Source organism: Georgenia sp. 311, assembly GCF_006151955.1.
GTDB classification, from domain to species: domain Bacteria; phylum Actinomycetota; class Actinomycetes; order Actinomycetales; family Actinomycetaceae; genus Oceanitalea; species Oceanitalea wutianyii.
This window is the reverse complement of record NZ_VDFS01000015.1, coordinates 25,161-69,234: the sequence shown is the minus strand read 5'-3', so window position 1 is coordinate 69,234 and position 44,074 is coordinate 25,161. Positions and strand designations below refer to the sequence as shown.

Here is a 44,074-nt window from a genome sequence, read left to right as displayed (position 1 = left end):
CGAGAGCTGGATCCTGCACGGTGCAGGATCCAGCTCTCGGCGGGGTGCTGGCGTGGTGGGGGCGACTCGTCCGCGGAGGACGGTCAGCGGGCGAGGCGCTCCGCGAGCCAGGTGAGCTGACGCTCGCGCTGGAACTCGGTGCCGCCCTCGTGCTCGTTGAAGGGGTAGACCTCGACGTCGACGTCGCCGCCGTAGTGGTTGGCCGAGGCGTACACGGTCGACGGCGGGCAGACGGTGTCCATGAGCGCGACCGAGTACAGCGCCGGCGCCGTCGCCCGCTTCGCGTGGTTGACGCCGTCGATGTAGGACAGCGTGCGGAACGCCGGCTCGACCCGGTCCCGGTGCGCGGCGAGGTAGGTGCGCACCTCCTCGAACGGGCCCTCCGGCGCCATCTCGACGCCGCGCCGGATGTGCGCCAGCCACGGGACGTCGGGCATGGCAGCGGCGACGTCGACGAGGCCGGCGACGGCGGTGGTGATCGCCCCGCCCTGGCTCACCCCGGTGACCGCGACGCGGCCTTCGTCCACGCCCGGGAGGGTGCGCACCGCCTCGACGGCGCGGACGCCGTCGGTGTAGACGCGCCGGTAGTAGTGCTCGTGCGGGTCCTCGATGCCGCGGGTCAGCGTGCCGGGGGCGGCGACGCCGGTGCCGACGGGGTCCGGGGTGGCCCCGAACCCGTTCGTCGTCGTCGTCCCCTGCCCGCGGGTGTCCATGACGACGTAGGCGTAGCCGGCCGCCGCCCACAGCAGCCTGCTGTGCGGCAGGCCGCGTCCCCCGCCGTAGCCGAGGTACTCCACGACCGCCGGGAGCGGCTCGTCGGTGCCCGCCGGACGCAGGTACCACGCCTTGACCCGGTGCCCGCCGAAGCCGGAGAAGGTGAGGTCGAAGGCGTCGACGAGCCGCAGGTGCGCGTCGACCGGGACGGCCTCGACGGCGAGGTCGTGCGCGCGCGTCTCGGCCAGCGTGCGGGCCCAGAAGTCGTCGAAGTCCGCCGGCTCGGCGACGTCGGGGCGGTAGTCGGGCAGACGTGCTGCATCGAGGTCGAAGAGAGGCATGGCCGTACCTTACGGCCGCACCCCCTCCCCCGGACGGCCCCCGAGGACCCGACACTCCCCGCAGACGACGAGAGCCGGATCGTGCACGGGGCACGATCCGGCTCTCGGAGCAGGGGCTGCGGTCAGTCGCCGCCGCGCAGGATCGCCAGGAGGCGGAGGAACTCGAGGTAGAGCCACACGAGGGTGACGAGGAGGCCGAAGGCGGCCGACCACGCGTAGCGGCTCGGGATGCCCGCCTGGACGCCGCGCTTGATCGCGTCGAAGTCGAGGATGAGGCAGAAGGCGGCGAGGCCGACGGCGAAGACACCGATGATGACGCCGAGCGGGATCCCCATGATCTCCACGCTCGAGCGCAGGCCGAACGCGGAGTCGCCGCTGCCGAGGAGCATGATGCCGAGGTTGACCAGCGAGAACAGCGCGTACCCGACGAGGGCGATGAGCACGAAGCGGGTCATCTTCGGGGTCACGCGGATCTTGCCGCTGGAGTACAGCGCGAGGGTGGCGACGAAGGTCGCGCCGGTGGCGAGCACCGCCTGGAGCACGATGCCGGGGTAGATGCTCTCGAAGACCATCGAGATGCCACCGAGGAACAGGCCCTCGGCCGCCGCGTACACGGCGATGAGCGCCGGGCTGGGCTCACGCTTGAACGCGTTGACCAGGCCGAGCACGAGTCCGACGGCGAGGCCGCCGAAGGTGGCGATCATGTTGCCGCCGAGGACGAACCAGTTCAGGGCGCCCATCGCGACGACGAGCGCGAGCAGTCCACCGGTCTTGACGATGACGTCGTCGTAGGTGAGCCGCCCGGTCTGGGCCGGTCCGGCGGCCGGCTGCTGGTAGGCGTACTCGAGGTTCTGCACCTGCTGCGGGTCCGCTGCCGGCGGGTAGGTGGTCCCGGCCGACGGCGCGTACCCCGGGTGGGTGGGGTAGCCGCTGGGCGTCGTACCGCGGCGCTCGCCGAAGTACGGACTGTTCTCGAAGACTGGATTGCTCACTCAGTGCCTCCTGGTCGCGCGTGGCCACGGGCCGACGCGTAGGTCTCATCCGCGGTCATCCTATGCGCCCCCCTCGCACGAGACCCGCCGTTGTCCAGGACAACGCCGCAGGCCGCGTCCGTGTTCCGGCCCGACACCCCCTCGCGCCGAGAGCCGGATCCCGCACGCGGGCCGGGTCGGCTCATCCTCGGGGTGGAGGTCGTCAGCCTCGAGGGTGAGGGAACCGGCGGGGCGATCTCCCCCTGCCGGGCGTCGTGCCCGGAGCCCGCCCGCCCTACTGTGGAGGGAACAAGGAGGCACCACATGATCCAGGCCCACGAGCTCACCAAGCGCTACGGCGACAAGACCGCCGTGGACCGCGTGAGCTTCACGGTGGAACCCGGGACCGTCACCGGGTTCCTCGGCCCCAACGGGGCCGGGAAGTCGACGACGATGCGGATGATCGTCGGCCTGGACCGTCCGACCTCCGGCACCGTGACGGTCAACGGCAAGCCCTACGCCGCGCACCGGGCACCGCTGCACGAGGTCGGGGTGCTCCTCGACGCCAAGGCGGTGCACACCGGCCGCTCGGCCTACAACCACCTGCGCGCGCTGGCCGCGACCCACGGGATCGCCACCTCCCGGGTGGAGGAGGTCATCGAGATGACCGGCCTCCAGACCGTCGCGCGGAAGCGGGTCGGCGGCTTCTCCCTCGGCATGGGCCAGCGGCTGGGCATCGCCGCGGCGATGCTCGGCGACCCTCGCACGCTCATCCTCGACGAGCCGGTCAACGGCCTGGACCCCGAGGGGGTCAAGTGGGTGCGCACGATGGTGCGCTACCTCGCCGGGGAGGGCCGCACCGTGTTCCTCTCCTCCCACCTCATGAGCGAGATGGCCCAGACGGCGGACCACCTCCTCGTCATCGGCCGCGGCCGGATCATCGCCTCGGGACCCGTCCGGGACATCGTCGACGCCACCCGCGAGGTCAGCGTCCGGGTGCGCTCCCCGCGCGCCGGCGAGCTGAGCGAGCTCCTCGCCGGGCAGGGCGTCTCCCTCGTCGCCACCGAGCCGGGCCTCATGGAGGTCTCCGGCCGGACCGCCGAGGAGATCGGTGAGCTCGCGGCCGGCGCGGGCATCGCGCTGCACGAGCTCACCCCGCTGCGCGCCTCCCTCGAGGACGCCTACATGAGTCTCACCCACGACGAGGTCGAGTTCCGCACCGAGCACGCGAGCGCCTCCGTCGGCACCCCGGAAGGAGCCGTACGATGACCACCCAGACCGCCCCGCGCGCCGTCGCCGTCAAGCCGGTGACCTTCCCGCGCGTCCTCACCTCCGAGTGGCTGAAGTTCTGGTCCCTGCGCTCCACCTACTGGACGCTGGGCGCCACCCTCGTCTCGATGGTGCTCATCTGCCTGCTCCTCGCCTTCGGTGCCTCACAGTCCGCCGACGCGGGCTTCGACACCGGGCTCGACGGCCAGACGGTCATCGCGACGAGCTACATCATGGCCCAGCTCGTCGTCGCGGTGCTCGGCGTCCTCATGATCACCGGCGAGTACTCCACTGGCATGATCCGCTCGACGTTCGCGGCGGTCCCCTCCCGGGTCCCGGCGCTGGTCGCGAAGGCGATCGTCATCGCCGTCGTCGCGTTCGTCGTCGGGGTGCTCGGCGTGATCCTCTCCTACGTGCTGACGATGCCGCTCCTCGGAGACGTCGGGGGCGCCGCCGACCTGGGCGACCCGGTCACGCTGCGCATCTTCTGGGGCACCGGCCTGTACCTCGCGGCGGTCGGCCTCTTCGGGCTGGCCCTCGGGGCGCTGCTGCGGCACTCCGCAGGCGCCCTGGCCGCCGTGCTCGGGATCCTTCTCCTGCTGCCGGTCATCGTCCAGCTCGCCATGTCCCCGCTCGAGTGGCTGCGCGACGCCTACCCCTACCTGCCGACGACGGCGGGTGAGCGGATCGTCGCGGTCGACAGTCCGGGCATGGAGATGCAGACCGCCGGACTCCCCCCGCTCCTCGAGCCGTGGGCCGGCCTGGGCGTCTTCGCGATCTACATCGCGGTCGCCCTCCTCGCCGCCGCGGTGCTCATGCGTAGGAGGGACGCCTGAGCATCCTGCGGCCCCCGGCGCCGTCCCGGTCGCCCCGCCCGCGGAGGCACCCGGCCCCCGGCCGAACGGCCTCGCCGGGCCGCGCGTCGGCCCGCTGCGCCGCGTCCTGGACCGCCACCCCGTCGTCGTCGACTGGGTCGTCGCCCTCTGGTACGGCATCCCCGCCGCGGCCACGGTCCTCTTGGGACCCACGATGGGCTCAGGAGGCACCGGCTGGACGGGGGCAGCGCTCGCCCTCGTCGGCTTCGCCGCCCTCCTGGGCCGGCGTCACCGTCCCGTCCTCACCCTCGCCGTCGTCCTCGCCGCCCTCGTCGTCTCGCAGGCGATGCTGCGGGAGACGACCGGCCTGGAGATCGCGGCCGTCCTCGCCCTGTACGCCGTCGCGGCCTACAGTCCGGCGCGCGCCGCCTGGTTCTCCCTCGCCGGTCTCCTCGCCGTGTTCGCCGGGGCACTCGCCGTGTGGCCCTCCGCGCTCGTGTCGGTGAACGTCGCGGACGGCACGGAGGTCGCCCTCAGCCCGGCGGCGTCCTTCGTCATCGCCCTGAGCACGACGTTCGCCCTGGCGATGATCGCCCTCATGCTCGGCACGACGGCACGCGGGCGGCGGCTGCACATCGCGGCGCTCGTCGAGCGCGCCGCCCAGCTCGCCCTCGAGCGCGACCAAAGCGCGCAGATCGCGCTGGTCGCGGAGCGCAACCGCATCGCCCGCGAGATGCACGACGTCGTCGCCCACAGCCTGTCGGTCATGGTCACGCTCGCCGACGGCGCCCGCGCCTCCCTGACCAAGCGGCCCGACCAGGCCGCCGTGGCACTCGACGAGCTCGCCGCCACCGGCCGGTCGGCCCTGGCCGACACGCGCCGGCTGCTCGGCGTCCTGCGCGACGACGACGCGGGCGAGGGCGGGGCGCCGCTCGCGCCCCAGCCGCTCAACACCGACCTCACCGACGTCATCGCCCGCTTCCAGGCGGCCGGGGTGCCGGTGTCCCTCACCGAGAGCGGCCCCGCGCTGCCCGCCGACGCCGGCCTGCAGCTCGCGGTGTTCCGCATCGTCCAGGAGGCGCTGACCAACGTCCTGCGCCACGCCCCGGGCTCCCCGCGGATCGACGTGACGATCGACCGGCAGCCCGGGTACGTCGTCGTCGAGGTCGACAACGCCGACGGCGCGCGGCCGGCGAGCACACCCGGCGGGCGCGGTCTGGTAGGCATGCGGGAGCGTGCGGCGGTCTACGACGGGCACGTCGAGGCCGGGCCGACGCCCGGCGGCTGGCGCGTGCGGGCCGTGCTGCGCTGGGCTGAGGAGGGGGAGCTGTGAGCATCACGGTGCTGCTGGCCGACGACCAGGCGCTGCTGCGCATGGGCTTCCGGCTCGTCCTGGGGGCCGAGGAGGACATCGAGGTGGTCGGCGAGGCAGCCGACGGGCAGGCCGCGGTGACGCTGGCGACGGCGCTGCGACCCGACGTCGTCCTCATGGACGTGCGCATGCCGCGGCTCAACGGCATCGAGGCGACCGAGCAGATCGTCGCCTCACTGCCCGGGTGCCGGGTCCTCATCCTCACGACCTTCGACCTCGACGAGTACGCCTTCGCCGGTCTGCGCGCCGGCGCCAGCGGGTTCCTCCTCAAGGACACCCCGCCCGAGACGCTCGTGGCGGCCATCCGCACCGTGGCCGACGGGGACGCCGTCGTCTCCCCGCGGGTGACCCGGCGCATGCTCGAGCTGTTCGGCGAGCGCCTCCCGGCGACCTCCGCGACCGAGCCCCCCGACGACGGCGTCCTGTCCAGCCTCACCACCCGCGAGCGCGAGGTGCTCGGGCTCGTCGCCGAGGGCCTGTCGAACGGGGAGATCGCCGCGCGGCTCCTCGTCTCGGAGGCGACGGTCAAGACGCACGTGGGCAAGGTGCTGGCCAAGCTCGACCTGCGCGACCGCGTGCAGGCGGTCATCCTCGCCTACGACACCGGGCTGGTGCGGCCCGGCTGACCTACCGGGGCTCGGCGGGCGGCGAGGGCTGTGCGCGGGGCGTGTCGGTCGCGGCCGCGACGAACGAGGCGCGCGGGCTCTGGAGCGAGCCGAGCGCGACGAGCTCGCGCCGGAAGAACAGCGCCGTCGTCCAGTCGAGGACGATGCGGACCTTGCGGTTGAAGGTCGGCATCGCCCACATGTGGTAGGTCCGGTGCATGAACCACGCGACCGGGCCGCGGAGCTTGACGCCGAAGACGTTCGCCACGCCCTTGCCCAGGCCGAGGGAGGCGACGGTGCCGACGTTCTTGTGCGCGTAGTCCTCCAGCGGCTCCCCCCGCAGGTGGCGGGCGAGGTTGCGGGCGAGGTGCCGCGCCTGGCGCACCGCGTGCTGGGCGGTGGGGCCGGTCGTCGCCCCGGGGGTGTCGGAGGTGAGGTCGGGGACGGCCGCGCAGTCCCCGGCCACCCATGCGCCCGGCACGACGCCGTCGTCACCCGCCACCTGGAGGGTGGGCAGGGCGCGGACCCGACCGCGCTCGTCGAGGGGCAGGTCGGAGCTTCCGAGCACCGGGTTGGCCTTGACGCCCGCGGTCCACACGACGGTGTCGGCCTCGAACTCCTCCCCGCTCGAGAGCTTGACGTACCCGTCGACGCACGACTCGAGGAAGGTGTTGAGGTGGATCTCCACGCCGCGGGCGCGCAGCTGCTCGATCGCGTACCCGCCGAGCTCCTCCCCGACCTCGGGCAGGATGCGCCCGGCGCCCTCGACGAGCACGAAGCGCATGTCCTCACGGCGGATGCCGTCGAACATCTTCGCGGCGTCGCGGGCCATGTCCTCGATCTCGCCGAGTGCCTCGATGCCGGCGAACCCGCCGCCGACGAAGACGAAGGTGAGCTTGCGACGACGCAGCGCGGGGTCCCAGGTGGAGGCGGCGACGTCCATCTTGCCGAGCACCTGGTTGTGCAGCGCGTTGGCCTCCTCGACCCACTTGAACCCGATGGCGAACTCGGCAAGGCCGGGGATGGGCAGGGTCCGGGGCACCGCCCCGAGCCCGACGACGAGCTCGTCGTAGGCGAGCTCGTAGCTCTCCCCCTCCTCGATCGGCTCGACGACGACGCGGCGGTCGGCGTGCCGGATCTCGCTCACGCTGCCCGTGACGAGGGTGCAGCCGCGCAGCTCGCGACGCAGCGGGGCCACGACGTGCCGCGGCTCGAGGTTGCCGGCCGCGGCCTCGGGGAGGAAGGGCTGGTAGGTCATGTACGAGCGCGGGTCGACGACGGCGATCTCGACGTCCTCGCGGCTCATCTGCTTGCGCAGCCCGAGCGCGGTGTACAGGCCGATGTACCCGCCGCCGAGGATGAGTATCCGCTTGGTACGGCGAGGACGCGGGGCTGCGGGGAGCGGGGTGGTCACCTATCGATCGTATGGGCGCTTCGCCCGGTTCGCGCGGTCTGGTCAGCCCGCCCGGGACCGGTCTAGAGGTACTCCTCGGGGTCGTCGTCCCCGCGCAGCTGCCAGGTGAGCCGCACCTGTTGGGTCTCGTAGTGCGCGGCGATCGCGTCGCGCCACGACGCGGTCCGTGTCTCCAGCGTCACGTCCATCGTGCTCACCTCCTCACCGGCCGCCCGCCCGCGGAGAAGTTCTGACCACCCAAGTGTGCGGTCCTGTCGCAGGAGGCGCATCCGGCAGCGGGCCCGGAAAGGGGCGACGAAAGTAGGAAATATCGTGCGTACCCCCAGCGGGACTCGAACCCGCACTGAGCCGATTTTAAGTCGGCTGCCTCTGCCGGTTGGGCTATGGGGGCAGGTCGCGCCCGCTCATCCTAGGCGGGGCCGGCGGTCGCCCGGCAGCGGTCGAGGACGTCGTCGAGCATGGTCTCGGTGAGCCGGCCGGTGAAGGTGTTCTGCTGGGACACGTGGTAGGACCCGATGAGGCGGACCTCCCGCCCACCGGGGGTGCGGACGACGGCCTCCGCGCCGTGGCCGAAGTGCGGGCGCGGGCGCGGCACCTGCCAGCCGAGGGCGACGAGCGCGGCGAGCGTCGCCTGCCAGGCGATGGCGCCCAGCGCGAGCACCGCCGTCGTCGTCGGCTCCATGAGGGTGATCTCCCGCTCCAGCCACCCGCTGCACGCGGCGCGCTCGTCGGGGCTGGGCTTGTTGTCCGGCGGGGCGCAGCGAACGGCTGCGACCATGCGCGCGCCGGTGAGCTCCAGCCCGTCGTCGGCGGCCCGCGACTCCGCCTGGTTGGCGTACCCGGCCCGGTGGAGCGCGGCGAAGATCCAGTCGCCCGAGCGGTCCCCGGTGAACAGGCGTCCGGTGCGGTTGGCCCCGTGCGCGGCGGGCGCGAGCCCGACGACGAGGAGGTGGCCCTGCGGGTCGCCGAAGCCCGGCGCGGGGCGGCCCCAGTACGTCTCGTCGGCGAAGGCACGGCGCTTGACGTCGGCGACGTGCTCGCGCCACCCGACCAGCCGCGGGCACGCGCAGCAGACGGTGGAGCGGGCGTCGAGGGTCAGGAGGTCCGGGCTGCCGGCAGCCAGGCGCCGCACGCCGGCCGCGGACCGCGCCACGGGAGTCTGCGGCGTGGCGCGGTCACCGGGCCACCCGCTCCCCGCCGCGACGAATCCCATGGTGCCCATCATGCCCGGCGGCCGCGCCGGGCGGTCAGCGCAGGCTGAGGGCGATGCCGTCGAGGATGTCGTGCTCGCTCGTGCGGACGATCGGCGTGCGGCCGGTCGCCCGGCTGACGAACTCGACGACCTCCGCCCAGATGAGCGCGCCGGCGCCGATGACGTCCACCCGGCCCGGGTGCATGAAGCCCATGGCCGCGCGCTCCTGCCGGGAGGCGTGGAGCAGTGCGTCGCACGAGGCGAGGACGGCCTCGGGGGTGAGCTCCGCGCCGTCGATGCGGGTGCGGTCGTACTGCGGCAGACCCAGGGCGTGCGCGGTCACCGTCGTCACCGAGCCGGCGACCCCGACGATGGTGCGCACGTCCTCCAGCGGCAGCTCGGCCTCCACCTGGGCGAGCAGCTCGCGCACGTCCTTGCGGGCGGCCTTGACCTGCTTGGGGGTGGGTGGGTCGGCGCGCAGGTGGCGCTCGGTGAGCCGGACGCTGCCCATCTTCACCGAGATGCCGGAGCTGGGGACGTCGTCGCCGAGGACGAACTCGGTCGACCCGCCCCCGATGTCGACGACGAGGAGCGGACGCGGCTGGTCGGGGTCCATGACGCTCGCGGCGCCGGCGTAGGACAGCGCGGCCTCCTCCTGCCCGCTGATGACCTCGGGCTCCACGCCGAGCAGGGCGCGCACCCCGCTGACGAAGGTGTGGCTGTTGCCGGCGTCGCGCGTGGCGGAGGTGGCGACGAACCGGGTCGTCTCGACGTCGCGGTCGCGGCAGATCTGCGCGTAACGGCGCACCGCGTCCAGCGTCCGCTCGAGGGCGGCGGGGTCGAGCATGCCGGTGCGGTCCACGCCCTGGCCCAGACGCACGACCTCCATGTGCCGCTCGACCTCGACGAGCGGGCCGCGGCGGGTGACGTCGGCGATGAGCAGACGGATGGAGTTCGTCCCGCAGTCGATGGCGGCGACGCGCGTCATCGGTCCGTCTCCTCGCTCGCGACCTCGGTGGCGCAGGTGCAGCGGTCGGGCCGCCAACGGGGGCGGAGCAGCTCCAGAGCCTCGTCACCGAGCGGGTTCACGCCCGGACCCACGGCCAGGGAGTGCCCCACGAGCACGTGGAGGCACTTGACGCGGGTGGGCATCCCGCCGGCGGAGACACCGGCGATCTCGGGCACCTCGCCGAGCTCGGCGCGGCGGGCGAGGTAGTCCTCGTGGGCCGCGCGGTAGGCGGCGGCCAGCGCCTCGTCCGTCTCCAGCCGCTCGGTCATCTCGCGCATGACGCCCTCGGCCTCGAGGGTGCTCACGGCACGCACGACGGCCGGCTCGGTGAGGTAGAAGGTCGTGGGGAAGGGCGTACCGTCCTCCAGCCGCGGCGCGGTCCGCACGACGAGCGGCCGGCCGCAGACGCACCGCGCGGCGATGCCCACGACCCCTCGTGGGAGGCGGCCCAGCTGCTGGGCCAGCACGTCGAGGTCCGCAGGGGTCACGGGTTGCGCGTCGGTCACCGGCTGATTCTCCCTCACGGAGGGGCCGGGCACGAAACGTCCTACTCAGGCTCCTGCGCGCCGGGGACCGCCTGGCCGGCCATCGCCACCGACTCCCACAGCGCGAGGTACCAGGGGGCGTCCTCCATGCCCGGGACGCCCGAGGCCTCGAGCTCGGCCTCCGCGTCCGTGCCGACGACGGTCTCGGGGTCGACGACGCGGAAGGTCTGCTCCCCGGGCATGACGTAGCCGAGCCGGTCGCGGGCCTGCGCCTGGACGAACGTCTCGTCCTGCCACTGCTCGAGCTCGAGCTCGAGGGCCGCGGTGCGCTCCTCGGCTGCCTCGATGTCGGCGCCGAGCTCACGCAGCTGCTCCTGCTGCTCGACCGCGTGGCGCAGGGTCGGCGCGAGGACGATGAACGCGATGAGGACGACGACGAACAGCCCGAGCCCGCGCAGCGTGATCGTCGGGCTCGTCGCCTCCTCGTGCGGGTCCTCCCGGGCCGCCTTGGCCGCCGGCGCGGCCGGCGAGGGGCGCGAGGAGCCGGTGGCCCGGCTCGCGGAGGTGCGGGAGGGGCCGGCGGGCCGCTGCTGCGCTGCGGGGCCGCCGCGCCGTGCTCCGGCCGAGGGCGGGCGTGCGCTCGCGGGACGTGCGGCACCGCCCGTGCCGCGACGTCCGGTCGGGCGACGCGCTGTCATGGGGTCCATCGTCCCTCACGCCGGGCAGTGGCGCGGGGAGGCCCCGCGCGTGAGTCGTGGCACGCCGACGGCCCGGCACCGCCGTGGCGGTACCGGGCCGTCGAGTGGTGCGTCAGGCCCGCGGGAAGGCGGAGCGGCCGGCGTAGACGCCGGCGTCGTCGAGCTCCTCCTCGATGCGCAGGAGCTGGTTGTACTTGTTGATGCGCTCGCCACGGGCGGGCGCGCCGGTCTTGATCTGGCCGGCGTTGACCGCGACCGACAGGTCGGCGATCGTCGTGTCCTCGGTCTCACCGGAGCGGTGGGAGACCATCGCGGTGAAGCCGTTGCGCTGCGCGAGCGAGACGGCGTCGAGGGTCTCGGTCAGGGTGCCGATCTGGTTGAGCTTGACGAGCAGCGAGTTCGCCGCGCGCAGCTCGATGCCCTTGGCGAGGCGCTCGGGGTTGGTGACGAACAGGTCGTCGCCGACGATCTGCACCCGGTTGCCGACGCCGGAGACGAGCTGGGCCCAGCTGTCCCACTCGTCCTCGCTCAGCGGGTCCTCGATGGAGACCAGCGGGTAGTCCGCGACGAGCTGGGTGTAGTAGGCCACCATCTCCTCGGGGGTGGTCGCCTTGCCCTCGAACTGGTAGGCGCCGTCCTTGAAGAACTCGGTCGCGGCGACGTCGAGCGCCAGCGCGATGTCCTCGCCCGGCGTGAAGCCGGCCTTCTCGATCGCCTCGAGGATGAGGTCGAGGGCGGCGCGGTTGCTCTCGAGGTTCGGCGCGAAGCCGCCCTCGTCACCCAGGCCGGTGGCCAGGCCGCGGCTCTTGAGCACGGACTTCAGGGAGTGGTAGGTCTCCGCACCCCAGCGCAGCGCCTCCTTGAAGCTCGCGGCGCCGACCGGCGCCACCATGAACTCCTGGATGTCGACGTTGGAGTCCGCGTGGGACCCACCGTTGAGGATGTTCATCATCGGCACGGGCAGGACGTGCGCGTTCGGCCCACCGATGTAGCGGAAGAGGGACAGCCCGGCGCTCTCGGCCGCGGCGCGGGCCACGGCGAGGGAGACGCCGAGGATCGCGTTGGCGCCCAGCTTGCCCTTGTTGGGGGTGCCGTCCAGGTCGATGAGGGCCTGGTCGAGGATGCGCTGCTCACTCGCCTCCAGGCCCAGGACCTCGGGGGCGATGTCGTCGACGACGGCGTTCACGGCGTCCTGGACGCCCTTGCCGAGGTAACGACCCTTGTCACCGTCACGACGCTCGACGGCCTCGAACGCGCCGGTCGAGGCGCCCGACGGCACCTCTGCGCGGGCGACGGTGCCGTCGTCCAGCGCGACCTCGACCTCCACGGTGGGGTTGCCGCGCGAGTCGAGGATCTCGCGGGCTCCAACGGCCTCGATGCTGGCCACGGATGTCTCCTTCATGTCGACGTCTTGGTTGTCTCGTTCAACGATAGTCGCGCTTGCGGGAACGGCACCGGGACCTCCGTCAGGCGGGACCGCTCCGCCGTCCCTGCAGACCGCGCAGGTGGGCCCGCAGCGCCGCCTCGGCGTCCAGCCCTGCGGCGTCGGCCCGCAGGACGAGCGCCATGAGCTCGCGGCCGAGCGCCGCCTCCGGGTCCGCGGCGGGGTGGGCCGGCCCGAGGAGCTCGGCGTCCTGGCTGCCCTCGCGGCGCAGCCGCCGGGCGATCTTCTGCGCCCGGGCGAGGGCGGGCAGGGCCACCGGGATCCCGGTGAGGACGTCCTGGCCCTCGCGCTCCTGCTTCTTGATCTCGTGCCACGCGGTCTCGACCTCGGCCGCCGAGGAGGCGGCGGCGTCGGCGAAGACGTGCGGGTGGCGACGGTGGAGCTTGTCGAGCAGCTCCTGGGCGACGTCGGCGAGGTCGAACGGCTCCTGCGGGTGCTCCTGCGCCACCCTGGCGTGGAAGACCACCTGGAGCAGGAGGTCGCCGAGCTCACCGCGCAGGGCGGCGCGGTCCTCGGCCTCGGCCGCCTCGGCGAGCTCGTAGGCCTCCTCGATGGCATACGGCGCCAGCGAGCGGTGGGTCTGCTCGGCGTCCCAGGGGCAGCCGCCCGGCGAGCGCAGGCGGTCCATCGCGGCGACGACCGCGGCGAGCGCGTCGTCGGTTCGCGGCCCGGTCACGACAGGGGCTGGACCAGGGTCGGGGACGGGGCGATCCACGGGAGCGCCTCGGGGACGACCTGGCCGGCGGGGTCGAACGTCCCGTAGCGCGGGTTGACGTCGACGTCTGCCTCGGCGATGCGCAGGTTGACGGTCTCCATGGCCGGGGCGCCGACCGGGGAGATGCTCATCTCCTGGTTGACGATGGTCATCTTCGCGATGTCCAGGACGCCGGTGCCGTAGCCGTCCTCGGGGACGGGCAGCCCGCTGGCCTCGGCCTGCCGGTCGAGCAGCGCGGCAGCCTGCTCGTCGGAGGCGGCGACGCCGAACTCGGCGGCGACGTCGAGGATGATCGGGGCGACGACGAGCGTGGACAGCATCGTCGGGGCGTCCACCTCCTGGCCGGTGACGGCCGCGAAGTCCTCGACCGCACGGTCGAGCTCGTTCTCGCTGATCCGCTCACCGTTCACGAGGGCAGCCGCCCCGGGGTGGGCGCCGCAGCCGCCGAGCGCGAGTGCGGACAGCAGCGCGGCAGCGGCGATGCCGCGGCTCAGCCTCGTCGAAGTCACCGTGAAACCTCCCTCATCACGCCGGCGCGCGCCGGCCCCGTCCATCGTACGGGAGTGCGGGGGCGGTCAGCGGAGGTCGTGGTCGACGGCGCCGCAGCTCTCACAGAAGTAGTCGCGGGTACGGGCCCAGCCACCGGAGTCCGGGCAGTAGACCTCGATGCCGTCGCGGTCGACCCCCTCGGGCGGTGCGTCCGGCCCGGGAACCGCGACGTCGGTGGTGGGGCGCTCGGTGAGTACGGCGGTCATGGTGTCTCCTCTCCGTCCCTCTCACTGTCACACCGGCCACCGACATCGCCGGTCGCGCCACGCCGGGCGCGTGCGACGCGCACCGGCTCCGGGCGCGGGACCATGGACGCAGCGGAGGCCCCTCGGACTAGGGATCCGAGGGGCCTCGCTGGTCCCGGTGCTCGGGCGGTCAGGAGCGTCGTGCGCCCGGCCTCGTGGGCCGCCCGGGAGCCGTACGGCAGGGTCCGTGCAGCCCCCGCGACGCGCCTCGCGGGCCGGTCGGATCTCCCCGTCCGGTGCTGCCGTTATCCGGCCGCATCGACCTCACCTCTGGGCGCCGCCCTGGACCGTGGCCCCGGGCTGAGCGCCTGTCGGCGAGCTCGATGGCTCATGTGTAGTCCCCGTCACACTCGGCCCGCAAGGGGTTCGCGGCACCGAATGTCAGCCGCCCGTCAACCCACAGCTCGGTCCACAGGGCGACGTGCAGGTTCACCACTTACCCACACGCCTGTGGACAGAATCTGTGGACAGAGGTCAGCTGGTGGCGACCTGCGCGGCCGCCGCGACCGACCCGCTGAGCACGGCGTCGATGAGCTCGCCGGCCCACACCAGCAGCGCGGCGTCGTGCAGCGGCTTGCCGCCCACCTTCGCCGTCGTCGGGAACGGGACGAGGATCGTGCGGATCGCCGGCTTGAGGACCGTGCCCGGGTAGAGGCGCTTGAGGCGCAGCTGCGCGGACTCGGGCAGCTCGACCGGAGCGAAGCGCACGTACCTGCCCTGGGCGGTGATGTCGGTGAGCCCGACCGCACGCGCCCGGGTGCGCAGCGCCGCCACCGCGAAGAGCCGCTCCACCTGCTCGGGCACCGGCCCGTAGCGGTCGGTGAGCTCGGCGCGGATCGCGTCGATGTCGGCGTCGTCGTCCGCGGCGGAGATCTTCGCGTAGGCCTCCAGGCGCAGCCGCTCGTGCTCGATGTACTCGTGCGGGATGTGCGCGTCGACCGGGAGCTCGATCTTCACCTCCGCCTTCTCCTGCTCCTTCTCCCCGCGGAACTCCGCGACGGCGTCGGCCACCATGCGCACGTACAGGTCGAACCCGACCCCGGCGATGTGGCCGGACTGCTCCCCGCCGAGGAGGTTGCCCGCGCCGCGGATCTCGAGGTCCTTCATCGCCACCTGGATGCCGGCGCCCAGCTCGGTGTGCGAGGCGATGGTCGCGAGCCGGTCGTGCGCCGTCTCGGTGAGCGGCTTCTCCGGCGGGTAGAGGAAGTAGGCGTAGGCGCGCTCGCGCCCGCGCCCGACCCGCCCGCGCAGCTGGTGGAGCTGGGACAGGCCGAAGGTGTCGGCGCGGTCGACGATGAGGGTGTTGGCGTTGGAGATGTCCAGGCCCGTCTCGACGATCGTCGTGCACACGAGGACGTCGAACTCCTTGTTCCAGAAGTCCTGGATGACCCTCTCGAGCTGGTGCTCCCCCATCTGCCCGTGCGCCACGGCCACCCGCGCCTCGGGGACGAGCTCGGCGATGCGCTGCGCGGCCCGCTGGATCGAGGACACCCGGTTGTGGACGAAGAACACCTGGCCCTCGCGGAGCATCTCGCGCCGCACGGCCGCAGCCACCTGCTTCTCCTCGTAGGGGCCCACGTAGGTGAGGATCGGGTGGCGCTCCTCCGGCGGCGTCGCGAGCGTCGACATCTCGCGGATGCCGGTGATCGCCATCTCCAGGGTGCGCGGGATCGGCGTCGCGCTCATCGCGAGGACGTCGACGTCGGTGCGCAGCTGCTTGAGCGTCTCCTTGTGCTCGACGCCGAAGCGCTGCTCCTCGTCGATGACGACGAGGCCGAGGTCCTTGAACCGGACCTCGCCGGTGAGCAGGCGGTGGGTGCCGATGACGACGTCGACCTTGCCGTTGCTCAGACCCTCACGGATGGCGGCGGCCTCGGCGTCGCTCTGGAAGCGCGACAGGGCGCGGACCTCGACCGGGAAGCCGGCGTAGCGCTCGGAGAAGGTGTCGAAGTGCTGCTGGACGAGCAGCGTCGTCGGCACGAGGACGGCCACCTGCTTGCCGTCCTGGACCGCCTTGAAGGCCGCCCGGACGGCGATCTCGGTCTTGCCGTACCCGACGTCGCCGGACAGCAGGCGGTCCATGGGCATCTCGCGCTCCATGTCCGCCTTGACCTCCTCGATGGTGACGAGCTGGTCGGGGGTCTCGACGTAGGGGAAGGCGTCCTCGAGCTCACGCTGCCACGGGGTGTCCGGGCCGAAGGCGTGGCCCTTGGTCGAGGCGCGCGCCGCGTACAGGCGGATGAGCTCGGCGGCGATCTCGCGGACCGCCTTGCGCGCCCGGCTCTTCGTCCTGGCCCAGTCCGCGCCGCCCATCTTGCTCACGGTCGGCGCCTCGCCACCGGAGTACTTCGTCACCTGGTCCAGGGACTCGGTGGGCACGAAGAGGCGGTCCCCCGGCTGCCCCCGCTTGGAGGAGGCGTACTCGATGACGAGGTACTCGCGCGTCGTCGCGTCCTTGCCGCGCCCGACGGTCCGCTGGACGAGCTCGATGAACCGGCCCACGCCGTGCTGCTCGTGGACGACGTAGTCCCCCGGCCGCAGCGCGAGCGGGTCGACGACGCCGCGGCGCCGCGAGGGCATCTTGCGCATGTCGCGCGTGGAGGTGCCGGCGCGGCCGGTGATGTCGGACTCGGTGACGACGGCGAGGCGCAGGTCGGTGGCGACGAAGCCACGCGGGACCGCCGCCGTCGTCACGAGGACGACGCCGCCCGGCGGCTCCTCGAGGACGTCCTCCACCTGCCGGGCCGGCACGTCCGCGTCGGCGAGCTGCTCGACCATGCGGCGCGCCTGGCCCGGGCCCTGGGTGGTGATGAGCAGGCGCCAGCCCTCGTGGGTGAGGGAGCGCAGGTCGGCGAGGGCGCGCGGCACGTCGCCCCGGTAGGGCTCGACGTCGCGCGCGGCGACGGTCTCGCTGCTCTCCTCCCCCTCCTCCACGGGCGGCAGCTCGGCCGACAGCGTGGTGAGGTCCCACCAGCCGAGCCCGCGGGCGAGGGCGAGCTCGTGGGTGTCCTCGAGGGTGGCGAAGGACGCCTCGCGCAGCTGCAGCGGGGTCTGGCCGCCCGCCGCCGCCGACGCCCAGGCCGCGGCGAGGAACTCCTCGGTCGTGGCCACGAGGTCGTGGGCGCGCCGCCGGACGCGCTCCGGCTCGGACATGACGACGAGGGTGTCGTCGGGGACGAGGCCGAGGACCGGCTCCATGCCGTCGACGAGCAGCGGCGCCAGGGACTCCATGCCCTCGACGGCGATGCCCTCACCGAGCCGCTCGAGCATGTCGGCCGCGCCGGGCATGTCCCCGACGAGCGCCTTGGCCCGCGCCCGCACGGCGCCGGTCAGCAGCATCTCGCGGGCCGGCGGGGCCCAGAGGTTGTGGTCGGCGACGTCGAGGCTGCGCTGGTCCGCGACGGAGAACCAGCGGATCTCCTCGACCGTGTCGCCCCAGAACTCCAGGCGCAGCGGGTGGTCCTCGGCGGGCGGGAAGACGTCGAGGATGCCGCCGCGGACGGCGAACTGGCCGCGCGACTCGACCATGTCGACCCGTGAGTAGGCGGCTGCGGTGAGGGCGGCGGCGACGTCCTCGAGGGGCCGCTCGTCGCCGACGGACAGCTCGACCGGCTCGAGGTCGCCGAGTCCCTTGATCACCGGCTGGAGGAGCGCGCGGACCGGCACGACGAGGACGCGGATCGGCCCGGTGCGGCCGACGCCGGGATGGGCCAGACGCCGGAACACGGCGATCCGGCGGGCCACGGTGTCGCTGCGCGGGGAGAGCCGCTCGTGCGGGAGGGTCTCCCAGGCGGGCAGCACCGCGACGTCGTCGTCGGGGAGGAAGTTGCGCAGCGCGGCGGCGGCGTCGTCGGCCTCGCGGCCGGTCGCGGTGACGATGACGACGGGACGGTCCGCCGACGTCTCCCCGCCCGTGATGGCGGCCACCAGCGCGGCGCGCAGGCCGAGCGGGATGCTGACCGTCCGCTCGCCGCCGTGCGCGGCGGCCGCGACCGAGCGGGCGAAGGCCGGGTCGGCGAGCAGCGGGGGGATGAGTCCGGTGAGTCGCATGGGTCCTCGCGCAGGTGGGCAGCACAGCAGCCCCGCATCCTGTGCAGGAGCGGGGAACCAGACAATCCTACGTCGCCCACCGGGCGGCGGCGCGGCACCCCAGCCGCCCTCGCTGCCGGGCGGAGCGTCCTTTGGCACACTGGGCCCATGGCCCGACTCGTCGAGCTCCACCCCCAGGACCCCCAGCCACGCCGGCTCGGGCAGGTCGTCGACGTGCTGCGCGGCGGCGGTCTCATCGCCTACCCCACCGACTCGGGCTACGCCCTCGGTGCACGGCTGGGCAGCAAGGAGGCGCTCAACCGGATCCGCGAGATCAGGCGCCTGGACGACAAGCACCACTTCACCCTCATGTGCGCGACGCTCGCGCAGGCGGGCACGTTCGTCATCCTCGACAACCGCGACTTCCGGCTCGTGAAGTCGCTGACCCCCGGCCCCTACACGTTCATCGTCAAGGCGACGAAGGACGTGCCGCGGATGATGCTCCAGCCGCGCAAGCTCACGGTCGGGGTGCGCGTGCCGGACCACCGGGTCGCACTCGCCATCCTCGGTGAGCTCGGGGAGCCCATGCTCACCTCGACCCTCATCCTCCCGGGCGCCGAGGAGCCGATGTCCGAGGGCTGGGTGGTGGACGACGAGATCGGCCGCCTCCTCGACGTCGTCGTCGACGCGCCGGTGACGTCCGTCGACCCGACGACCGTCGTCGACCTCACGTCGGGGGCGCCCGAGGTCATCCGCGAGGGCGCCGGGGACGTCTCCCGCTTCGGCTGAGTCAGGCGGTGTGCAGCCGCAGCTGCGCCTTCTCCAGCCCGAGCGTGAGGACGTCCTCGACGGCGTCGGCCGCCTCCTCGAGCGTGACGAGCAGCTCGGGGCGCTCCGCGGTCGCGAAGTCGCGCAGGACGAAGTCGGCGGCGTCCATGCGGCCCGGCGGACGGCCGATGCCCACCCGCAGGCGGACGTAGTCCCGTGTGCCGATCGAGCTGGAGATCGAGCGCAGGCCGTTGTGCCCGCCCTCACCGCCCCCGCGCTTGAGCCGCAGCGTGCTCGGGGGCAGGTCGAGCTCGTCGTGGACGACGAGCAGCCGCTCGGCCGGGATGTCGTAGAAGCGCAGCAGCGCGCTCACCGGACCGCCGGAGAGGTTCATGAACGTGCCCGGCACGGCCAGGACCGCGCGCGGTCCGGGTGCACCTCCGGGCAGGACCCCGAGGCGGACGTCGGCGACGTGCGCCCGGGCCTTGTGGGTGGTGAGGGTCGAGCCGGCGCGCCGCGCCAGGGTGTCGATGACCATCCGCCCGACGTTGTGACGGTTGCCGGCGTACTTCGGCCCGGGGTTGCCGAGCCCGACGACGAGCCAGGTGTCGCTCATGCCCTCTCCCTGAACAGACGTGAGCCCACGTCACGCCCGAGGGCGTGACGTGGGCAGACGGTCTCAGTCCTCGGTCGAGTCCGCGCCGGCGGCCGCGCCGGCCTCGGCGGCAGCCTCGTCGGCGGCCAGGTCGTCCGCGGTCGCGCGCGGGGTGGAGATGACGACGACCTCGTGCTCCGGGTCGACGTCGATCGTCGCGCCCTCGGGGCGCGGGATGTCGGCGACGCGCACGATGGTGCCGTCCGTGAGGCCCTCGACGGAGACCTCGATGACCTCCGGGATGTCGGTGGCCGGGACGGTGATGGTCAGGGTGCCCAGCTCGGTCTGGTGGATCGTGCCGGGGGCCGACTCGCCGACGACGTGGACGGGCACCTCGACGGTGACCCTCTCGCCCTTGCGGACGATGACGAAGTCGACGTGCTCGATGGTGCGGCGGACCGGGTCGCGCTGGATGTGCTTGGCGAGCGCGAGCTGCTTGGTGCCGTCGAACTCCAGGGTGATGAGCGCGTTCGCGTTGTCCTTGAGGACGAGGAACGTGTCGTGGGAGGGCAGCGCGAGGTGGCGCGGCGCCTCGCCGTGGCCGTACAGGACGGCGGGGATGAGGTTCGCGCGGCGGGTGCGGCGCGCGGCACCCTTGCCGAACTCGGTGCGAACGGTAGCGGTGAGGGTGAGGCTGTCGGCCACGGGAACTCCTGTTGGGCGTCGGGACTGCGGCGGGCCAGGGCGGGGCGACACGAGGCGCCCTGTGGCACCACCGCGTCGATCACGGAGCCGGGTGTCCGGTCTCCCTCGCCGAGGCAACCGGTCGATGATACACGAGTTCCCCGCCCCGGTTCGAGCGCGCGCGATCGTGACGAGCGCAACCATGACCGCACGCGCGCTCGGCGGGCTCACCCGCGCTCGGCGCGCTCACCCGCCCTGAGGGGCACCACGCCCGCCCCGCTCATCAGGCGGGCGAAGGTGGCGCGGTCGAGCGCCTGCGCCCAGGTCCAGCGCACCACCCCGTTGCCCAGCCGGCGCAGGCGGTCCTCGCGCAGCTTCTCCCGCCACAGCGCCTCACGCGTGGCCGCCTCGTCACCGCCGAGCGCCCGGCCGAGCTTCACCTTCCCGTCGAACTCGCCGACGAGCCGCAGCCGGGGCCACCAGAAGTCCGTCCGCCCGACGAAGCCGCGATCGTCGACGAACTCCTTCTGGAGGACGGGCATCGGCAGGTCCAACGTGATGACCTGCGCTCGGCTGAGCGACTCCCCGACGGACTCCGACCTCCCGTCGGCGTGCTCGACGACCGCCCGTGCGCGGCGGATGCCGCGTGTTCCGGCCAGGCGCTCGACCTCCGCCTCGAGCGCCTCGCGCGTCACCATGCCGTGCCGCAGTGCGTGGTCCGCGCTCGCGAGCGCAGAGGCGAAGCTGCGGACACGGCCCAGGTCGACGACGGTCCGGGCGACGGAGGTCACCGCGACCCCGTCGACGAGGAGGACGTCGGGCGGGAAGCGGGTCCCGTGCCGCACGACGTGCGCACTGCTCCGCCCGCCGGCGCCGGCCTCCTCGAGGACGTGCATGACGCGTGGCCAGTCGCCGATGACCGGCAGGCCCAGCACAACCGCCGCCGACTCCCGGGCCAGGGGTGCCGAGACCTTCATCGTCTCCACCGTGGCCCGGACGTAGAGGGCGTAGCGCCGGTCCTTCCCCGACGTCTCCCACTCCTCGCGCGTGACGTAGGTGCCGTGCCGGACCCTGATGAAGCCCGACGCGGGTCGCCGAGGGTCGAGGCCCCGCAGGACGGCCTGGCGGGTGTGGAGGAGCACGGTCGGGGGGACGTCCATCCGGTGAGCGTGGAGCACCTGCGCCCACCGGTACCGGGACCGAAGGAGCACTGGTGGACCAGCCCTCCGCCACCCGGCCCGGTGCAGCACCTCGTCGCCCGCGACCGCGTACGAGGACCCCGACCGCGTACGAAGACAGCGACCGCGGGTGCCATGGCACCCGCGGTCGTCAGTCTTGGTCGCGCTCGGCGTCGGCCGGCGCGGTCGCTCAGGCGTTGCCGTCGAAGAGGCTGGTGACCGAGCCGTCGTCGAACACGGCGCGGATCGCGCGGGCGAGCAGCGGCGCGATCGGCAGGACGGTGAGCTGCGGGAACCGCTTGGCCGGGTCCAGCGGGAGGGTGTCGGTGATGACGACCTCGCGCGCGCCGCACTCGCTGAGCCGGCGGGCGGCCGGGTCGGAGAGCACGCCGTGGGTCGCGGCGACGATGACGTCGCGCGCGCCGGCGGCCTTGACCACCTTGACGGCCTCGGCGATGGTGCCGCCGGTGTCGATGAGGTCGTCGACGAGGACGCAGTCGCGCCCCTCGACCTCACCGACGACGCGGTTGGCGACCGCCTGGTTCGGCCGGGTGATGTCGCGCGTCTTGTGGACGAAGGCCAGCGGCCCGCCGCCGAGCTTCTCGGCCCACTTCTCAGCCACCCGGATGCGCCCGGCGTCCGGGGAGACGACGGTGACGTTGCTCGTGTCGACGCGCCCGCGGACGTAGTCGGTGAGGATCGGCATGGCCCACAGGTGGTCGACCGGTCCGTCGAAGAAGCCCTGGACCTGCGCCGCGTGGAGGTCCACCGACATGAGGCGGTCGGCGCCGGCGGTCTTGAACATGTCCGCGATGAAGCGCGCGGAGATGGGCTCGCGCCCGCGGTGCTTCTTGTCCTGCCGGGCGTAGGGGTAGAACGGGGCGATCACGGTGATCCGCTTGGCCGAGGCGCGCTTGAGCGCGTCGACCATGAGGAGCTGCTCCATGATCCACTGGTTGATCGGGTTCGTGTGCGACTGGAGCACGAAGGCGTCCGAGCCGCGCACGCTCTCCTCGAACCGCACGTAGATCTCGCCGTTGGCGAAGTCGTAGGCGGTCGTGGGCACGAGCTCGGTGCCCAGCTCGTCGGCGACCGCGGTAGCCAGCGCAGGGTGTGCACGTCCGGAGAGGAGGACGAGTCGCTTCTCGCCGCGTGAGGTGATGCCAGTCATCGCTCGGTGCCGCTCCCGTTTTCGGTGGGGGTGTGCCCGTCCCGGGGGACGGCCACGTCGTGGTTCCCGCGGGCCAGCTCGGCCCGGGCCTGGGGGGAGAGCTCCTTCTCGGCGTCGCCCTCGAGCGCCTTGCTCGCGGCCTCGGCCGAAGGGGTGCCCGGCCTGCGCCGCAGCACCCAGCCCTCGATGTTCCGCTGAGTGGTCGAGTTGATCGCCAGCGCGCCCGGCGGCACGTCCTTGAGCAGGACCGTGCCCGCGCCGGTGTAGGCGCCGTCACCGATCGTGATGGGAGCGATGAACATGTTGTCCGACCCGGTGCGGGCGTTGGAGCCCACCTTCGAGCGGTGCTTGTTCACGCCGTCGTAGTTGACGAAGACGGAGGCGGCGCCGATGTTCGTGCCCTCCCCGATCTCCGCGTCGCCGACGTAGGACAGGTGCGGCACCTTGGAGCCGGCGCCGATCTGCGCGTCCTTCGTCTCGACGAACGTGCCGATCTTGCCGCGCTCGCCGAGCACGGTGTCCTGGCGCAGGTAGGCGAAGGGGCCGACGGTCGCCCGCGCGCCGATGCGGGCGCTGAAGCCGTGCGTGCGCACGACCGTGGCCTCCGCCCCGACGACGACGTCGCGCAGGGTGGTGTCCGGGCCGATCTCGGCACCCTCCTCGACCGTCGTCGTCCCGTGGAGCTGGGTGCCGGGGTGGATGGTGACGTCGCGGGCGAGCTGCACGTCGACGTCGATCCACGTCGTGGCCGGGTCGACGACGGTGACGCCCTCGCGCATCCAGCCGGTGACGATCCGGCGGTTGAGCTCGGCGCCGATCTCGGCGAGCTGGGCGCGGTCGTTGACGCCGGTGACGAGCCACTGGTCCTCGACGACGAGCGCGCGCACCCGCTTGCCGGAGCGGTGGGCGAGGGCGACGACGTCGGTGAGGTAGACCTCGCCCTGGTCGTTCGCGTCGTCCACCTGGGTGAGCGCCTCACGCAGGACCGCGGCGTCGAAGACGTAGATCGAGGTGTTGACCTCGTCGATCTCGCGCTGCTCGGGGGTCGCGTCGCGCTCCTCGACGACGCCGACGACGTCGCCGTTCTCGTCGCGCACGACCCGCCCGTACCCGTACGGGTCGGGCAGCCGGGTGCTGAGCAGGGTGACGGCGTTGCCGTCGGCCTCGTGGGCCTCGAGCAGCTGGCCCAGCGTGCCGGAGTCGAGGAGCGGCACGTCGCCGGCGGTGACGACGACCGGCCCGGAGACCACGCTGCCGTGGGCCTCGGTCCGCGAGCCGGACAGGAGCGCGGCGCCCGCCTGCTCCTTGGCGTCGAGCACCCCGAGCGCGCACTGCACGGCGCGCCCGGTCCCGGGGATCGCGTCCTGGTCCACGACGACGACGCCGGGCAGCTCGGCCTCGGCGTGCGCGGCGACGGCGTCGCGCTCGTGGCGGACGACGACGGCGAGGCGCTGGGGCTCGAGCTCGGCACCGGCGCGCAGCGCGAAGCCGAGGAGGCTGCGGCCGGCGATGCGGTGGAGGACCTTCGGGGTCCGGGACTTCATCCGGGTGCCCTCACCTGCGGCGAGGACGATGACGGCGGCTGGCTGGGCACTCACTCGAGTGGGCTCCCTCGTCGGGTCCTGCCCGGGGTTGTCCCCGGGCTTCGTGCAGGGCCACTCTATCGCCGCCGGGCCGCGCGGTGGTTGGCACGAACGGCTCCCGGTCGCCCGGAGGCGGGCCGGGGGACGTCGCGAGGCACGGCTCCGCCCCCAGGATTCGAACCCGGACCTCAAGGCACCAAAGGCCTGCGTGCTGCCGTTACACCAGGGCGGAACGCGTCGCCACGGCGACGCAGCGCCCAGTCTGCCAAACCCGCGGGCCCGCCCGGACCCTCCGCACGGCATGATGGCCTCGTGGCCAGTGACCGATCTCGCACCTCCCGTGCCCGTATGACGGCGGGCCAGCGCCGTGAGCAGCTGCTCGACGTCGGCCGCGCCCTCTTCGCCGAGAAGGGCTTCGAGGGTACGAGCGTGGAGGAGATCGCCGCTCGCGCCTCGGTCTCCAAGCCCGTCGTCTACGAGCACTTCGGCGGCAAGGAGGGCGTGTACGCCGTCATCGTCGACCGGGAGCTGCAGAAGCTGCTGGTCGCGCTGAGCGGGGCGCTGGAGACCGGCGGGCACCCCAAGCGCATTGTCGAGCGAACCGCGATGGCCCTGCTGGAGTACATCGAGGAGAACACCGACGGGTTCCGCATCCTCGTGCGTGACTCGCCCGTGGCGCAGGCGACGGGCACCTTCTCCTCCCTCATCGGCGACGTCGCCACGCAGGTGGAGCACCTCCTCGCCGACCAGTTCCGCCGCCGCGGCCTGCCGACGGTGACCGCACCGATCTACGCCCAGATGCTCGTCGGGATGATCGCCCTCACCGGGCAGTGGTGGCTCGAGGCGCGCAGCCCCGACCGGGAGACCGTCGCCGCGCACCTCGTCAACCTCGCGTGGAACGGGCTGAGCTCGCTGGAGGCCGCCCCGCACCTCACCGGCCTGCCGGACGTCTCACCGACGCCCTGAACCGCGATCCCCGGAACGTCCACCCCCTAGAATCGCGGCGACCGAGGCCCCGTGATGACGGAAGAGGACATGGCCAGACTCGAGTTCGACCACCTGAACAAGGCGTACGGGTCACTCCGTGCGCTCACCGACCTCACCTTCTCCGTCGACGCCGGGGAGATCTTCGGCTTCGTCGGCTCGAACGGTGCGGGCAAGACCACCGCGATGCGGATCGCGCTCGGCGTGCTCTCGGCGGACTCCGGCGAGGTGCGCTGGCAGGGACGCCCCCTCGACCTCGAGATGCGCCGTCGCGTCGGCTACATGCCCGAGGAGCGCGGCCTGTACCCGAAGATGAAGGTCGGCGAGCAGCTCGTCTACCTCGCCCGCCTCCACGGCATGGGCGCGAAGGACGCCGTCGCGGCGATGGAGCAGTGGACCGAGCGGCTCGGCGTCGCCGCCCGCCGCGGGGACAACGTCGAGAAGCTCTCCCTCGGCAACCAGCAGCGCGTCCAGCTCGCCGCGGCCCTCGTCCACGACCCGGAGATCCTCGTCCTCGACGAGCCGTTCTCCGGTCTGGACCCGGTGGCCGTCGACGTCATGAGCTCGGTCCTCGTCGAGCGCGCCGCCGCCGGCGTGCCGGTGATCTTCTCCTCCCACCAGCTCGACCTCGTCGAGCGGCTGTGCGACCGCGTCGGCATCGTCCGCGCGGGCCAGATGGTCGCGCTCGGGACGAAGGAGGAGCTGCGTCGGACGCCGAACGCCCGCTGGCGCGCCGTGGTCCACGGCGCCGCACCCGGGTGGGCGCGGCTGGTCCCGGGCGCCCGGGTGCTGTCCGACGACGGCCGCGAGGTCGTCGTCGAGCTCACCGGGAACACCGAGGGCGTGGAGCAGCCCTTCCTCCGGGCGGCGACGGCCGCCGGGGCGCTGCGGGAGTTCAGCCCGGTGGTCCCCTCCCTCGCCGACCTCTTCCGCCACGTCGTGAGCGAGACCCAGGAGAAGGACGCAGCATGAGCACCCAGGACCGCACGAGCCGGAACTCCACGTTCGCGAACATCGGGATGGTCGCCCGCCGCGAGATCAAGGCGCGCTTCCTCACCAAGGCGAACCTCATCTCACTGGCTGTCATGCTCGTCGTCATCGTCGCGGGCGTGTTCGTCCTCGACTACTTCGCCGGCCGGGAGGGCGACGACGGGCCGGACTTCACCGTCGGTGTCGACCAGTCCGTCGCCGACCTCACGCCCCAGCTCGAGGCCGCCGGCCTCGCGCTCGGCACGACGCTCGAGATCGAGCCGATGACGCAGGCGGAGGCCGAGCCCGCCCTCGCCGAGGACCTCGACGCGTTCCTCGTCGGTGACCCGAGCCGCCCGGAGATGCTCGTCGAGGAGGACGCCGACCAGGAGCTTCTCGCGATCGTCTCCGGCGCCGTCCAGGCGCACGTCCTCGCCGACCAGGTCATCGACCTCGGCGGCGACCCGGCGGCCTTCAACGCCGAGCTCGCGTCCGCGGGCCCGCAGGTGGTGTCGAGCTCGGGGGACGAGGCCGACCAGTTCGGTCCGGAGTACCTCGTCGCCATCGTCGCGATCTCCCTGCTCCTCTTCTCGCTCATCAGCGCCGGCTCGCTCATCGCCGTCGGCGTCGTGGAGGAGAAGACCTCGCGCGTCGTGGAGATCCTCCTGTCGACGATCCGGCCCGCGGAGCTGCTCGCCGGCAAGATCCTCGGCATCGGCGTCGTCAGCCTCGGCCAGGTGGTCATCCTCGGCGCCGCGGCGACGATCCCGGCGGCGATGACCGGGCTGTTCGACGGCTTCGAGATCGACCTCGGCTGGACGATGCTGCTCGTCGTGCTGTGGTTCCTCCTCGGCTACCTCATCTTCTCCCTGCTCTTCGGCGGGTTCGCCGCACTCGTCTCGCGGCAGGAGGAGATCGGCGCGGTGACCACGCCCCTGACGTTCCTCATGTTCGTGCCGTTCTACCTGGCGATGTTCATGGTGACGGCGAACCCCGACAGCACCCTGGTCAAGGTGCTGTCGCAGATCCCGTTCTTCTCCCCGTTCATGATGCCGGTGCGCGACGTGTACGGCGGGGTGCAGACCTGGGAGATGGCCCTCGCCTTCGGCATCGCCATCGCGACCGTCCCGGTCCTCGTGTGGATCGCCGGGCGGGTCTACCGCCGGGGCGTCCTCCACACCGGTGGCCGGATGAAGCTGACCGAGGCGCTGCGCGGCTGACGCCGTCGTCCTCCTGGAGCCGGGTCCCCACCGCGGGGGCCCGGCTCCTGCCGTCCACGCCCAGGAGCGCTGCCGGAGGGTCGGGAGTGAGCGCCCGGCGCCTGATGGCTCTACTTATCTCGACGTCGAGTAATCTCGGGTCATGGTCGAGGGACAGGATGAGGTCGACCGGATCGTTGCGGCCTGGGGCCGGGAGCGTCCGGACCTCGACCCACGCCCGCTGCACGTCTTCTCCCGGGTCTCGCGCCTCTCCCGGCGCCTGGACCTCGCGCGCCGCCGCGTCTTCCTCGACCACGACCTCGAGGGCTGGGAGTTCGACGTCCTGTCGGCCCTGCGCCGCGCCGGGGAGCCCTACGAGCTCACCGCCGGGCGGCTGCTCAACGAGACCCTCGTGTCCTCGGGCACGATGACGAACCGGATCGACCGCATGGTGGCGCACGGCCACGTCGTGCGGGCCGTGGGCACGACCGACCGGCGCGTCGTCCTCGTCCGCCTCACGCCGCTGGGCAAGGAGAAGGTCGACGCCGCGATGGCCGACCTGCTCGACTCCGAGGAGCGGCTGCTCACCGAGCTCTCGCCGCAGGAGGCCGAGCAGCTGAGCGCGCTGCTGCGCCGCCTGCTCCTGCCGCTCGACCGCTGAGTCAGCCCGCCGGCCCTCCCGGCGGGGTGACGTTGTGGTTGAACCGGAAGACGTTGCCCGGGTCGTAGGCCGCCTTGACCTCGCGCAGCCGGTCGAGGACGCCCGGGTAGGCCGCGGCGACGTCCTCGGGCGTGGCCCCCGACATGAAGTTCACGTACCCGGCACCGGAGAGACCGACGGCGCGGCTGGCCTCGTCGACCCAGTCCTGGGCGGTGGGGACGGCGGTGGAGTCCTGGACGAGCGCGCTCACCGTCACCATGACGTCCCTGTCCCGGTGGGCGAACGCGGTCGCCTCCGGCGGGGTCCGGCCGATCGCCCCGCCGAGGGGCCGCAGGTTGAAGGCGGCGAACATGCCGGCGGTCGCGAGTGACCGGAGCGCCGCCTCCCCGAACCGCTCGTCGAGACGCCCGGTGAAGCCGGTGCGCATCACCGGGTAGGCGGGCTGCGGCGGCGTCGGCGGCCCGCGGAGCAGGTCGGGGTAGGAGTGCGTGTCGAGCGCCTCCACCAGCGGCTGGCCGATGGCCCGCAGCGGCGCGAGCGCGTCCTCGGCGTCCTGCGGCGCGCCGGACCAGCACGCCAGGACGAGCATGACCGGCCGGCCGTGCAGCTCGGGCGGGAGGAACGGCAGCGGTGGCGCGACGAGGAGGTTGACCATGGCGCTGAGCCCGTCGGGGGCGTCGAGCACCGCGTCGACAGCGGCGACGAGCCGGGCGGGCGAGGGCGCGAAGGCGAGCATGCCGCCGGTGACGACGGCCGTGCGGTGCAGCCGGAACGTGAGCCCGGTGACCACCCCGAAGTTGCCCCCGCCCCCGCGCAGCGCCCAGAACAGGTCGGGGTGCTCGCGCGCGTCCACGGTGAGCACGCTGCCGTCGGCGAGGACGATCTCGGCGGACTGGATGTTGTCGACGGTCAACCCGTCGCGCCGGCTGAGGAACCCGATGCCACCGCCCAGCGCCACGCCCCCGACTCCGACCGTCCCGATGTCCCCGAAGCCGGTGGCCAGCCCGTGCTTCCCCGCCACCCGGCTGTAGGCACCGGCCGTCACCCCACCGCCCGCGCGTCCCACCAGCCGGTCGGCGTCGATCGCCACGGAGTCCAGGGCGCGCACGTCGATGACGAGCGCGCCGGGCCCGGCGCTGTGCAGGGCGTAGCTGTGCCCGCCGCTGCGGACGGCGACCGGCAGACCGGCGCTGCGGGCGGCCCGCACCGCCGCCGCGACCTCCGTCGTGGAGCGCACGCGCACGACGGCGGCGGGCGGGTCGCCGGTCCGCGCGAACTGCGCGACGGTCGCCTCGGCGAAGTCGGTGGCGTCCGGGCGCAGCAGCCGGTCGGCGACGAGTCGCTCCAGGTCGGCGAACGTCGTCATCGCTGGGCCTCCCTCCCCAAGGGTCCCGATCCGGCCAGGGTACGCACCCGAGCGGGGTGCGCCTACCCCTTTCGCAGGTTCATCCCGCCTGCTCGGAGAGCTCGAGCCACCGCTCCTCGAGCTCGGCGACCTGCGCCTCGAGCGCGCGGGCCTCCTCGGTGAGCGCAGCGAGGCCCGCGTAGTCGCCGGGGTCGTGTGCGGCCATGCGCTCGTGGAGCGCGGCGACCTGCGCACTCGCCTTCTCCAGGCGCCGCTCGGTCGAGGCGAGCTCCTTGCGGGCTGCGTGCTGCTCGGCGCCACGCGGCTGCTCCTTGGCCGGCGCCTGCGCCCCCGAGGTGCCCTCGTCCTGCCGCCGGCGCAGCTCGAGGTACTCCTCGACGCCGCCCGGCACGTGGCGCAGCCGTCCGTCCATGACGGCGTACTGCTGGTCGGTCACCCGTTCGAGCAGGTAGCGGTCGTGGGAGACGACGATGAGGGTGCCGGGCCAGGAGTCGAGGAGGTCCTCCATCGCGGCGAGCATGTCCGTGTCGACGTCGTTGGTGGGCTCGTCGAGGATGAGGACGTTGGGCTCGTCGAGGAGGATGAGCAGGAGCTGCAGGCGGCGCTTCTGCCCGCCGGACAGCTCACCGACGCGCGCGGACAGGTGCTCGCGGGCGAAGCCGAGGCGCTCGAGGAGCTGCGCCGGGGTGAGCTCCTTGCCGTCGACGACGTAGCTCGTGCGGGTCCGGGCGAGGACGTCGCGGACGCGGTCGTCGGCGATCTCGCCGAGCCCGGTGAACTGCTGGTCGAGGATCGCCAGCCGCACGCTCTTGCCGCGCTTGACGCGCCCGGAGTCCGGCTGGAGGGTGCCGGCGACGAGCGCGAGGAGCGTCGACTTGCCCGCCCCGTTCGCACCGAGGATCCCGGTGCGCTCCCCCGGCCCGATGCGCCACTCGACGTCGCGCAGCACCTGGTTCTCCCCGAAGGAGACGGAGACGTCGAGGAGGTCGACGACGTCCTTGCCCAGCCGCGCGGTGGCGAGGCGGGAGAGCTCGGTGCGGTCGCGCAGCGGCGGGACGTCCTCGATGAGCTGGTTGGCGGCGTCGATGCGGAACTTCGGCTTGGACGTGCGGGCGGGCGCCCCGCGGCGCAGCCACGCGAGCTCCTTGCGCATGAGGTTCTGGCGCTTCGCCTCGACGACGGCGGCCTGCCGGTCGCGCTCGACCCGCTGCAGGACATAGGCGGCGTACCCGCCCTCGAACGGCTCGACGACGCGGTCGTGGACCTCCCACGTCGTCAGCGCCACCTCGTCGAGGAACCAGCGGTCGTGGGTGACGACGAGCAGGCCACCGGAGCCGGCCGCCCAGCGGCGCTTGAGGTGGTCGGCGAGCCAGGAGATGCCCTCGACGTCGAGGTGGTTGGTCGGCTCGTCGAGCATGACGACGTCCCACTCCTGGACGAGGAGCGCGGCGAGGGCGACGCGGCGGCGCTGCCCGCCGCTGAGCGTGCCGACGGGCGCGTCCCAGGGCACGTCGGGAACCAGGCCGGCGATGACGTCGCGCACGCTCGCGTCCCCGGCCCACTCGTGCTCGGGCCGGTCCCCGACGACGGTCTGCCCGACGGTGTGGTCGTCCTCCAGGGTGTCGGCCTGGTCGAGCACGCCCACGCGCAGGCCACCGCGCCAGGTGACGCGGCCGTCGTCGGGCTCGAGCCGCCGGGAGAGCAGGCGCAGGAGGCTGGACTTGCCGTCGCCGTTGCGTCCGACGATCCCGATGCGGTCGCCCTCGTCGATCCCGAGGGTCACCGAGTCGAGGACGACGCGGGTCGGGTACTCCAGGTGCAGGGCCTCGGCCCCGAGCAGATGTGCCACCCGTCAAGGGTAGGTGCCGCCGGGGCGTCCCCCGTCAGGCGGGGCCAGCGGCGGCGGCCGCCCGGGCACGGTAGCCGCGGGCGAGGTTCCGCACGAGCACGACGGCGAGCAGCATCGAGATGCCCGAGCCGACGAGGACCGCGAGGGTGCCCTCGTCGGCGATCCCCGGGGCGTCGGCGTAGGCGAGCTCGTTCATCAGCAGGGAGACGGTGAAGCCGATGCCGCCGAGGGCGCCTGCGGCGAGCAGCTCCTGCGGGCCGAGGGTGACGCCGTCCGCACGGACGAACCGGGCGCCGAGCCAGCCACCGAGGACGATGCCGACGACCTTGCCGAGGGGCAGGGCGAGGACGATGCCCCAGAACGCCGGGGACAGCTCGGTGAGCGGGACGGAGGGGATGACGACGAGCGCGGCGGAGAAGGCGAACAGCGGGAGCACGACGCCGTTCGAGAACGGCTCCAGGGCATGACGGGCGCGGTCCGCCGGCCGGGTCGCCATGACGAGCCCGAGGGCGACGCCGGCGATGGTCGCGTGCACGCCGGACAGCACGACCAGGCCCCAGGTGACGAGCGCGACGACCACCATGAGCGCCCCGACCCCGACGCGGCCGCGACCGCGGAGGAACCTGCTGAGCACGGCGAACACGGCGGTGCCGACCGCAGCCGCGGCGATGAGGCCGAGGCGCGGGTCGGTGGTGAAGAACACGGCGATGATGAGGATCGCGATGATGTCGTCGAGGATCGCGAGCGCGAGGAGGAAGACGCGCAGCCGCGGGGGCAGGCCCCGCCCGACGACGGCGAGGACGCCGAGCGCGAACGCGATGTCGGTGGCCGTGGGGATCGGCCACCCGTCCTCCAGCCCCGAGCCCGCCGTGACGAGGAGGAAGACGGCGATCGGGACCAGCACGCCGCCGACCGCGGCGATCGCGGGCCGCAGCGCCTTGCTCACGCTGTTGAGCTCCCCGGCGGTGAGCTCGTGGCGCAGCTCGACCGCGACGACGAAGAAGAAGACGGCGAGCAGCCCGTCGCTGATCCAGTGGCCGACGCTGAGGCTGATCCCCGTGCCGGGTACGGCGAGGTAGGTGTGCTGGAGCTCGCTCAGGCCGGGGCCGAGCGGGGAGTTGGCGGCGATGAGGCCGAGCACGGCGGCGGTGAGGAGGAGCAGGGCTCCGGCGCGCGGGGAGCGGAGGGCCGCGGCGAGCGAGGTGGCGGGCATGGGTGTCCTGTCGTGGGGTCGGGCACGGGAGCGGTCCTCGGACCGCTCGCCGACCAGACTTCCCGGCACGCCGCAGACGACTTTACCCGAGCGCGGGTCGCCGCGCCGGTCCGGGTCAGCCGCCCGACACGTGCTCGAGGACGCGGGCACCGGGGGCGGGGCCGCTGACGACGAGGACGTCGCGGGCCACCTCGGCCTCCCGCACGACGGCGGCGACCGAGCGGGCGTGCCGCTCGTCGACGGCGAGGGCGGCGACGGTCGGGCCGGAGCCGGAGAGGACCGCGGCGAGGGCACCGGCACGGTCCGCGGCGGCGAGGACGTCCCGGAGCTCGGGGCGCAGGTCGAGGGCCGGGCCCTCGAGGTCGTTGACGAGGTGCCGGGCGACCTCGTGCGGGTCGCCCGCGCGCAAGGCGGCGAGCAGCGCGTCGTCGAGGTGCGGGGCGGGGGCGGCGCGCCCGCCGTCGTCGTCGAAGGCCGCGAAGACCTCGGGGGTGGACAGGCCGACGTCCTGGACGGCGAGCACCCAGTGGTAGGTGCCGCTGACCATCGCGGAGGTGAGGACGTCGCCGCGGCCGGTGCCGACGGCGGTGAGCCCGGTGAGCGCGAAGGGGACGTCGGCGCCCAGCTCGCGGGCGAGCGCGACGAGCTCGGTGCGGTCCAGGCCCGCACCCCACAGCTGGTCGCACGCGAGGAGGGCGGCGGCGGCGTCGGCGGACCCGCCGCCCATGCCGCCGGCGACGGGCACCTGCTTGACGATGTGGAGGTGGGCGCCGGCGGTGATGCCGGTGCGCTCCTGGAGGAGGCGCGCGGCCCGCAGGGCGAGGTTGGAGTCGTCGAGGGGGACGCGGTCGGCGTCGGGGCCCTCGACGGTGAGGCGCAGGTCGAGGGCCGGGGCGGCGATGACGTCCTCGTGGAGGGAGACGGCCTGGAAGACCGTCGCGAGGGGGTGGTAGCCGTCCCCGTCGGGCGGCCCGACGCGCAGCGCGAGGTTGATCTTGCCGGGGGCGCGGACCCGGACCTCGGGGCCGGTGCTCACCGCGTCACCGGGCGCTGCTCGGCGATGCGGGCGAACTCGGCGATGCCGAGCCGCTCGCCGCGCAGCGTCGGGTCCAGCCCGGCGGCGGTGACGGCCTCACCGGCCGCCGCGGGGGACCCGGCCCACGTGGCCAGGGCGGAGCGCAGGGTCTTGCGACGCTGGCTGAACGCGGCGTCGACGACCGCGAAGACCTCCGCGCGGCTCGCGGTGGTGGTGGGGGGCTCGCGCCGCTCGAGGCGCACGAGCGCGGAGTCGACGTTGGGGACGGGCCAGAAGACCGTCCGTCCGATGGTGGCCGAGCGCTGCGCGGCGGCGTACCAGGCCGCCTTGGCGGAGGGGACGCCGTAGGTGCGCGACCCGGGCGGGGCGGCGAGCCGGTCGGCGACCTCGGCCTGCACCATGACGAGGCCGTGGCGCAGGCTGGGCAGCCGCTCGAGCAGCGTGAGGAGCACGGGCACCGCGACGTTGTAGGGCAGGTTGGCGACGAGCGCGCCGGGCTCGGCGGGCTCCTCCTCGCCGGGGAAGGCGGGCAGCTCGGTGACGTCCATCGCGTCGGAGGTGACGACGACGAGCCGGTCGGCGGCCTCGGGCATGCGGGCCGCCACGGTGCGGGGCAGCGCGTCGGCGAGCACGGGGTCGATCTCGATCGCGACGACGCGCGCCCCTGTCTCCAGCAGCGCGAGCGTGAGGGAGCCGAGGCCCGGGCCGACCTCGACGACGACGTCGCCCGCCTCGATCCCCGCGGTGCGCACGATCTTGCGGACCGTGCCCGGGTCGACGACGAAGTTCTGGCCGAGGGTCTTCGTCGGCCGGATCCCGAGGGCACCGGCCAGGGCCCGCACGTCGGCGGGGCCCAGGAGGGGGTCTGCGGTGGCAGGGGCGGGGTCGTGGCTCACGACGTCGAGCCTAGCCGCCGGTCCGTGGACGCCGCTCCGCCCCCGCGCCGCGCCGGGGGTCCGGGGCGGCACGGGGGCGGGAGGGCGGAGGGTCAGCGCAGGCCGAGCTTGGCGGAGCAGTGGGGCCACTGGCCCCAGCCGGAGCGGGCCTGGAGCATCTGGGCGCGCTGGGTCTGCTCGGCCGGGGAGGCCTGGGACGGCAGGCCGGTGCCGCCGACGGACTGCCAGGTGGACACGGAGAACTGGTAGAGCCCGTGGTAGAGCCCGTTGGAGCTGACGACCGTCGGGTTGCCGCCGGACTCGCACTGGGCGAGCGCCGCCCAGACGTCACCGGACACCGCGCCGGAAGGGGCGCTCGGGGTCGCGGAGCCGCCGCTGGAGGAGCCGGAGGAGGAGCCGCTCGCGCTCGGGGCGGGGGCGGCGGGCGCGGCGGGCTGGGGAGCGGGCCGCTCCTTCGTGCCGACGGCGACGATCTCGGCGACCGGCTCGGTCACCGTGACGAACTCGCTCGCCTCGCCTGCGGACTCCTGGTCACCCGTCCTGACGTGGAGGGCGGCGCGCACGCGCAGGCCCTCGGCGCCCTCCTGGACGACGCGACGCTCGCCGACGTACAGCGAGTCGTCCTCCTGCTCGGTCGTCTCGTAGGGGACGGGCTCGACGTGGGTGCGCATGCTGTGCTGCCCGCGGGTGACGGTCACCTGGACGATGTCGTCGTCCCCGGTGCCGACGACGACGTCGTCGAGCTTGCCGAGGGACGTGCCGGCGAGGTCGAGGACGTCGTCGACGTGGGCCTCGCCCTCGGGGGTGACGCGGATGGTCTGTCCGTCCACGACGACGTCGACCGGCTCGCCGTCGACGAGGGGCATGTCCAGCGCCTGCCGGCTGCCGTCACGGGAGCGGGAGGCGGCGACGGTGATCTCGCGGCCGCCCTCCCCGAAGGACTGGATCGCCTCAGCGGTGGTGTCGGCGGTGGTCCACATCGCCCGCTGCTCGCCGTCGACGTCGACGCGGATCTGGCGCGCGCTACGGACGACGACGAGGTCGCCGTCCTCGAGGGGGGCGTCGGGGTCGGGGCCGACGGCGTCGCGCTCCCCGACGGCGACGTCCTGCTCGTCGAGCAGGCCGGCGACGGAGCCGGCGAAGGTGGAGACGGTGCGCTCGACGCCGTCGACGTCGAGCTGGACGGACTTGTGGGCCGCGGCGGCGGCGATCCCACCGCCGGTGGCGATGGCGGCGGCGGCGAGCGTCGCGACGAGGGCGCGGCGCCGGTGCCGCCGGCGGGGCTGGTCAGCGTCAGGGGTGGAGGGAGGGAGGACGGCGTCGTTCGATGCCACGAGCTTCCTTGGGTTGCGCGTCCCGGCACAGACGGGGCCGGCTGCCCCTGAGGGCAGCCGACTCAGCGAGGACCCGAAGGTCCCCGGGAGGGGTCTGATCCGGCTGGGTGCGTCACCGCGAGGCGACTGGCGGACACATCGTCCGTGGGCGACTGTAACCGTATTGTTACGCGTCGGTCCAGGGATGTGAGCCGTGCAATGCTATCGGCGGTCAGTACCAGCCGACGGAGTTGCTGTGGCCGAGGGCGGCGCAGGGCGTCCCGTAGCGGCCCGCGATGTAGTTCAGGCCCCAGGTGATCTGGGTGGCGGGGTTGGTGCGCCAGTCGGAGCCGACCGAGGCCATCTTCGAGCCGGGCAGCGACTGCGGGATGCCGTAGGCGCCGGAGCTCGGGTTCTCGGCGAGCGGGTTCCAGTTGGACTCGCGCTCCCACAGGGTGTCGAGACAGCTGAACTGGTCGCTGCCCCAGCCGCGCGCGGCGACCATGTCGGCCGCGATCGCCTTGGGGTCACCGCTGACGACCGGGCCCGGCGTGCCTGCGGAGGCCTCCGGGGCGGCGGGAGCCACGGGCTGCGGGTCGGCCGTGCCGACGTGCACGACCTCGTCGACCCGCTCGCTCACGACGGCGCGGGCGATGACCTCGCGGCCGGTCTCCTCACCGCCGGTGACGGTGACGCGGTAGGTCGTGGCGGTGACGCCGTCGACACCCTCGGTGACGACGCGGCGCTCGCCTCGGGGGAGGGTGTCGTCCTCCTCCTCGACGGTGGTGTGCGGGTCGGTCTCGCTCACGTGCTCGTCCACGGTCTCGACCGTGGTGACCTCGATGGTCATGCCGGCGACGAGGGGCGTGGCGAGCGGGGCCGACACGACGTCGTCCTGGTCGACGACGACGCCCGCCTCGGCGAGGAGGTCGGCGACGGTGGCCGCCTGGGAGGTGAGCTCGCGCACCTCGCCGTCGACGACGAGGTCGACGGCGACGAGGCCGCCGAGGGCAGAACGGGCCTCGAAGCGCGAGGCACCCAGAGCGCTGCGGTCGATCGCCTCGCCCTCGGCGACGGCGGCCGCCGGGGTGAGGGAGGCGCTGGCGGCGAGCTCGGCCGCCGTCGGCGTCGCGGCGTCGGCGAACGCGAGGGTCCCGCCGGCGATGACGGCGATGACCGTGGTGTGGAGGCCGCGCCGGGCGAGGGTGCGAAGTCGCTTGGGGGCCGCGGTCACCTCACGGTGACGGCCACGGTGGAGGGCGTCGTGCACTACAGGGTCCTGTCTGGAGGGAGGGCCACCCGGCGCGGTCGCCCGCGCGGGTGATGACTGACCTGACCCCGACCGTAACCGATTCGTGACCTTGAGTGGTAGTCGTTGTGGTCGTCCCCACTCCCACCGGAGGTCCCGGGAGCGCCGGTGAGGGCGCTCCGGGCCGGTCACCAGGTGCCGTACACGGCCTCGGTGTTCGCGGTCAGCGAGTGGCACAGGTCGGCCAGCGGGACGCCCGTCTCCTCCGCCAGCCGCCGCACGGTGAGCGGCAGCAGGTAGGGCGCGTTGGGCCGTCCGCGGTGGGGGGCCGGGGTGAGGTACGGGGCGTCGGTCTCGACGAGGAGGAGCTCGCGGGGCACCTCCCGGACGGCGGCGCGCAGGTCGTCGTTCGCCTTGAAGGTCACCGGTCCGGCCACCGAGACGTACCAGCCGTGCTCGGCGCAGGCGCGGGCCAGCCCGACGTCCCCGGAGAAGCAGTGGAAGACGGTGCGCTCGGGGGCGCCGTCGGCGAGGAGGAGGGCGACGACGTCCTCGTGGGCGTCGCGGTCGTGGATCTGCAGCGCCAGGCCCAGCTCCTTGGCGATCGCGACGTGCTCGCGGAAGGCCGCGCGCTGCACCTCCCGGGCGCGTTCCCCGCCCCGGAAGTAGTCCAGCCCGGTCTCCCCGATCGCCCTCACCCGCTCGTGGCGGGCGAGCTCGGCGACGCGGACGACCGCGTCGGCCAGCGACGTCTCGTGCCGCGGGGCGAGGGCGGGGTTAAGCCCGTCCGGCGCGACCTCCAGCACCCCGGCGTGCAGCGGCGCCTCGTTGGGGTGGATGGCGAGCGCGGCGACGATCTCGGGGTGCTCCTCGGCGAGCGCGACGCTCGGGGCGAGGGTGTCGAGGTCGCAGCCGACCTGGACCATCCGGTCCACGCCCACCGCGGCCGCGCGCTCGAGCTGCTCGGCCATGGTGAGCGGGTCGCTGCCCTCGCGCACGCCCGGGTCGTCGTCGGCGCCCACCGGGAAGTGGGTGTGGTTGTCGACGACGGCGACGGGCAGTGCCTCCGGGACCGGCGGCCAGCCGCGCTCGCGGCGGCTCACTCCGTGTCGCCGCCCTCGGGCTCGACGCCGAGGCGCGCGAGCTCCTCGGTGACGACCGAGTCGTCGAGCTTGGTGAAGACCGGGACCGGCTTGGCGATGGGGGCGCCGACCCGCACGGGGCGCGGTCCCCACTCCGGCACGCCGCTGTAGTCGCCGGTGATGACCGGGTAGCCCGGGCCGCCGTCGAGGTCCTCGACCTCCTCGATCCGCGGGAGCGGGGCGACGTCCCCGCTGCCGCCGATGATCGCGTCGATGACGTTCGCGCTGTGCGGCAGGAACGGGCTGAGCATGACGTTGAGGTCGCTCACCGCCTGGGCGGCGACGTGGAGGATCGTCGCGCGACGCGCGTGCTGCGACTCGTCCTTGAGCTTGTAGGGCTCCATGTCGGTGATGTACTTGTTCGCCTCGCCCACGAGCCGCATGGCCTCCTGGATCGCCGCGCGCTGGCGGTGGCGGGCGATGAGCGCCCCGACGGTGTCGAAGCCCTCGGCGATCGTCGCCTGCAGCTCGAGGTCGGGCTCGATGAGCTCCCCGGCGGGCGGGATCTCCCCGATGTTCTTGTGGATCATCGAGGCGGTGCGGTTGACGAGGTTGCCCCACCCGGCGACGAGCTCGCCGTTGGTGCGGCGGACGAACTCGGCCCAGGTGAAGTCGCTGTCCTGGTTCTCCGGGCCGGCCACGCAGATGAAGTAGCGCAGCGCGTCGGCCTGGTAGCGCTCGAGGACGTCACGGACGTAGATGACGACGCCGCGGGAGGAGGAGAACTTCTTGCCCTCCATGGTGAGGAACTCACTCGAGACGACCTCGGTGGGCAGGTTGAGCGTGCCGTACTCCCCGGGCTTCCCGCCGTACTCGCCCTCGCCGTTGTAGGCGAGCATCTCGGCCGGCCAGATCTGGGAGTGGAAGACGATGTTGTCCTTGCCCATGAAGTAGTAGGACAGCGCCTCGGGGTCGTTCCACCAGCGCCGCCACGCGTCCGGGTCGCCGCTGCGCCGGGCCCACTCGATGGAGGCCGACAGGTAGCCGATGACGGCGTCGAACCACACGTACAGCCGCTTGGTCGGCTGGTCGCGCCACCCGTCGAGCGGCACCGGGATGCCCCAGTCGATGTCGCGCGTCATCGCACGCGGCTTGATGTCGGCGAGGATGTTCTTGGAGAAGCGGATGACGTTGGGCCGCCACGTGCCCGAGGCCTCGCGCCCGTCGAGCCACTTCCCCAGCGCCTCGGCGAGCGCCGGGAGGTCGAGGAAGAAGTGCCGGGTCTCGATGAACTCCGGGGTCTCGCCGTTGATCCGCGAGCGCGGGTCGATGAGGTCGGTCGGGTCGAGCTGGTTGCCGCAGTTGTCGCACTGGTCCCCGCGCGCGCCGGGGTACTTGCAGATCGGGCAGGTGCCCTCGATGTACCGGTCGGGCAGGGTGCGCCCGGTGGACGGGGAGATCGCGCCCTTGGTGGTCCGCTCGACCATGTAGCCGTTCTCGTGGACGACCTGGAACATCTCCTGGACGACGGCGTAGTGGTTGCGCGTCGTCGTGCGGGTGAACAGGTCGTAGGACAGCCCGAGGGCGGCGAGGTCCTCGACGATGAGGCGGTTGTTGCGGTCGGCGAGCTCGCGGGCGCTGACCCCCGCGGCGTCGGCGGCGACGAGGATCGGGGTGCCGTGCTCGTCGGTGCCCGACACCATGAGGACGTCGTGGCCGGCCATGCGCATGAACCGGCTGAAGACGTCGGAGGGAACGCCGAAGCCGGCCACGTGTCCGATGTGCCGCGGGCCGCTGGCGTAGGGCCAGGCCACCGCCGAGAGGATGCTGGTCATGGGCACAAGCCTAGTTGCCCCTCCCGCGCCACTCCCCCTCCCCCACCGACAGCCGACTTTGTCGCGACAGCCGACTTCCGCACGACAGCCGACTTTGTCCCGACAGCCGACTTTGTCCCGACAGCCGACTTCCGCACGACAGCCGACTTCCGCGGGTCAGCGTGAGGTGGCGATCTCCACGCCCGCCGAGCGCAGCTGCGCACGGGCGGTCTCCCCCTGCTCCGGGGTCACCGGGGCGGTGAGGTCGCTGAGCACCCGGACGCTCATTCCGGCGCGCACCGCGTCGAGCGCGGTCTCCTTGACGCAGTGGGACTCCGCGAGCCCGACGACGTCGACGGCGTCGACCCCCTCGAGCAGCTCGGCGAGGGTGCGGCCCTCGTCGTCGGTGCCCTCGAAGCCGGAGTACGCGGCGGCGTACTGGCCCTTGCGGACCGAGGCGTCGGGGGCGAGGTCCGCGAGCGCCGGGTGCAGCTCGGCCTCTGCGGTGCCCGCGACCCCGTGCGGCGGCCACGTGTCGACGAAGTCCGGCTCCTCGGGCGGGGTGGCGAAGTGGCGCCCCGGCTCGATGTGCCAGTCCTGGGTGGTGACGACGAGCGCGTAGCGGTCACGGTGCGCGGCGGTGTACTCGGCGATCGCGCGGGCGACGGCGTTGCCGCCGGCGACGGGCAGGGCACCGCCCTCGCAGAACGTCGGCTGCACGTCGACGACGACGAGGGCGCGGCTCTCACTCATGCGGTTCTCCTCCGGGTCGACGGGCTCGCCGCCATCGTCCCACGGCGCCCCGGGCCCGAGACGTGCGCCACAGGAATACAGTGGTGGCATGGCCGACGACGACATCTCCCAGAGCGCCAGCTGGACCCCGATGGCCGGGATCCGGACCGTGGCGGAGGTCGACGGCGGGGTCCTGGTCGGGGACGACGGCTCGCCGTGTGCGGCGCGTGCGATCGAGTACGCGGCCGCGGAGGCGGCGCGCCGGGGTGCGGAGCTCCACGTCGTGCGGGCGTGGTCGATCCCCACGGGCGTACGCCCCGAGGACGCCCCGTTCGGCACGACGCCCTCGATCACCGAGATGCAGGAGGCGACCCGCGCCGAGACGCAGCGGCGTGCCGAGGCGGCCGCCGCTGCCCACCCCGGACTGCAGATCCACGCGCACACCGCCTTCACCCGCCCCGACCACGCGCTGCTCGCCGCCGCCAAGGGTGCCGACGTGCTCGTCGTCGGCTCCAAGGGACGCTCTCGGCTGAGCAACATGCTCATCGGCTCGACGGCCACGACCGCCGTCCGCGACGCGACGATCCCCGTCGTCGTCGTGCGCTGACCGGCCCGCGCCGCGCCGGGGAACGTCAGGGTGCCCCACCTCGCGGGGCACCCTGACGTGCGGGCTGTCGGCCCGCCTGGGCCACACTGGGGTGATGGACGAGCTGGCGGAGCACGCGCAGGATCCGGCCGACGGCGAGGAGTCCGCCGCTGCCGGGCGGTCGCCCTGGCGCGGTGAGGGCGGCCAGATCGTCCTCGCCGCCACCCCCATCGGCGACGCCGGGGACGCCCCCGCCCGGCTGCTGCGCGCACTCGCCGAGGCCGACGTCGTCGCCGCGGAGGACACCCGCCGGCTGCTCGCGCTCGCCCGCCGCCTCGGCGTCTGGGTGGAGGGGGAGCTGGTGAGCTTCCACGAGCACAACGAGCAGGAGCGGGCGCCCGTGCTCGTCGCCCACGCCCGCGAGGGTCGGCGGGTGCTCGTCGTCTCCGACGCCGGCATGCCCTCGGTCTCCGACCCCGGGTACCGGCTCGTGGGCGTCGCCGTCGCGGGCGGGGTGCCGGTGAGCGTGCTGCCCGGACCGAGCGCCGTGCTCACCGCCCTCGCCGTCTCCGGCCTGGCCACCGACAGGTTCTGCTTCGAGGGGTTCGCCCCGCGCCGCCCCGGTGACCGGGAGCGGACCTTCGCCGGCCTCGCCGACGAGCAGCGCACGATGGTCTTCTTCGACTCCCCGCACCGCGTGGGCGACACCCTCGCGGCCATGGCCCACGCGTTCGGCGAGGACCGCCGGGCCGCCGTCTGCCGCGAGCTCACCAAGACCTACGAGGAGATCCGCCGCGGACCGCTCTCCGAGCTCGCCGAGTGGGCGCGGGACGGGGTGCGCGGTGAGGTGACGCTCGTCGTCGCGGGCGCCGAGCCGCGCGCGGCCCGCACCGAGGACCACGTGGCGGAGGTCGTCGCCCGCGCCGAGGCCGGTGAACGGCTCAAGGACGCCGCCGCCGCCGTGGCCGCCGCGACCGGCCTGAGCAAGCGCGAGCTCTACCAGGCCGCGCTCGCCGCCCGGGACTGACCCGGCACAACTCCGCTCTCGCGCAGAAGTCGGCTCTCGCGGGGAGGTCGGCTCGGCCGCGCCGGGCAGGGGGCACGACCTACACTCACCTGCGTGACAGCGCCGGGAGACGAGACCCACAGCACGTCGCTCGACCTCACGGAGCCCGAGCGCGTCGACGCGCGCAGCGCCGCCGAGATCGAGGAGGACCTGCGCTCGCGGCTCCTGCGCCCCGGTCCCACGGACCGGCTGTGGGGCTGGCTGGGACCGCTCGTCGTCACCGCGATCGCCGCGGTCCTGCGCCTCGTCGACCTCAACCACCCGACCCGCCTGATCTTCGACGAGACGTACTACGTCAAGCAGGCGTACTCGCTCCTCGTCCTCGGCTACGAGGGTGAGTGGGAGGGCGAGGGCGTCAACGACCGGTTCAAGGTCGGGGACTTCTCGGACCTGTCCAGCGACCCGGACTACGTCGTCCACCCGCAGGTGGGCAAGTGGCTCATCGCGCTCGGCCTGCGCCTCTTCGGCGCGGACAACGGAGCCGGCTGGCGGTTCTCCGCGGCCGTCGCGGGCGCGGCGACGGTGCTCGTCCTGGCCCGCCTCACCCGCAGGCTCACCGGGTCCACGCTCCTCGGGTGCGCCGCCGGCCTGCTGCTCGCCGTCGACGGCCTGCACTTCACCGGCTCGCGCATCGGCCTGCTCGACGTCTTCCTCGGCTTCTTCGTCATCGCCGCCCTCGCCGCCGTCCTCATCGACCGCGAGCAGACCCGCCGGCGGCTCGCGCGCGCCGCCGCCGCGGACCTCGCCGAGCGCGGGGACGGGCGGCTCACCGACCCGTGGGGCCCGCGCACCGGCATGCGCTGGTGGCTCGTGCTCGCCGGCGTGCTGCTCGGTCTGGGCGGCGGGGTCAAGTGGTCGGCGATCTACGCGCTCGCCGTCTTCGGGATCCTCGTCGTCGTGTGGGACCTGTGTGCCCGCCGCGCGATCGGGGCGCGGCTGTGGTTCGGCGGCGGCGTCTTCCGCGGCGGGGTTCCGGCGTTCCTCTCCCTCGTCCCCGTCGCGGCGCTCACCTACGTCGCCGGGTGGTTCTCCTGGTTCGCCACCCCCGGCGGCTACCTGCGCCAGTGGGCGGCGGACCAGCTCGCCCAGAACGGCACCGTCCCCCGCTCCTGGCTGCCGAACGCGCTCAACTCCCTGTGGGAGTACCACCTGCGCGCGTGGGACTTCCACAACGGGCTGGACTCCGAGCACAACTACGAGGCCCACCCGGCCGGCTGGATCCTGCAGGTCCGCCCGACCTCCTTCTACTGGGAGAGCCCGGTCGAGGGCGACTGCGGCAGCGACCGCTGCATCCAGGCGATCACCTCGCTGGGGAACCCGGTCGTGTGGTGGCTGGGGGCGCTGGCGCTTCTCGTCGTCCTGTGGATGGCGGTCGTGCGCCGCGACTGGCGCGGCTGGGTGGCCCTCGCTGGCTACGCGGCCGTCTACCTCCCGTGGTTCGCCTACGCCCACCGCACGATCTTCACGTTCTACGCCATCGCCCTGGCTCCCTACGTCGCCCTCACCCTCGTCCTCGCGATCGCGTGGCTCGGCGGGCTGCTGCCCCCGCCCCACGGGCGGGCGAGGCGGCCCGGTGACCTGCCGGCCCCGGAGCCGGCCGGTGACGACGCGCTGCCCGCCGACGCCGCGGAGGACCCGGACGCCGACGCCGCGGACGCGGACGCGGACGAGGCTGGCCGCTCCGACGACGCGGACGAGGTGGGCGACGCCGACGAGGCGGCGCGCACGCGCCGCGTGGGCTGGACGGCGCTCGCCGTCGTCTGCCTCCTCGCGGTGGCCGCGTTCGTCTACTTCTGGCCGGTGTGGACCGGTGAGACGATCTCCTACGAGAACTGGCGCTCACACATGTGGCTCCCGTCCTGGATCTAGACCTCACGTCCGGGCCGCCCGCGACGTCTACGGGGTGATGATGACCAAGCCGCCGTTCGAGGAGGTCGTGGCCCACCACGGCGCGACCGTCCTGCGTGTGTGCCGCGCCGTCGTCGGCCCCCACGACGCCGACGACGCGTGGTCCGAGACGTTCCTCGCCGCGCTGCGCGCCTACCCCGCGCTGCCCGCCGGGGCGAACCTCGAGGCGTGGCTCGTGACGATCGCCCACCGCAAGGCGGTGGACGTGCTGCGGGCCCGCGCCCGCCGGCCCCGGCCGGCCGAGCACCTGCCCGAGCCGCCGGGCCCGCCTGGGGAGCCGGGCGAGGAGGTCGCCGAGGTCTGGT

The 44,074-nt window shown here is 73.6% G+C and carries 41 protein-coding genes and 2 tRNA genes; 13 read left to right on the top strand and 30 right to left on the bottom strand.

Translation table 11 applies throughout. The features are described from left to right. Nucleotides 1-83: 83 nt before the first annotated feature. Nucleotides 84-1,055: an acetylxylan esterase gene (locus tag FHE66_RS02040; protein WP_139071323.1), complete on the bottom strand. Its 972-nt coding sequence runs from the start codon at nt 1,053-1,055 to the stop codon at nt 84-86. Between the two features lie 122 nt (nt 1,056-1,177). Next, nucleotides 1,178-2,047 carry a Bax inhibitor-1/YccA family protein gene (locus tag FHE66_RS02035; RefSeq protein WP_139071322.1) on the bottom strand — a complete coding sequence of 290 codons (870 nt, stop codon included), beginning with the start codon at nt 2,045-2,047 and terminating at the stop codon, nt 1,178-1,180. A 303-nt stretch (nt 2,048-2,350) separates the two neighbouring features. On the opposite strand from FHE66_RS02035, the gene FHE66_RS02030 reads away from it, so the two are divergent. The 4 genes from FHE66_RS02030 to FHE66_RS02015 all read left to right on the top strand — a co-directional run bounded on the left by FHE66_RS02030 (nt 2,351) and on the right by FHE66_RS02015 (nt 6,108). After that, nucleotides 2,351-3,295 carry an ABC transporter ATP-binding protein gene (locus FHE66_RS02030; RefSeq protein ID WP_139071321.1) on the top strand — a complete coding sequence of 315 codons (945 nt, stop codon included), beginning with the start codon at nt 2,351-2,353 and terminating at the stop codon, nt 3,293-3,295. After that, on the top strand, nt 3,292-4,131 hold the full coding sequence (locus FHE66_RS02025) for an ABC transporter permease subunit (RefSeq protein WP_139071320.1): 840 nt from the start codon (nt 3,292-3,294) through the stop codon (nt 4,129-4,131). Before FHE66_RS02030 ends, FHE66_RS02025 begins: the two co-directional genes overlap by 4 nt. Nucleotides 4,132-4,324: 193 nt before the next feature. Beyond that, nucleotides 4,325-5,443 carry a sensor histidine kinase gene (locus tag FHE66_RS02020; RefSeq protein ID WP_139071319.1) on the top strand — a complete coding sequence of 373 codons (1,119 nt, stop codon included), beginning with the start codon at nt 4,325-4,327 and terminating at the stop codon, nt 5,441-5,443. Beyond that, nucleotides 5,440-6,108, top strand: a complete 669-nt coding sequence (locus FHE66_RS02015) for a response regulator transcription factor (RefSeq protein ID WP_255303573.1) — start codon at nt 5,440-5,442, stop codon at nt 6,106-6,108. The genes FHE66_RS02020 and FHE66_RS02015 overlap by 4 nt, the downstream gene beginning before the upstream one ends. 1 nt (nt 6,109) lies before the next feature. Here FHE66_RS02015 and FHE66_RS02010 read toward each other — a convergent pair whose 3' ends face one another. The 12 genes from FHE66_RS02010 to mfd all read right to left on the bottom strand — a co-directional run bounded on the left by FHE66_RS02010 (nt 6,110) and on the right by mfd (nt 17,888). Beyond that, nucleotides 6,110-7,501 carry an NAD(P)/FAD-dependent oxidoreductase gene (locus FHE66_RS02010; RefSeq protein WP_139071318.1) on the bottom strand — a complete coding sequence of 464 codons (1,392 nt, stop codon included), beginning with the start codon at nt 7,499-7,501 and terminating at the stop codon, nt 6,110-6,112. Nucleotides 7,502-7,563: 62 nt separating this feature from the next. After that, nucleotides 7,564-7,689: a hypothetical protein gene (locus tag FHE66_RS15790; protein WP_255303572.1), complete on the bottom strand. Its 126-nt coding sequence runs from the start codon at nt 7,687-7,689 to the stop codon at nt 7,564-7,566. 129 nt (nt 7,690-7,818) lie between these two features. Next, nucleotides 7,819-7,892 (bottom strand) — tRNA-Leu (locus FHE66_RS02005). Between the two features lie 18 nt (nt 7,893-7,910). After that, nucleotides 7,911-8,714: a uracil-DNA glycosylase gene (locus FHE66_RS02000; RefSeq protein ID WP_139071317.1), complete on the bottom strand. Its 804-nt coding sequence runs from the start codon at nt 8,712-8,714 to the stop codon at nt 7,911-7,913. A 34-nt stretch (nt 8,715-8,748) separates the two neighbouring features. Next, nucleotides 8,749-9,681: a Ppx/GppA phosphatase family protein gene (locus FHE66_RS01995; protein ID WP_139071316.1), complete on the bottom strand. Its 933-nt coding sequence runs from the start codon at nt 9,679-9,681 to the stop codon at nt 8,749-8,751. Further along, complete coding sequence (locus FHE66_RS01990; RefSeq protein WP_139071315.1) at nt 9,678-10,208, bottom strand: DUF501 domain-containing protein; 531 nt, start codon at nt 10,206-10,208, stop codon at nt 9,678-9,680. Before FHE66_RS01990 ends, FHE66_RS01995 begins: the two co-directional genes overlap by 4 nt. A 41-nt stretch (nt 10,209-10,249) precedes the next feature. Next, on the bottom strand, nt 10,250-10,885 hold the full coding sequence (locus FHE66_RS01985; RefSeq protein WP_139071314.1) for a septum formation initiator family protein: 636 nt from the start codon (nt 10,883-10,885) through the stop codon (nt 10,250-10,252). A gap of 112 nt (nt 10,886-10,997) precedes the next feature. Then, complete coding sequence (gene eno, locus FHE66_RS01980; RefSeq protein WP_139071313.1) at nt 10,998-12,272, bottom strand: phosphopyruvate hydratase; 1,275 nt, start codon at nt 12,270-12,272, stop codon at nt 10,998-11,000. A 79-nt stretch (nt 12,273-12,351) separates the two neighbouring features. Continuing rightward, entirely contained in the window at nt 12,352-13,005 is a 654-nt protein-coding gene (locus FHE66_RS01975; RefSeq protein ID WP_255303571.1) for a MazG family protein, read from the bottom strand. Further along, nucleotides 13,002-13,553: a hypothetical protein gene (locus tag FHE66_RS01970; protein ID WP_139071312.1), complete on the bottom strand. Its 552-nt coding sequence runs from the start codon at nt 13,551-13,553 to the stop codon at nt 13,002-13,004. The genes FHE66_RS01975 and FHE66_RS01970 overlap by 4 nt, the downstream gene beginning before the upstream one ends. A gap of 66 nt (nt 13,554-13,619) precedes the next feature. After that, complete coding sequence (locus FHE66_RS01965; RefSeq protein ID WP_139071311.1) at nt 13,620-13,799, bottom strand: hypothetical protein; 180 nt, start codon at nt 13,797-13,799, stop codon at nt 13,620-13,622. A gap of 513 nt (nt 13,800-14,312) precedes the next feature. After that, a complete protein-coding gene (gene mfd / locus FHE66_RS01960; protein ID WP_139071310.1) occupies nt 14,313-17,888 on the bottom strand; it encodes a transcription-repair coupling factor in 3,576 nt (1,191 codons plus the stop codon). 147 nt (nt 17,889-18,035) lie between these two features. On the opposite strand from mfd, the gene FHE66_RS01955 reads away from it, so the two are divergent. Continuing rightward, on the top strand, nt 18,036-18,656 hold the full coding sequence (locus FHE66_RS01955; protein ID WP_139071309.1) for an L-threonylcarbamoyladenylate synthase: 621 nt from the start codon (nt 18,036-18,038) through the stop codon (nt 18,654-18,656). Nucleotide 18,657: 1 nt separating this feature from the next. Here FHE66_RS01955 and pth read toward each other — a convergent pair whose 3' ends face one another. The 6 genes from pth to FHE66_RS01925 form a co-directional block, all read right to left on the bottom strand. After that, nucleotides 18,658-19,251 (bottom strand): aminoacyl-tRNA hydrolase, encoded by a 594-nt coding sequence (gene pth / locus FHE66_RS01950; protein WP_139071308.1) that lies wholly within the window; start codon nt 19,249-19,251, stop codon nt 18,658-18,660. Between the two features lie 63 nt (nt 19,252-19,314). Then, nucleotides 19,315-19,935, bottom strand: coding sequence for a 50S ribosomal protein L25/general stress protein Ctc (locus FHE66_RS01945; protein ID WP_230976510.1), 621 nt, complete (start codon nt 19,933-19,935; stop codon nt 19,315-19,317). 206 nt (nt 19,936-20,141) lie between these two features. Next, a complete protein-coding gene (locus FHE66_RS01940; RefSeq protein ID WP_139071306.1) occupies nt 20,142-21,074 on the bottom strand; it encodes a hypothetical protein in 933 nt (310 codons plus the stop codon). Nucleotides 21,075-21,282: 208 nt separating this feature from the next. After that, nucleotides 21,283-22,263 (bottom strand): ribose-phosphate diphosphokinase, encoded by a 981-nt coding sequence (locus FHE66_RS01935; protein WP_139071305.1) that lies wholly within the window; start codon nt 22,261-22,263, stop codon nt 21,283-21,285. After that, nucleotides 22,260-23,861 (bottom strand): bifunctional UDP-N-acetylglucosamine diphosphorylase/glucosamine-1-phosphate N-acetyltransferase GlmU, encoded by a 1,602-nt coding sequence (gene glmU, locus FHE66_RS01930; RefSeq protein WP_139071304.1) that lies wholly within the window; start codon nt 23,859-23,861, stop codon nt 22,260-22,262. The genes FHE66_RS01935 and glmU overlap by 4 nt, the downstream gene beginning before the upstream one ends. A 145-nt stretch (nt 23,862-24,006) precedes the next feature. After that, nucleotides 24,007-24,078, bottom strand: a tRNA-Gln gene (locus FHE66_RS01925). 116 nt (nt 24,079-24,194) lie between these two features. Between FHE66_RS01925 and FHE66_RS01920 the strand changes: the two genes are divergently transcribed. The 4 genes from FHE66_RS01920 to FHE66_RS01905 all read left to right on the top strand — a co-directional run bounded on the left by FHE66_RS01920 (nt 24,195) and on the right by FHE66_RS01905 (nt 27,659). Then, nucleotides 24,195-24,812, top strand: a complete 618-nt coding sequence (locus FHE66_RS01920; RefSeq protein ID WP_139071303.1) for a TetR/AcrR family transcriptional regulator — start codon at nt 24,195-24,197, stop codon at nt 24,810-24,812. Between the two features lie 69 nt (nt 24,813-24,881). Then, nucleotides 24,882-25,802: an ABC transporter ATP-binding protein gene (locus FHE66_RS01915; protein WP_139071302.1), complete on the top strand. Its 921-nt coding sequence runs from the start codon at nt 24,882-24,884 to the stop codon at nt 25,800-25,802. Next, nucleotides 25,799-27,019 (top strand): ABC transporter permease, encoded by a 1,221-nt coding sequence (locus FHE66_RS01910; RefSeq protein WP_139071301.1) that lies wholly within the window; start codon nt 25,799-25,801, stop codon nt 27,017-27,019. The genes FHE66_RS01915 and FHE66_RS01910 overlap by 4 nt, the downstream gene beginning before the upstream one ends. 142 nt (nt 27,020-27,161) lie before the next feature. Beyond that, nucleotides 27,162-27,659, top strand: a complete 498-nt coding sequence (locus FHE66_RS01905) for a MarR family winged helix-turn-helix transcriptional regulator (protein WP_139071300.1) — start codon at nt 27,162-27,164, stop codon at nt 27,657-27,659. A 1-nt stretch (nt 27,660) separates the two neighbouring features. Here FHE66_RS01905 and FHE66_RS01900 read toward each other — a convergent pair whose 3' ends face one another. From FHE66_RS01900 to FHE66_RS01855, 10 genes are all read right to left on the bottom strand, one after another. Beyond that, nucleotides 27,661-29,025 carry an FAD-binding oxidoreductase gene (locus FHE66_RS01900; RefSeq protein WP_139071299.1) on the bottom strand — a complete coding sequence of 455 codons (1,365 nt, stop codon included), beginning with the start codon at nt 29,023-29,025 and terminating at the stop codon, nt 27,661-27,663. A gap of 79 nt (nt 29,026-29,104) precedes the next feature. After that, the gene (locus tag FHE66_RS01895) at nt 29,105-30,874 is read right to left on the bottom strand and encodes an ABC-F family ATP-binding cassette domain-containing protein (protein WP_139071298.1); all 1,770 of its coding nucleotides are present in this window, start codon (nt 30,872-30,874) and stop codon (nt 29,105-29,107) included. A 34-nt stretch (nt 30,875-30,908) separates the two neighbouring features. Further along, nucleotides 30,909-32,087 carry a Na+/H+ antiporter NhaA gene (locus FHE66_RS01890; RefSeq protein ID WP_139071297.1) on the bottom strand — a complete coding sequence of 393 codons (1,179 nt, stop codon included), beginning with the start codon at nt 32,085-32,087 and terminating at the stop codon, nt 30,909-30,911. 115 nt (nt 32,088-32,202) lie between these two features. Further along, on the bottom strand, nt 32,203-33,123 hold the full coding sequence (locus FHE66_RS01885) for a 4-(cytidine 5'-diphospho)-2-C-methyl-D-erythritol kinase (protein ID WP_139071296.1): 921 nt from the start codon (nt 33,121-33,123) through the stop codon (nt 32,203-32,205). Further along, nucleotides 33,120-34,019, bottom strand: a complete 900-nt coding sequence (gene rsmA, locus FHE66_RS01880; protein ID WP_139071295.1) for a 16S rRNA (adenine(1518)-N(6)/adenine(1519)-N(6))-dimethyltransferase RsmA — start codon at nt 34,017-34,019, stop codon at nt 33,120-33,122. Before rsmA ends, FHE66_RS01885 begins: the two co-directional genes overlap by 4 nt. A 92-nt stretch (nt 34,020-34,111) precedes the next feature. Further along, on the bottom strand, nt 34,112-35,353 hold the full coding sequence (locus FHE66_RS01875) for a resuscitation-promoting factor (protein ID WP_255303570.1): 1,242 nt from the start codon (nt 35,351-35,353) through the stop codon (nt 34,112-34,114). A gap of 211 nt (nt 35,354-35,564) precedes the next feature. Further along, nucleotides 35,565-36,602, bottom strand: a complete 1,038-nt coding sequence (locus tag FHE66_RS01870) for a G5 domain-containing protein (RefSeq protein ID WP_176554604.1) — start codon at nt 36,600-36,602, stop codon at nt 35,565-35,567. A 167-nt stretch (nt 36,603-36,769) separates the two neighbouring features. Further along, entirely contained in the window at nt 36,770-37,684 is a 915-nt protein-coding gene (locus FHE66_RS01865) for a TatD family hydrolase (protein ID WP_139071293.1), read from the bottom strand. Next, the gene (gene metG, locus FHE66_RS01860) at nt 37,681-39,498 is read right to left on the bottom strand and encodes a methionine--tRNA ligase (RefSeq protein WP_139071292.1); all 1,818 of its coding nucleotides are present in this window, start codon (nt 39,496-39,498) and stop codon (nt 37,681-37,683) included. The genes FHE66_RS01865 and metG overlap by 4 nt, the downstream gene beginning before the upstream one ends. 156 nt (nt 39,499-39,654) lie before the next feature. Next, nucleotides 39,655-40,230: an isochorismatase family protein gene (locus FHE66_RS01855; RefSeq protein WP_139071291.1), complete on the bottom strand. Its 576-nt coding sequence runs from the start codon at nt 40,228-40,230 to the stop codon at nt 39,655-39,657. An 88-nt stretch (nt 40,231-40,318) separates the two neighbouring features. On the opposite strand from FHE66_RS01855, the gene FHE66_RS01850 reads away from it, so the two are divergent. From FHE66_RS01850 to FHE66_RS15270, 4 genes are all read left to right on the top strand, one after another. Beyond that, nucleotides 40,319-40,816, top strand: a complete 498-nt coding sequence (locus FHE66_RS01850; RefSeq protein ID WP_168202623.1) for a universal stress protein — start codon at nt 40,319-40,321, stop codon at nt 40,814-40,816. A 94-nt stretch (nt 40,817-40,910) separates the two neighbouring features. Beyond that, nucleotides 40,911-41,822, top strand: coding sequence for a 16S rRNA (cytidine(1402)-2'-O)-methyltransferase (rsmI, locus tag FHE66_RS01845; RefSeq protein ID WP_139071289.1), 912 nt, complete (start codon nt 40,911-40,913; stop codon nt 41,820-41,822). Nucleotides 41,823-41,915: 93 nt separating this feature from the next. Then, nucleotides 41,916-43,730: a dolichyl-phosphate-mannose--protein mannosyltransferase gene (locus FHE66_RS01840; protein ID WP_139071288.1), complete on the top strand. Its 1,815-nt coding sequence runs from the start codon at nt 41,916-41,918 to the stop codon at nt 43,728-43,730. Nucleotides 43,731-43,767: 37 nt separating this feature from the next. Next, the coding region (locus FHE66_RS15270) for an RNA polymerase sigma factor (protein WP_304364095.1) at nt 43,768-44,074 on the top strand (307 nt) is incomplete at its 3' end.

Coding starts and splice junctions, on each gene's coding strand:
- FHE66_RS02020 (WP_139071319.1), top strand. CDS start 4,325: ATGGGCTCAGGAGGCACCGGCTGGACGGGGGCAGCGCTCGCCCTCGTC.
- FHE66_RS02030 (WP_139071321.1), top strand. CDS start 2,351: ATGATCCAGGCCCACGAGCTCACCAAGCGCTACGGCGACAAGACCGCC.
- FHE66_RS01995 (WP_139071316.1), bottom strand. CDS start 9,681: ATGACGCGCGTCGCCGCCATCGACTGCGGGACGAACTCCATCCGTCTG.
- FHE66_RS01935 (WP_139071305.1), bottom strand. CDS start 22,263: ATGACTGGCATCACCTCACGCGGCGAGAAGCGACTCGTCCTCCTCTCC.
- FHE66_RS01855 (WP_139071291.1), bottom strand. CDS start 40,230: ATGAGTGAGAGCCGCGCCCTCGTCGTCGTCGACGTGCAGCCGACGTTC.
- FHE66_RS02025 (WP_139071320.1), top strand. CDS start 3,292: ATGACCACCCAGACCGCCCCGCGCGCCGTCGCCGTCAAGCCGGTGACC.
- FHE66_RS01920 (WP_139071303.1), top strand. CDS start 24,195: ATGACGGCGGGCCAGCGCCGTGAGCAGCTGCTCGACGTCGGCCGCGCC.
- FHE66_RS01905 (WP_139071300.1), top strand. CDS start 27,162: ATGGTCGAGGGACAGGATGAGGTCGACCGGATCGTTGCGGCCTGGGGC.
- FHE66_RS01910 (WP_139071301.1), top strand. CDS start 25,799: ATGAGCACCCAGGACCGCACGAGCCGGAACTCCACGTTCGCGAACATC.
- FHE66_RS02040 (WP_139071323.1), bottom strand. CDS start 1,055: ATGCCTCTCTTCGACCTCGATGCAGCACGTCTGCCCGACTACCGCCCC.
- FHE66_RS01955 (WP_139071309.1), top strand. CDS start 18,036: ATGGCCCGACTCGTCGAGCTCCACCCCCAGGACCCCCAGCCACGCCGG.
- FHE66_RS01965 (WP_139071311.1), bottom strand. CDS start 13,799: ATGACCGCCGTACTCACCGAGCGCCCCACCACCGACGTCGCGGTTCCC.
- FHE66_RS01900 (WP_139071299.1), bottom strand. CDS start 29,025: ATGACGACGTTCGCCGACCTGGAGCGACTCGTCGCCGACCGGCTGCTG.
- FHE66_RS01915 (WP_139071302.1), top strand. CDS start 24,882: ATGGCCAGACTCGAGTTCGACCACCTGAACAAGGCGTACGGGTCACTC.
- FHE66_RS01985 (WP_139071314.1), bottom strand. CDS start 10,885: ATGACAGCGCGTCGCCCGACCGGACGTCGCGGCACGGGCGGTGCCGCA.
- FHE66_RS01850 (WP_168202623.1), top strand. CDS start 40,319: ATGGCCGACGACGACATCTCCCAGAGCGCCAGCTGGACCCCGATGGCC.
- pth (WP_139071308.1), bottom strand. CDS start 19,251: ATGAGCGACACCTGGCTCGTCGTCGGGCTCGGCAACCCCGGGCCGAAG.
- FHE66_RS01890 (WP_139071297.1), bottom strand. CDS start 32,087: ATGCCCGCCACCTCGCTCGCCGCGGCCCTCCGCTCCCCGCGCGCCGGA.
- FHE66_RS01940 (WP_139071306.1), bottom strand. CDS start 21,074: ATGGACGTCCCCCCGACCGTGCTCCTCCACACCCGCCAGGCCGTCCTG.
- FHE66_RS15790 (WP_255303572.1), bottom strand. CDS start 7,689: ATGGACGTGACGCTGGAGACACGGACCGCGTCGTGGCGCGACGCGATC.
- rsmI (WP_139071289.1), top strand. CDS start 40,911: ATGGACGAGCTGGCGGAGCACGCGCAGGATCCGGCCGACGGCGAGGAG.
- metG (WP_139071292.1), bottom strand. CDS start 39,498: ATGACCAGCATCCTCTCGGCGGTGGCCTGGCCCTACGCCAGCGGCCCG.
- mfd (WP_139071310.1), bottom strand. CDS start 17,888: ATGCGACTCACCGGACTCATCCCCCCGCTGCTCGCCGACCCGGCCTTC.
- FHE66_RS02000 (WP_139071317.1), bottom strand. CDS start 8,714: ATGGGATTCGTCGCGGCGGGGAGCGGGTGGCCCGGTGACCGCGCCACG.